Raw genomic sequence first — 57,671 nt, 5'->3', positions numbered from 1 at the left:
CTGTCGCGTTTCGAAAAGGTGCGGATCAACTTCGATTCTCTGTCCGCGCTGCGCCGCTACGGGCGGCTCTGCCCAGGGCGTGAGGTGGGCCTCAGAATCAATCCCGACCGGGGCATTGGTTATACTGGCAACGACATGCTGCAATACAGCGGCATAGAGGCGACCAAGTTCGGGATCTACCTGGACCGGCTGCCGGAAGCGATCGAGATTGCGCGCGAGCACCGTCTTAAGATCACTCGCATCCATTTTCACGCCGGTTGCGGCTATCTGGATCGGGAACTGGAGCAACTGGCAGAGGTTCTCGCGTCCAGCCACAGCTTCATTGACCAACTCCCTGACCTATCCGAGGTGAATATCGGTGGCGGCCTTGGCGTGCCGCACCGTGCCGATGACCGGCCGCTCGATCTGGGCCGCTGGGCGAAGACCATTGCGGATGCATTTCGCGGCAGCGGCCTGACGCTGGCAGTTGAGCCGGGCGATTATCTTGCCAAGGATGCGGGGGTCCTGCTGGCAAGCGTGACCTATTCCGAAAGGCGCAAGGATGTGGAGTTCCTCGGCCTAGACGCTGGTTTCAACCTGGCGATGGAGCCTGCCTTTTACGGGCTGCCCTGCGAACCGGTTCCGACGGTACCGCGTTCCGGTCCGACAGGCCGCTACACGGTGGTCGGCAATGTGAACGAAGCGCTCGACAAATGGGCAGTGGATCATCCAATGCCAGTGCCACGCGACGGTGATGTGATCGCGCTGATCAATGCCGGCGGCTATGCCGCGTCGATGCGTTCTGATCATTGCCTGCGCGGAAGCGTTCGCGAAGTCCTGCTGCTTGACTGAGCTTGCCGGCGAAACTTCCGCCGCAACCGGCCGACCATGTCACCAATCAAGGAAGACACATGACCGAAGCCAACCAGATTGAAACGGTGCAGGCGTCCGACTATGCCGTCACCCCTGAATCTCCCGAGTTCGCTTTCGATCCCACCGACCCCTGGACCCAGACCTTTCAGAAAGGACTCGAAAGAGCGGATCTGCGCGGCAAGCGGGTCTATGAAGTTGGCGTCGGGACCGGCATCAATGCCGCCTTCATGTTGCACATGTGCGGCGCCGCGCGCGTTACCGGCAGCGACCTCGATCCGCGCCTTGCAACTTTGGCTGAGCGGAACGTTGCGAGCCTTGCCCCAAAGGATGCCCATAAGTTCGTGCCGGTTTCCGGCGCGGTCAGCCTGGTCGACACCCCCGAAGCACGCGCGGAAGTGGAAAACGCTGATGTCGTGATTGGATGCCTGCCGCAGGTCGGCGACCCGAATGACTCACGCTTCGGCGCATTCCGCAAAGCGCAACGTACCAAGCTGGCGGATGGCGCCGATGTCCCCGACGAGGACCATATCGCGCACTACTACCCGTGGACCGAGTTCGACGACTATCCCTTCAATTCGGTTGGACTTGGCCTCAATGAAGCGTTGCTGCGTCGAGTTCGCGCCTGTGCACCTGAGGCTGAAGTCATCCTGAATTTTGGTGCCCGCATTGGTACGAAGGTTCTGTTCGAACTGTTCGAGGCGAATGGCTACCGGCCAGAGAAGCTGGCTTCGCAAATCGTGCTACAGCATGCAGGCACCGACATTTCCTTTTTCGTCGCGCTTGAGAAGGCCCTGCAGCGCACCGACCTGGAGGACGCGTTTGCCTGCGAATTCTATGCAGACCCGGAAGGGAAAAGGCGCCTGTCTGCCCTTGCGGCCCAAGCGATTACAGAACAGGACGGTGGGGCCGAACTGTATCACGAGGTCTGTGTGATCAGGGGTCAGCCTGTCTAGGACAAACACACTCGTTTGACGCGGGCATCAACGTCGTCATCATATCTGACGGCTTCAAAAGCCTGCGTGCCATTTGACATTTTCCCAGAGACAGGCACGCTTCCATCGCCGGAGGAGGATCGGCAGGAAGTACTGGGAGGAAGCATGTCTTACGAGGCATTGTCCACGCACAGCCTTGCGGCTCGTCTCGGCTCGCTGCCAGTCATGACAGACCGGTTAGGTAATCCCAGCGGGTGGATTGTGCGCGAGGTGGGCGATGGCAACCTGAACCTAGTGTTCATAGTCGAGTCCCGGGCGGGCGGAGTCATCGTCAAGCAAGCCCTGCCCTACGTGCGCCTTGTCGGCGAAAGCTGGCCCCTGCCCCTGCGCCGGTCATACTTTGAGTTCAATGCACTTGTCCGGCAAGCAGAGCGCGATCCAGGATCGGTTCCCGAGATATACCATTTCGACGAGGAACAGGCGCTCGTGGTCATGGAGTACCTGACTTCGCACATCATTCTGCGTCAGGGGCTTATTGAGGGAAGACGCTATTATGAACTGGGAAAACGGCTCGGACTGTTCTGCGCGCGAACGCTGTTCGGAGGTTCTGACCTGTCCCTGCCCGCGTCCGAGAAAAAGTCGGATCTGGCGCTTTTCGCCGGCAATGTCGAACTTTGTGACATTACAGAAAACCTCGTATTCACCGACCCTTACTACGAAGCCGAGATGAACCGGCACACTGACGGGTTGGAACGTATCGTGGCATCGCTTCGATCCGACCGGGCACTGAAAATCGCGGCACAGGAGCTGAAGATGGCCTTCACTTCTCGCGGCGAGACCATGCTTCACGGCGATCTCCACACAGGATCTGTGATGGTCAGTGAAACGGATACGCGGGTGATCGACCCTGAATTCGCCGTCTATGGGCCCATGGGGTTCGACATCGGGATGTTGATTGCGAACTTCCTGATGGCCTCTCTCTCTCAGCCCGGGCATGGCGCCGATCGTGGTGCTTATGCCGAGTGGATCCTGGAAGAAGCCCAGATCATCTGGAATACTTTCGCCGAAGAGTTCTCTCGTCTTTGGAGGAGTGAGCGGACCGGAATCCTGTATCCCGCCAGTCTCTACGAGGATCAGGGCCAGCCAGAAGCTTCCGAAACCGCGTTGTCACGGCTGTTGAATGCTATTTGGCGTGATGCACTGGGTTTCTGTGGCATCGAATGCCACCGCCGCATCCTGGGTCTGGCGCATAATGCGGATTTTGAACTGATATCCGACGAAAGAATGCGCGCCAGCTGCGAGGCACGAGCGTTGGCGCTTGGGAGAGATCTGGTGCTGCGCCGCGACGACATTGCCGATATCAGCGAGGTGCAACGAATGGCACGCCATATAGCGACGGAGGAGGCGCTCTGAGTAACCGGATACCGAGTACTTGCTCTGAAGACGGCTACCCCGAGCTCTCCTTTAGCTTCTGCGCATAGACGTTGATCACCAGTGCCGCGAGCAGGATCAGCCCGCGTATCAGGATCTTCAGGAAACTGTCGATCTGGATCAGATCCAGCCCGTTGTTCAGAACCCCCAGAACCAGAAGACCGACAATCGTGTTCCCGATACCTCCGCGGCCTCCGAAAAGGCTGGTGCCGCCAAGGACGACAGCGGCAATAGCGGTCAGCAGAAAGTCGTTGAACCCATTCTGTTGAGCGGAGCCGAAATAGGCGACGCCAATCATTCCTGCGATGCCGGAACACATGGCCGAGATAATCATCACCGACGCGATGATCAGCTTGACGTTCACGCCGGAATATTCTGCCGCCTCGCGGTTTCCGCCGACCATGTAAACGTACCTGCCGAACCGCGTGTATTTCAGAACCAAGTGCGCCACGAGCAGGAAGATCAGGCAGACGATGATCGACCATCGAAGTCCGAACACCTTGCCTGAACCAAGCATGACGATGAAGTCGGGAAAGTTATAGGCAATCTGCCCGCGCACCAGCACCGCTGATAAGCCATCCGCGATCTGCATCATCGCCAGTGTCATGATGAAGGATGGAATCCCGATCACGGTTACTCCAAATGCCGTCACCGACCCAAGTCCGAAAGCCGCTAGAAGTGTCAGGATGATCGCGAGGCCACCGTACATTGGCCAGGTGTTGATGTTGACGTATTCAGGCTGCATCGTGAAAAAGGCGACTGTTATTCCGATGGCATTCGCGATTGCCGCCACCGACAGGTCGATCTCGGCGGTCAGGATCACGAAGGTGAGACCGACGGCGATGATGCCGGTGATCGAAGAGTTCGCCAGGATGTTCAGCGCGTTGTCCAGAGTGAAGAACACCGGACTCTGAAGGGAAAAGAAAAGGATCAGGACGATCAGGGTGAAGACCGGCGCGATGTTTCGCATCTGCTCGGCAAGAAACCGTTTCACACTGCGCGTTGACTTGATGTCGACCGTGTCTGCCATCCCTGCTCCCTATTTCCCGGCCGCTTTATGCGGCAGCCAGTAGATCCGCCTTTTCCAGATGCCCCGTTGTGAATTCACGAGCGACGAGGCCCTTCTTCATTACCGTCACGCGATCGGCCAAGGTCAGGATCGTCTCGGGCTCCGTTGACAGCACGAGGATCGCGACCCCCTTGTCGCGGAGCGACTTTACAATGCGGATCACATCCTCTTTGGCGCCAACATCCATTCCGCGCGTCGGTTCGACCAGGATCAGCGCCTTGGGAAGATGGGTCAGCCATTTGGCCAGCGCCACCTTCTGCTGGTTTCCGCCGGACAGGTTTCCCAGCGCGATATCCGTTCTCGGCGGCCGAATCTGCAGGTCCTCGATGTGATTGCCTGTGATGCGCTGCTCTTCCTTTGGGCGCAGCACGAGCCGCGCGATCCGATCCAGGATGGCAATCGAGACATTCTTGAAGACCGGTTCGGTGCGAAACAGCATCATGCGCCTGTTCTCGGGCACATAAGCTATGCCCGCGCGTCGCGCGGTCGCCGTAGTCCGGAAACGGACTGGACTGCCTTCCAGAAACACCTGACCAGAGCGCAGATTACCCTTGCCGAAGAGCGCGCGCGACAGTTCGATCTGGCCGCAGCCCATGAAGCCGTAAACGCCTGTGATCTCTCCACGACGAAGCGATAGGGACACGTCCTTCAATGCCATACCATCGCCGATACCACGTACTTCCACCACCACCGGATGGCTGTCGTCGCCACAAAGCTCTGTCTCTTCACCCATGGTCATCTCTGCTGATCCCCGGCCGATCATCTGCGCGATGACCTCGTCCTTGGTGAGCTCCGCCGCAGGTGTCGTTGCCACCTTGTGACCGTTGCGGAAGACCGTGACACGGTCCGAAATCTCCAGCACGTCGTCCAGGAAGTGCGAGATGAAAATTATGCTACGACCCTGTGCGCGCAGCTGCCGCAACGCATCGAACAGGCGGGCGACCTCGGGCGGCGACAGCGCCGAAGTCGGTTCGTCCAGAATAATGATGCGCGCGCCCGAGAACAGAACACGCGACAATTCCACAAGCTGCTGTAGCCCGACCGGCAGCGAGCCCATACGCTTCGTCGGATCGATTTCCAGCCCCAGACTGGCTATCTGCTCCCGCGCGGTGCGGTTCATGTAGCCCCAGTCGATGATACCACCGGCCCGAACCGGCTGATGACCGAGAAATACATTTTCTGCGACCGAGAGATCAGGAACGATCGATAGTTCCTGGTGAACCATGCCGATGCCGGCCTTCAGTGCATCCCGTGCGGAATGGAACTGGGCGGGCTGGCCGGCCACGAACATTTCTCCCTCGAAATCGGCATGAACGCCGGCGATGATTTTCATCATCGTGGATTTTCCGGCGCCATTCTCGCCAACGAGGCCATGAATTTCGCCTTCGAGAATTGAGAAGTCGACACTGTTCAACGCCGCGATGCCGCCGAATCTCTTCGTCACGGCCCGCATTTCCAGAAGCGGAGACCCGTCCTGTAACGGGGGGACCAAAGTCCCCCCGTCATTGTTTTCCAGACTGTCCATCACCGGATCAGATCAGGAAGTTCTTTTGCAGCCACAGGTGGCCAGCCGCTGTTTCCTGGGTAATCACCGGACCGTCGGCGAGGATGAAGGCAGGAACATCGGTTCCGGCCTGCTCTCCTCCGACCACAGCCGCCACACCGTTCGCGATAGACCAGCCATGGATCCGGCAGGACGGGTTACGGACGGTAGCGACCAGGATACCGTCGAGAACCGCGTTCACGGCAGGTGGCATCGCGTCGATGCCGGACAGTTTGATGCCGCCCTCCCGACCTTTAGCCTTTATGACGTTGTAGGCGGCTAGCGCCATGTCGTCGTTGTGGAAGTATCCGCCCTTAAGATCCGGAAACTTGGTTAACAAGGAGTCCCATATCCGAGCCACCTTGGTCACATCCCAGTCTGCTGGCTGTTCGTCCACAAGCTCGATGTTCGGGTAGTTTGCAAGTACCTGACGGAAGCCCTGCGCGCGCCCCTGTGCGCCTGTATGGCCCAGAGCACCCTGTGTCATCACGACCTGGCCCTCGCCGCCGATGGAATCGAACAATGCCTGCGCCGTGACCGCACCCATGAAGATGTTGTCGGGCGCAATGAACGTGTGCAGCGCCAGCTGGCCTTCCGGCGCCATCATCGTATCCATGGCGATCACAGGCGTGCCAGCATCAATCACCCTGCTGATCGGATCGTTGAGGGTACCAATGCCAAAGGTCTGCAACGCCACGAAATCCCAGCTTTGCGTTGCGAGGTTGTCGACAGTTGCGCGTTGCCGGGTTGCCGACAACTCTCCGTCGAACCAGGTAACCTCGACATTCATCAAAGCGCCCCAAGCCTCGGCGGCCTGTTTGCCCTGCGCGCACCATGTCGCCTGAAGGCCGGCGTTGCCCATCGCACATTTCAATGTGGAATTCGCGGCCATGAGGTCTTGCGCCATTGCCGGGTCAACTCCCGCAGTGGTCAGCAAAGCGCCCGCGACCGTTGTCGCCCCGAGGGTCTTCAACACATCCCGCCGCGAAGACACGACTTCACTCAGCTTCTCTAGCTCATCCGACATTTGCTCCTCCCAGATCCAGTCGGCGATGCGGATGCGAGTATTCTTGGTTGTCCGGCAGCGATCCGCAGAATCCACCGGTTGTACCGAGTAGGCCTGCGACTATTTGTCTTGTCAACTTTTTGCGACAGTTGGATTTTGCGCGAACCGAATGGCTCAGGCTGGGCCGGCCCGTCTTAGAAACAGGTATCCAGTCTAGCCGGACCGGCTTGTAACCAGAATACGGTCATACGTAATCGTACCCACCGAGAGTCGCCGCGATAGGATTTGTCACGGGAGGGCCTTGAGAAAAGCCTTCACCACCTCAGCAGAGTTTTGAGACGCAAGGCTCATGAACGTCGCCATTTCGTTGGCGCCCTCGCCGCCTCCCGCCAGGTCGGAAAGCGAGCGGAACGCAATGAAGGGAACTTGATTGGCAAAGGCAACGTGCGCGACCGCTGCACTTTCCATGTCGAGCACACGCGCCTGGAAAGTTCCGAAAGCAAATTCGCGGAACTCGGCATTGTCGACGAACCGGCTGCCGGACACACCGTTCCCGCCGACGACAATCTGCGGGGTCTTCGAAAGGCACTCATTGCCGGGATTACATTCTGCGAGTTCGACAGTTGTCGCCGCCTCCTCCGCGAGGGCGAGCATCTCCGAATCGACGGTGAACCAGAAACGCGTTTCGCTTGTTTCGGGCCGACCGCTCGTGACCGTGACCGGGCTGGTGAACATCATTCCGAAGTTGGGGAAATCCGAGGTCAGGAAAGGCGGAATTGCAAATTGCCCCTCTGCCTCTCGGCCAAAGACGCCCTCGAGGTACTGACCCCATTGGTCCGGCACGACAACATCACCGATGTTCAGGGCCGGATCCACGCCACCGGCAATTCCTGAAAACACGATGCGGTCGATCTCGAAATTGTCGAGAGCAAGCTGCGTTGTCATCGCCGCATTCACCATCGAAACGCCCGACAGGAACAGGACCACATCCTGGCCCTCCAAAGTTCCCGTGACAAATTCGTTTCCGTTTATTTGGGTCGACTCGGCTCCTTGAACATCCTCACGCAGTTCGGCCCATTCCGGCGGAAATGCCGACATCACGGCGGTGATCCCCTCAGCTGATACTGCGGATGGCAACAACGCCAAAGCCATAGCCAATCGAGCAGTTTGCATAGAACCCTCCTGGACTGTCCCGCCCACCTTCGCCGCACTGCCGCAAATCGGAAAGCAGTAAGCGAACCCAGGTGTGAGAAAGACGGAAGTTGGCTATGATCTGTTATGTATCTGCGTGGTTTTTAACGTAGTGCAGACCTTCGCGGTTTCGACTGAATTGCTGCAGAACCTCGGCTATCTGTCCGAATTTGTCAGCCAGCGGGCTCGATTTCCGCCAAACCATCCCGATCCGCCGTTGTGGGCGGGGTTGGGGTAGACGCGCGATGGATACAGGTGCCGAACCTGACTCGATAGGAACTGCAATTTCTGGGATGAGAGTCACACCTATACCCGCTCCCACCATCTGCACCAACGTAGACAGGGAACTGCCCTCCATCAGGTCGCGAGGCGGGCTGGCGGAGAGATTGCAGAAGGAAATCGCCTGATCGCGAAAGCAATGCCCCTCCTCCAACAGAAGTAGGCGCATCTCGCGCAGGACCTCAGGCTTGGGCACCGGTTTGTCGGCATCTTCCAATGGCCGAACCAGCACGAATTCCTCTTCGAAAAGCGGTTCTTCGTGCAGGGCCGGTTCCGACATCGGAAGCGCAACTACCGCCACGTCGAGCCGCCCGTCCTCAAGGTCCCGTACGAGGGCCTGTGTGACCGTTTCCCGGGGCCGGACGTCGAGATCCGGATAATTCGCGGCCAAGTGCTTTATCAATTCAGGAAGCAGATATGGCGCAACGGTCGGAATTATCCCCAGTCTCAAGCGCCCGGCCAGCGGTCCGCGGGAGGTTCGCGTAAGGTCTTCAAGTTCTTCCACCGCCCGCAGTATATCGCGTGCGCGGACCAACAACTCTTCGCCGAGGCCACTCAGACGTATTTCCCGTGCGGTTCGTTCGATCAGCGGGGCGCCAAACAACGCCTCCAGTTCCTTCATCTGAACCGATAGCGCGGGTTGCGAAATCGCACAGGCCTGAGCCGCTCTGCCGAAGTGCCTGTGCCGGGCAAGCGCATCGAAATAGCGCAGCTGCTTCATGGTGACATTAATCATAAGATTTTATTATCACAATCATTATAAAATACCAATTATAATAATTCCAATTTGATGCTACCAAGAAATGGTGAATCGGGAGGAGCTTTGATGGATGGGCCGCCGGACGGCCTGTTTCTCGTTCTTCTCGTACCCCAGTTGGAAACGGTTCGAAACGTAGCACCCAAGTCAAAGGAGAAGAGCCATGGACGGCAATGATCTACCCGAAACCGCAAAATGTCCTGTTATGCACGGAGGTGTTACCGCGACCGGTACGTCTGTCATGGACTGGTGGCCCAATGCGCTGAACCTCGACATTCTTCACCAGCACGATACGAAGCCGAACCCGATGGGCAAGGACTTCAACTACCGCGAAGAGTTGGAAAAGCTGGATGTCGATGCGCTCAAGGCCGATCTGTACGCGCTGATGACCGACAGCCAGGAGTGGTGGCCAGCGGACTGGGGCCACTATGGCGGCCTGATGATCCGTATGGCCTGGCACGCGGCTGGATCCTATCGTCTCGCCGACGGTCGCGGCGGCGGCGGCACCGGGAACCAGCGTTTCGCGCCGTTGAACTCGTGGCCCGACAATGTCAGCCTCGACAAGGCACGCCGGCTGCTTTGGCCGATCAAGAAAAAGTACGGCAACAAGGTCAGCTGGGCGGACCTGATCATCCTGGCGGGCAACGTCGCCTACGAGTCCATGGGGCTGAAAACCTTCGGCTTCGGCTTTGGCCGCGAAGACATCTGGCACCCGGAAATCGATACCTACTGGGGCGCCGAGAAGGAATGGCTCGCACCGAGCGACGGCCGTTACGACAGCGTCGAAGATCCCAAAACGATGGAAAACCCGCTAGCCGCCGTGCAGATGGGCCTTATCTACGTCAACCCAGAGGGCGTGAACGGCACGCCGGACCCGCTGAAGACAGCCGCTCAGGTCCGCGAGACCTTTGCCCGTATGGCGATGAACGACGAGGAAACCGCAGCGCTGACCGCTGGTGGCCATACTGTCGGCAAAACTCACGGCAACGGCGATGCCGCCCTTCTTGGCGCAGATCCGGAATCGGGAGACCCTGAACTCCAGGGCCTTGGTTGGGCGAACCCCGAACAACACGGGCTGGCAAGCCGGGCCGTAACCTCGGGCCTCGAAGGCGCCTGGACCTCCGAACCGACCAAGTTCGATATGGGGTTCTTCGACATGCTGTTCGGTCATGAGTGGGAACTGCGCAAATCGCCTGCCGGCGCATCGCAGTGGGAGCCGGTGGACATCAAGGAAGAGGACATGCCGGTCGATGCCAGCGATCCGTCCATCCGTCATAATCCCATGATGACCGACGCCGACATGGCGATGAAGATGGACCCGATCTACAACGAGATCTGCCAGAAGTTCATGGCCGACCCGGAGTACTTCAAGGACACCTTCGCCCGTGCCTGGTTCAAGCTGACCCATCGCGATATGGGCCCGAAGGTTCGCTACTTCGGCCCCGAGGTTCCGGAAGAAGACTTGATCTGGCAGGATCCGGTTCCAGCCGGTTCCACTGGCTACGACGTCGCCGCGGTCAAGGCAAAGATCGCAGAGAGTGGCCTCAGCCTGTCCGACATGGTGTCGACCGCCTGGGATAGCGCCCGCACCTATCGCGGCTCCGATATGCGCGGCGGTGCGAACGGCGCGCGCATCCGGCTGGAACCGCAGAAGGACTGGGTCGGCAACGAACCTGACCGCCTGGCACGGGTGCTGTCGGTGCTGGAGCCGATTGCCGCCGAGTTCGGCGCAAGCGTTGCAGACGCAATCGTCCTCGCGGGCAATCTGGGTGTTGAGCAGGCGGCCAAGGCAGCCGGCTTCGATATCGAGGTACCGTTCATTCCGGGCCGCGGCGATTCCACCGACGAGATGACCGACGGTGACTCGTTTGAGGCGCTCGAACCCCTGGCCGACGGTTACCGCAACTTCATCAAGGACGACTATCCGGTCAGCCCGGAGGAACTGATGCTCGACCGGACGCAGTTGATGCGTCTGACTGCACCGGAGATGACCGTTCTGGTCGGCGGCATGCGGGCCATGGGCACCAACTTTGGCGGCACGAAGCACGGCGTGTTCACCGACCGCGAAGGTGCACTGACGCCGGACTTCTTCGTCAACCTGACGGACATGGCGAACACGTGGAAGCCTGTTGGCGATGGTACCTATGAGATCCGCGATCGCAAAACCGACGCGGTGAAGTGGACGGCGACACGTATGGACCTTGTGTTCGGATCCAACTCAATCCTGCGCGCTTACTCGGAGGTCTACGCTCAGGACGACAGCGCCGAAAAGTTCGTGAATGACTTCGTCGCCGCCTGGACGAAAGTGATGAATGCTGACCGCTTCGACGTAGCGGCATAGGAAAAGCGAGCCTCTCCGCGCAGTTAAGCGTGGGGAGGCTTACCCCGCAACGCCGCCGCCGATTGTTCCATTTGTTGCGGCAGTTTCCAGATCAGCCTTCAGTTTCGATGCTCATGGCCAAGCGGCGTAGGACACATCGCCGGCGGCACGGCGGGCCTTGGCCGCGCGGCGGAACTGTGCGGGGCTCTCCCCCCGATGCCGGGTAAAGAAACGGGTGAAATAAGCCGGATCCGGAAACCCCAGCCGATACGCGACTTGCCCTACCGGCATACCGGTACTGGCAAGCAGATCGGACGCCTCTCTGATCAGCAATTGGTGTAGGTATGCCTGTGGCGACAAGCCGGTCGCCTTCCTAACTGCGGAACCGAGCCTATCGCGGCTGATCCCCAACGCGTGGGCGTAGTCTGTCACCTTCAGATGTTCGCGCACGCGCTGTCCCGCGAGCAGTACAAAGCGTTCGGCCAAGCCTTGTGGCGCGCGGCCATGGGCCACAAGATCCGCGCGCGCCAGCCTCCAGATCTGAACCAGCAGGAGAGAAAGATATAATCCAGCCGCAATATCTGCACCCGGCTCGGCTGTCGTTCGCTCGTTGTCCAATCCTTCCACGAGGCCGCCGATACGACCGTCCTTTTCCAGAGGGAAGGACAGATCCTGCCCGAGCGTACGTTGCATTTGTTCACCGAGCGGAGTTGCAGGTAGCGCTCCGGTCAGTGCCAGTCCGGCAATCGAAACGATCGTGGCGCGCGTGCCGCCTTCGGCCAGTAACTCCTCCCCCGCCCCATCAGCAAGCCATACCAGTCGCGGAGCATCGATGGGTTCTCGGGTATCCTCGGGGCCCGCGCGCAACCACACGCGACCAGCAGAGACGAGCAAGAGCTGCGCAAACCCCTGTCGCAACGAATAGCCGACACGGGTCAGCGGGCTACGCAGACGGTGAACACTAATCGATGTTCGACGGTTCGACTGGATCTGAAGGAACGTCGGCATTCCAAGGATAACGTCACTGGAACCGAGCGCTGAATCAAGCAAAAGTGCAAATGTTGATCTTAAAAGTGCATTTCTAGGACCGGCGCTCTCACATTAGGGTCGATCTACGGGCCACGTCCGGCAAGTCCTGCACCGAATGGCGCAGTACAAGAGTGCTTGGCGAGTGGACCGAAAGGGAGGACACCATGACCGACTATAATCGGCGCGCCACATTGCGCGCTTTCTCGCTTGGCCTCGCGGCGGCGTTATCCGTCTCTGCAAGCGTTGCCGAGGCCGCGGACGACACAGTGACCATCGGCTACGCCGTCGCCCGGACGGGCCCAAATGCCACCGGCGCCGGCATCACAACGATCCCGAACTACGAGCTTTGGGTGAAAACGGTGAACGAAGCCGGCGGCCTTGCAATGCCTGACGGCACGAAACGCATGATCGAGGTCGTCGAGTATGACGACCGATCGTCTAACGAAGACCTGGTCCGCGCCATCGAGCGCCTGGCATCGCAGGACAAGGTGGACATCATCCTTCCACCCTGGGGAACTGGCTCCAACCTCGCGATCGCACCGCTGATGGATAGGTTTGGCTATCTGCAGCTCGGGGTCACGAATGTGACTGACAAAGCGCCGGAATTCGTGGAGCGCTGGCCGCGCAGTTTCTGGATGCTGGGCGGTGGCCACGATTATGCCTCCGGCCTGGTCGAGATGCTTTCCGCCGCGCACGACGCCGGTATCATCAACAACGAGGTCGCCGTGGTCTCGGTGGCAGACGGGTTCGGCATCGACCTGATCAATGGCGCTCGACCTGCCTTCGAAGAAGCCGGGTTCGAACTGGTCTATGACGAGAGCTATCCGCTCGGAACCTCTGACTTCGCGGCGATCATGAACGAAGCGCAGAATTCGGGTGCGGACAGCTTCGTCGCCTTCTCTTATCCGCCGGGCAGCTTCGGCATGACAAAGACAGCGCAGTCGATGGGTTTCAATCCCAAGGTATTCTTCATCGGTGTGGGCGGCGCTTTCCCGATCTTTCCAGGCATCGCCGACGGCAAAGCTGACGGCGTTCTGGCCATTGGTGGGGTCAATGCTGATTCAGGAGCCATTCAGGAATACTTCGCCCGCCACACCGAGGTGGTAGGCAACCCTCCGGATAGCTGGGCTTCTGCGATCACCTATGCTTCGTTGGAAATGCTGGAGCAGGCGATTGCAAAGGTCGGCGTCGACAACGACGCCCTCGCCGAGGAGCTCAACAGTGGCATATTCGATACGATCATCGGCGAGGTGAAACTCGAGGACAACCAGCTTCGCGATCTATGGTGGGTGGGCCAATGGCAGGACGGTGCCTTCAAAGGCGTTAACCCGGCTGACAAAGAAGGTGCTGCCGATCCCGACATTCCGAAGCCTGAATGGTGAGAGGTTGAACATGCGGTACGGGGCGGCATGGCCGGCCCGTACCCGGCAAGAGTTTCAAACGGACAAACATGCTTCTGACGACACTTGTACTCGGCCTGGTGCTTGGCGGCACCTATGCGCTGCTCGCCCTGGGTCTTACACTGCAATACGGCATCGCCCGCATCATGAACCTCGCCTATGGCGAGATCACCCTGCTGGCAGCCTTCATCCTAGTCTTCCTGTTCCAGGGGCTCGGGATCCCGCCCCTCGCTGCATTGGTGTTGATTGCACCGGCAGGCTACGGCTTGGGCTGGCTGCTCTACACGGTAATGATGCAACCTCTGGTGGCGCGCTCGGGTTCGAGTGGGCGGCTAGATGTAGATTCGATCCTTGCGACCTTTGGACTGCTGTTCCTGATCCAGGGTGTGCTTCTGGTGACCTTCGGAGCGAACTTCACGTCGATCTCCTATCTCGATAGGGGTATCAACATCCTCGGTGTCTCGGTTGCGCTGAACCGGCTGATCGCCTTTGCGATCTGCGTTGTCGTAGGAACCGTGCTGGTACTGGTCCTCGCGCGCACACGCTGGGGTCTTAACTTACGGGCCGTTGCCCAGACGCCTGCCTCTGCGCCTCTGGTCGGGATCGACGTGAACCGCGTCGCACGCCAAGGGTTTGCACTCGGCACGGCCCTGGCTGCCGTCGGCGGTGCATCGATCGCGATGTACCAGACCTTCTCTGCCACAGACGGCGTGGTCTTCACCATGAAGGCGCTCGTAATCGTCATCATGGGTGGCGTCGGCAATGTCGGCGGCGCCCTGTTGGCTGGTCTGGCATTGGGGCTGGTCGAGACATTCGTCGCCACTGCCATCGACCCGGGCCTTACACTGGCCGCGACCTTTGCGATCTTTCTCGGTGTCTTGCTGTGGCGGCCACAGGGTCTGTTCGGGAAGGGATGAGATGAAACTCCTGCTCCCCCTCGTAGCGCTTGCCGCGCTAGCATATGCCCCTAACCTTGTGTCGGATTACGGTCTCGGCCTGCTGATCGGCGCGGTAACCTATGTGACACTCGCCAACGGCTGGGCCTTGTTTTCAGGCCATACGCACTATGTTTCGCTGGCAACCGTCGCCTTTTACGGCACCGGCGCTTACACCGTTGCCGTTCTGAACGAAACCCTGCCCTACCCACTTGTGCTGGTCGCTGCCGCCGTGATCGGCGCCACGATGGCGCTGGTGGTCGGCCTGTCGACGCTCCGTCTGGCAGGTGTCTACTTTGTAATATTTACCTTCGGCCTTGCCGAACTCGTCCGCCAACTCATTACCTGGTACGAAGTCAACATAACTGGCACGCTGGGACGCTACATCTTCCTTGATGTCACCGCCCGCGACATTTATTGGCAAATGCTTGCACTGGGCGCCGCGACCATCGCCCTGACGGCGTATGTCCATCGTTCCCGCCTTGGCCTAGCGCTGCGCGTAATCGGTGACGATGAGGTTGTCGCAGCGCATTCCGGCATTAATCTCGCCCGGTCCAAGCTGATCGCTTTCGTTCTTTCGGCCACGATCCTAACACTTGTCGGCGCCGTCGCCAGCCCACGCTCGGTCTATGTGGAACCGGCCATCGTCTTCAATCCAACAGTCAGCTTCCTGACGGTGATCATGGCCCTACTCGGCGGGGCGAACCGGCTTTGGGGCCCAGCCCTCGGTGCAGTACCGTTATTCCTGATCTTCGAATGGCTGTCGTCGAATTTCCCGGACACCTATCCGATCTTCCTCGGGCTGCTCTTTATTGCGGTGGTCTTCGCGCTGCCCGATGGCGTGCTGGCCGGGATCGAACGCCTTAGGGCAAGTCGGAAGGAGCGGACTGCATGACGCTCCTGTCCATCAGCAGCGCGACCAAGAAGTTCGGCGGACTTACCGCCGTTGACAACGTGTCTTTTAATGTCGCAAAGGGTGAAATCATTGGCATGCTGGGACCCAACGGGTCGGGCAAGACGACACTGATCAACCTAATCTCCGGCGACCTTCCGGCAACTTCCGGCAGGATTACTCTGGCAGGCGATCCGCTAACCGGCAAACGTGCCGACCAGATCGCCCGCACGGGCGTGGCCCGTACCTTTCAACTCGTTCGCATCCTGCCTTCGCTGAGCCTGACAGAGAACGTGATGATACCGGCCGTTTTTGGCGCCAAAGCCCATTGGGGCGAGACGGCGCGCTCCGTAGCACGTGACGCACTGCTGCGCGTCGGCCTGGCGGACAGAGCGGCAGCCAATGCCGGACAGCTTACCTATATCGACCAGAAACGGCTGGAGCTTGCCCGCGCGCTTGCGGCAGAGCCAACGCTTCTGCTGCTCGATGAATGGCTTGCCGGGCTGAATCCCACGGAACTTGCGGAAGGCATTGCTCTGATCCGGTCACTGACCGACAGCGGGATCACTATTCTGATGGTCGAACACATCATGGAAGCGGTGCGTGCGCTTTGCCCGCGGGTCGTAGTCATGAATTCGGGCCGCCTAATCGCCGACGAGACAACCGAAACGGCGCTGACGGATCCGCACGTGATCGCGGCCTATCTCGGGGAGGGCCACGATGCTTGAGGTCGGAAACCTCACCGTCAGATATGGCAAACACGTGGCGCTAGATGAGGTCTCAATCACTGTCGGCGCCGGAGAGATGGTTGCGATCCTGGGCGCCAACGGCGCTGGCAAGTCGTCTTTGCTGGGTTCCATAGGCGGCCGGGTGCGACCGGAGGGTGGCAGCATCCGATATAGCGAGCTGGACCTTCTAAGCCTTCCCCAGCATGAGTTGGTGGAGCGTGGCATCGCATTGGTGCCGGAAGGGCGTGGAATATTTCCCGGTCTGAGCGTTTCTGACAACCTGGCCCTCGGCGCCTTTCCCGCGCGCGCCCGGGCTGGTGTAGTGTCAAACCGGGACGAAGTCTTAGCGCTGTTCCCAAAGCTCGCCGAACGTCGCAATCAGATCGCCGGTACCATGTCCGGGGGCGAGCAGCAGATGGTCGCAATCGGACGGGCGCTGATGTCTGCACCGGAACTTCTCCTTCTCGACGAGCCTTCGCTCGGGTTGGCACCAATTGTGGTGCAGGAGGTTTTTGCCGCACTCGCACGGATCCGCACCACCGGCCTGACCGTAGTAATCGTCGAGCAGAACGCCCGCGCGACCCTGGCAATCGCCGACCGCGCCTATCTGATACAGGCCGGGCGGATTACCGGATCCGGCCCTGCCGGAACTCTTCGCACCGACCCCGCCGTTGTGCGCGCCTTCCTCGGTGGCGCAGCGATGGAGCAGACCTGAAAGGACCATGTCTATGGAAAGCCTCAATCTTTTTATCAACGGCCAACAAGTGCCAGCCGAAGGCGACCGACGTTTCGCGCGAGAAAATCCGATTACCGGCGAAGCGGTAACCGAGGCTGCCGCGGCTTCTCTGGCCGACGCGACGAAGGCTGTCGATGCCGCGGCCTGTGCCTTCCCGACATGGTCAGCGACCGGCCCGGGTGAGCGTAGAGCAAAGCTGCTTGCCGCGTCCGAAAGTCTGAAAGCCCGCGCCGACGAAATCGTCGCGGCCATGAAAGATGAAATCGGCGCTACGGAAGGCTGGGCGCGGTTCAACGTCATGCTGGCCGCAGACATGCTGGTTGAGGCGGCCGCGATCACGACCCAGATCAAGGGTGAAATCGTGCCGTCGAACCGTCCCGGATCGACCGCCATGGCAGTCCGTCAGCCGGCAGGCGTGGTGCTCGCCATGGCCCCTTGGAATGCGCCGGTCATCCTTGGCGTGAGGGCCATCGCCACGCCTCTCGCCTGCGGCAACACAGTGGTGATGAAGTCCTCCGAGCTTTGTCCGCGCGTGCATGCCCTGATCGTCGAAGCTGTGTCCGAGGCGGGCTTTTCCGACGGTGTGCTCAACGCCATATCCAACGATCCGGACGACGCGCCAAAGATCGTCGAAGCGCTGATCGCCAACCCTGCCGTGCGGCGCGTGAACTTCACCGGCTCGACCCGTGTCGGCAAGGTAATCGGAGAGTTGGCAGGGCGACACCTGAAACCCGCCCTGCTTGAACTCGGCGGCAAAGCCCCGATGATCGTGCTGGAGGATGCCGATATCGACGCGGCGGTCGCTGCCGCCGGGTTTGGCGCCTATATGAACCAGGGCCAGATCTGCATGTCGACCGAGCGGATTATCACGGTCGGGGATGCTGGCGACCGTTTTGCGGCCGCCTTTTCCGGTAAGGTCGCGCAACTAACTGCCGGCGACCCGCGAGACGGGAAGCAGCCGCTTGGCTCCCTTGTCACCCAGGCGGCGGCCGACCGCGTGCGCGACCTGATCGCGGACGCAGTGGACAAAGGTGCGACTCTCGTCGCAGGGGGTGGAGACGGAACCATCCTGAACGCGGCAGCTCTCGATAACGTGACGGCGGAGATGCGCCTCTATTCAGAAGAGAGCTTTGGACCCGTCGTCGCAATCATCCGCGCGGCATCGGTCGACGAAGCCATCCGTATCGCCAATGAAAGCGAGTTCGGCCTTTCCGCCGCAGTCTTCGGGCGTGACACAATGAACGCGTTGGCCGTAGCGAAACGCATCGAAAGCGGGATCTGCCATATCAATGGACCGACGGTACATGACGAGGCGCAAATGCCGTTTGGTGGTGTCAAGGCGTCCGGGTATGGCCGTTTTGGCGGCAATTGGGGCGTTGCGGAATTCACGGAGCTACGGTGGATCACTCTGCAGGACGGGCCGCTTCACTATCCGATTTGAGAGGCGCAGTTCCAGCGCACCATGGCGGTTCCGTCCGGCGCATCGAGACGGACCCGCCTACCTTCGGCGAGGTACAGGAAACCGTCCCGTAAGGAGCGCCCTGTCCGATCCATGTATGTGACATGCCATTGACCGGGTGGCGGCAAAACCTGTTCCGGTGGAAAGCAGCAACCGCTCACGGTACTCGGCAGCCCAGTCGTCCAGGCCCGCCCCAACAGTTTCTCCGCGCAGTCGAGTCGTCCACTGCGGATTGCTGTCCGGATCGCACTGGACGAAACGCGCACTGTGCCATGCCGAACTTCGTCGGCGATCTGTACCTGGAAACCATGGCGAGCGCCGAGCTCGGATAGCAGGCTTGCATTGCCTTTCCGGGCCCGGCCGAATCGAAAGTCCGGCCCCGCAATTACGCCGCTTACGGCGAGGTGCTTCACCAGATACAGGCCGACGAAATCTTCCGGCTCGAGATTGGCAAAACGCGCATCGAACAGCGGAGCGAACACCAGTTCGAAACCGTACTGCGCCACCAAGAGATCTCGCGCCGCTCCGGCGACAAGGCGAAATTCGGTCTCGCCCGCGAAGAAGACCCGTGGATGTGGATCAAACTGCAGGATCGACAATGGGACACCAAGGCGTTTGGCTTCCTTGCGCCCCGCTGCAAGCAGCGCCTGATGCCCCCTATGAAATCCGTCGAAACTGCCCAGCAGCATCACAGAGTTTTTCAGTTCGGCGGGCAAAGGCGATGTTCCGTCGCAACGTGTTGGCGGCACCGAATCCATCGTAATTGACTGTTGGCAAAAGTCCGACATTCCGCCTGTGCGACTTTTTCAGAACGGGCGCAGCGGCGCTGGTAACGCCGCTGCTCCAAATTGTTATACTCAGCTTCGGCTCAGCCACTCCAGCCAGCGCACACCGGCTTCTTCGGCGTTCTCGGTCCACCAGACATCGTCGATGTAAAGATTGGTGGTCCGGTTCACTGGATTGCCTGGCGAATAGGCTGCCACGTCGGGCGGCAGATCGTCGGTAATAGTGATGTTGGTCATACCAACCGGGCTCGACTTCGCGTATTCCAACTGCCCCGGTGCACGCATGAACCAGGTCAACGCCTTCATCGCCTCATCACCCGCCGGTGCGTTCTTTGGAATGCACCAGTAGGATTGCTCGACGATACCTTCCGCGAAGGTGAAGTCGTAGCTGCGGCCATTGATCTTTTCCTCGACAAGACGCCCGAGGCTGGCACCTGCCAAATCGACCTCCTTGTTTTGGAACATGACGCCCCATTGCGAGGTCCGCTCGACCCACAGATCAACCTTGTCGCGGATCGCATCGAGCGCCTCAAAGGCCTCGTCCATATCGATCGGATAGATTTCCTCGCGCGGCACACCGGCGGCCATCAACGCGATCTCGAAGGACGGGCGTGGCTGTGCGTACAGCCCTCGGCGGCCGGGAAACTTCTCTGTATCGAAGAACTCAACCCAGGTTTGCGGCCCGGTTTCGAACTTGTCGGTATCCCACCCCATCACGGTAGAGAACGCCACCGAACCAATACCGTATTCCTTGCATACGTCCTGATTCAGCTCTTCCTGCGGAACAACCGAATAAAGCAATTCGTAGTCGATCGGCCGCAGAAGATCCTTCGAGATCGCCAGGTTCATCTGCGTTCCTTCGAGGTCAACCAGATCCCATTCGACGTTACCGATACGGTCCATGACCTCCAGTTTCGCCGGGTCGGGATAGCTGGTCGTCTCCCAGGACAGCCCGTATTCCTTTTCGAACTCAGTCATCCAGAAGCTCTTAATCCGCTCGTCCGTGGATCCGCCCCAGGTGCAGATCACGATGGTACCCTCACTTTCGAGTTGCGGGTAATGCGGCGTGTCTTGCGCGAAAGCGCGTAACCCGGGAAGTGTCAGTGCAAGTCCAGACGCACCGGTCCCGGCCAGAAAGCGTCGTCTATTGGTATTTATCGCCATTGTCATACCTTTCCGTGTTGGAGTGGCTGTGCGCCGAGCTTTCTGCCGGTCGCGTTCTTTCGGGTGTTCATTGCCCCGCCCGTGCGAGGTCTGATGTCCGGCCGCCATCCTCCCCGGCCCGACACCCTCTCCCCGGCTGCGCTGACACCCTGCCACGCCACCGGCACTTCCTTCGCCGCCCAGTGCCTGTTGCCGGACGGCGAATGCCTCACGACGCCATCAAATGGCTCATTCGCGGCTCCCAGCTGATCTTGTGGAGGCTGCCGTGCTCCGGTGCTTCGGTTTGGCCATCGATCGGCTGAGCAACGATGATCGTCCCGAAAGCGGTATCCAGCTCGATCCGCAGCTTGCTGCCCAGGAACCGGATATCGGTGACCGTCCCATCGATGGCCCAGTCCGGAGCGGCGGGATCGTCCAGCCGCACCACCTCCGGACGCACACAAAGAACCGCATTGCCACTGGCCTGTCCCGGAAGCGGCAGCTTACGACCCTCAGTTTCCAGCACATCGCCCGACCCAGAGCCACGGAACAGGTTCGACTCGCCGAAGAACTCGGCGACGAAGGAATTGACCGGCGCATGGTACAGATCGCGCGGCGTGGCGATCTGCTGCAACTTGCCATGGTTCATCACCGCAACCCGGTCAGACATATTCAGCGCCTCTTCCTGGTCGTGGGTCACGAAGACCACGGTCTGTCCGAGGCTGCGCTGAAGCGACCGAATTTCGTGCTGCATCGACTGGCGCAAGTTGCGGTCGAGAGCGGCCAGCGGTTCGTCCATCAGAAGAGCGCGCGGGTTGAAGGAAATAGCTCGGGCCAGAGCAATCCGCTGCTGCTGCCCGCCGGAAAGCTGGCTGACCAGCCGCTCGGAGTAGTCCTGCATCTGCACTCGTGACAGAGCCCAGTTCACCCGTTCCGACTGCTCGGACTTTGCCGTCCCGCGCACCCGCAAGGGGTAGCCGACGTTGCGAGACACGTTCATGTGCGGGAACAGCGCATAGGACTGGAACACAACGCCGATGTCGCGCTGGTACGGTGGCACGCGAGAGATATCCCGATCGCCCAGCAGAAGATGCCCGTAGTCCGGCGCAACGAATCCCGCAACCATCATAAGAAGCGTCGTCTTGCCGGAACCGGACGGGCCGAGGATCGTCACGAACTCGCCGGGCTGGACCGCCAGCTGCACATCCTCGACCGCAGGCTTGCCGTCGTAATACTTGCTCAAACGTTCGAAACGGATGCCGTAGCCGTGTTGCGTCGTCTCCATCGGGCGTGTGCTTTTCTTTCTGTGGACAGGAGGGGGAGGCGAATTGGGTGCAGTCTCGGCGTCGAAACTGTCGGCGACTGCAGCGGCAGAAAGCGAGCGCGCAACCCGAGTTGGACCGGAACGTGCGGCGCGCACTTCGCGCACGCGGCCAATTGCCCATTGCGCGAACAGGAAGAGCAGCACAGCAGTCAGTTGGATTGTCGCGATGGCGGTGATCGCTTTGTTCAACCCGTCCTCGGTCATTCCACCTTCCATCTTGCGGGGCAGCGTTTCGAAACGCGGACCAGCGAGGAACTGGGCGATGACCACCTCGTCGAAGGAGAACATGAATGCGAAGAGCCCCGCCGCCGCAATTGCCGGCAATAGCAGCGGCAGCGTGACGGTGAACAGTGTCTTCCAGGGGTTCGCTCCCAGCGAGGCGGAAGCACGCTCGAGTGCGGGGTCATTCCGTGACAGGCGCGCCAGCACGGGCATGATGACGAACGGGATCACCACGATTGCGTGCACCAAGGCGATCGGCAAAATCCGTTGCAGCATGCCGAGCTTGGCCAGCACGAGGTAATAGCCGACACCGATCACGATCAGCGGCACGATCATCGGCGATACGAAGAACATCTTGATGATGTTCGCAGTCTTGCCTTTCAGGCGGCTGATGCCGATGGCGGCCGGCACCCCGATTATCAGCGCGCAGATGGTTGCAGTGACCGCGATCCGCAGGGACAGAAGCGCCGTCTTGCCCCAGCCGGGATCGTCAACCAGTTCGCGATACCATTCCAGAGACAGCTGCTGCGGCGGGAAGACCATCGAACTGCCGGCACCAAACGAGATCGGCACCAGGATCAGGATCGGCAGGTTGATCAGAAGCAGCAGAGTCCAGCCATATATCTTCAGGACGGCGCGTCCCTGTGGTCCGAGGAGATACTCCATATCAGTGACCTCCCCGCTGCAGGATGCGGTCGACGCCGACGACGCGGTCATAGAAGATTAGGATCGACAGGCAGATGAACAGCAGCACCATCGACGTCGCCGCCGCGAGCTGCAGATCGCCGAACTTCTGGATCTGATCCTTGACCGCGAGAACGATTGTGGGCGTGCGTCCGCCTCCAAGGATCGCTGGCGTCACGTAAAAGCCAAAAGCTAGGGCGAAGACGAGGATCGATCCGGCCACGATGCCGGGCAGGCTGAGGGGCAGATAGATCTGGCGGAATACTTGGAACGGCTTGGCTCCTAGGCTCAGGCCAGCCTTGATATAGGCGTCATCGATCGCAGCCATGACGGGCGCCAGCGTCACAATCATGAAGGGCAGCATGATGTGGATCATGCCGATGTAGACGCCTGTCTGGTTGTAGACCAGCGGCACCGGCTCATCGACGATTCCCGAGGCCATCAGGATCGAGTTCAGAATGCCGTTGCGCTGCAGAATGACAATCCAGGCGAACGTCCGCGCCAACAGACTCAGCCACAGCGATACGAATAGGCCTAATGCCATCAGCTTCGCATAGGTCCCTTTGTAACAGACCATCAGGAACGAGATCGGATAGGCCAGGACCGCGCAGGCAATAGTCACCGTAAGCGCCAGCTTCAGGGTAAACAGCAGCAGCCGCAGGTAGACCGGCGCACCCAGCTTGCCGTAGCCCTCGAACCCGTATGCATCGGCCCAGCCGCCGAAACTGATCCAGAGCAAAACCGCCAGGGGAGCAAGAAAAAGCACCACCATCGCTACCAGCGGCAGCGACAGCAGTGACCAAGTCAGCGCGATGTTCTGCCGCTCCCACGGAGAGCGCTTGCGCTTGGCGCCGGGTGAAACCGCCGCTCCTTCAGGTTCGAAAACCCCGCTTGCATCCATGGCGGCGTCGCTCCTCAGGCTACCATTTCGGGGACGACGACCTTACCCTTTTCGACGATAGGCACACCGTCGAGGCTCAGGCTGCAGTCACGCATCGGCATGTCCATGTGGCAGGCCGTGTCGTTCTTGCCGCCCAGCTCAGTGTTCGGCCCAGTCGAGAACAGCACGTTGCCGTAGTAGGACAACGACGAAGTACCGATCTCCTGGTCCTTCGTCCGCGTGATGATATTGTGATACCAGGGCGCGCTGTCGAGCAGTCCCCATCCGATATGCGAGATCGCATAGGCGCGCGGGTCGTTGTAGCTCTCGATGTACTTCCGGATCAGTGCTGCATCCATCCCCGGCCCTTCGATGTCGGTGATGAACCCGTCCTTGATGGTCAGACGCACTTCGCTTTCGAGGTAACGTTTGAACCCGTTGACGATGTCGCCCGCCTGCAGCACGACGACGCCGTTGACATGGCCGTCATTGCCGTTGGTCAGCACCTGGCCGGTGCCCATATGGTCCCAGCGGCCCGGAGTATCGGTATAGCCGTACTGCGTCATCACCGGGTAGTCGCCCAACTCGTAGGTCACATCGGTGCCCACGTCCGAGGTGATCCGCATCACCTTGGCTTCCTTCAGCAATTTCTCGCCCCACTCGACGCGCCGCCGCAGATCCTTGTTCGGCATATTGCGGCACAGGATGTCGAACGGTTCGCGTATGAAGCAGACGCGCGTACCGGTAGCGCAGATCTCGTTTTGCTCGTGACTGAACAGCATACCCATGAAATCGATGACGATATCTGCCTTTTTTAACGCCTCGATCGCTGGCAGGTTTCCGGCGATCCCGGTGCGGCCAGTCATCGATTTGATTGACCGTGTCTCGCGCAGCGGCAAGTTCAGCTGGAAGCAACTCACGCCCATTTCACGCGCCGCCAGAAGCGTCGCCTCGGCGTAGTCCTTGCGGATATCGCCCTCGCTCAGCACGATCAGCGTCTCATGCGGCTTGACCCCACAAAGCTCCAGTTGCTGCGTGAAGACCTTCACCATTTCGTATTGCGTAGCCATCGCCATCCCTCGTCGGTATTGGTTGGCCCACCCCGCCTGGGGCAGACCGGAAGTCAGAAATCCAGGTTCGCCATGCGTTTGACGCGATTCACCATCTCGGTTCGGTCGAACTCGCGGAACAGACGCTCCCGCAGGCGCGGCGCAGGTGCGGCGTTCACGTTCTCGAACAGCGCCACGCGACCGGCGAGGCTCGAGCCCGTGAGATCCCAGATGAAGTTCATCAGCGCTTCTTTCTGCATGCCGGTGACGTCGCGGCCTGGAAGAAGTTCAGCCAAGTGATGACCGATCTCCGGGTTTTCGAACGCGTTCTTCCCGAAGCGCATCACGAGACCTTGGCCGCAAATTTCCTGCAGCTGGTGGACGATGTACGGATACTGTCGGATCGTGTAGAGGCGACCAGCCGTGATCATTGTCACGTCCGGACGCATCGTCCCATTCGGCGCTTGGTCGGCATTCGCCTCGGCCGCCAGGATGAAAGCCCGGATCGCACGGTTGAACTCGATTATTTCGCCCAGAACACCCTGCACACCCGGAAAGTGACCCGTACCCAGAACCTCGGTGACGAGTTGTGCGCAACCAACATAGATTTCGGATTTAACCATCAGCCGAGTCAGCACGTGCCAGTGCGCCCAGAGGGTCGCCTCGCCCGCAAGACCCCAAAGGCTTGCGTCTCCTAGATTGAAGATGCGTTCTTTCGGAACGAAGACGTTATCGAAGACGACCAGTTGGTCAGCTTCTTCGCCCTTGTGGTTGATCGGATGGTCAAACGGGTCGGCACCGGGGTTCGACAGCATCTCGCGGCTGACCAGCTTGATGCCTTCGGCGTTGATCGGGCTCGCGCCCCAAATCTTCGCCTCGGGCGGCGTGTCGGGGTAGCCGAGGTTAGTAAAGATGATCTCATTCGACTGAGCCGCGACCGACCCGACCGACTTCGCGCCGGAGATCCAGACGCCGTCTTTCGATATCTTCTTGACCTGCAGCAGACTAGCGGCCTGCGCGTGGCCGTGGGTTCGGTCGTTCTGCGGTCCGGTCAGCGACTCCGCAGCCGTGATCGTGTTCTCGCGACCGTACTCGATGTATCGCGCGACGTTCTCGGCGAAGTCCGGCTGGCATTCATCGAAGGCCGATTTCGCGCCCTTGAACCGGTCGAGCAACGAGGCAATTCCAATCGCGATGGTCGGAGCCAAATCGGGCGGGCGCCCAAATACGCCAGCCGTCTTCTCCGAAGTGTATTCGATCATCTTCCGCCGGGCGACCAACTCCTCCGGCGTCTTCGGCTCTTGCCAGGAACGACCCACCCACTTGCCAAGCTTTTCGTCAAAGGTAGTGGTAGCCTCGCCATACTGCTCGGTAAACTGGTCGTCGAACATGGATGCCATGATGTCGATGCCACCCGCGAGTGCCGGCTCGTCGAAAACGGTGTCCAGCTTCTTGCCGTTGACCCAAAGCTGTCGCCCGTCCTTAAGCGACTCCTTGTACTCTTCGCCTGTCTTCAGCACGCTGTCGGTGCCGGGCGTTACGGGTCTTGGCATTCCGTCCATCTCATCCCTCGATATTGCTGAACTCGGTTGATGCGACCGAGCTTTGGTCAGCACCGGCTCGCTTGGTTGAAGGATCGGTTGGACATTTGGTTGTGTCAACCAGGCATCAACCGAATGTACGAGAGTCACCTGCCAGACCCAGAACCAGATGAATTTTTGAACAGTTTTGGGTGCATATTTTCTTCACATGCACAAATATACCTCAGCAAAACCAGATAATTTTAAGGAAGCCAAGAGTCGCGAGATATTGGCAGAGCGAGTGACGCGCACCTCGAGCGACCAAATGCCGGGCTGGCCGCCTAATCGTTGATCTGTACTGCAGGTTTTCCAACCAATCCAAGCACCGGCCGGCTTGGTTTTTGCGGTTTGGTTGATTCGCCCAGGCCATTGTGGTTGCCTTTACCCAACAGGACACGTGCGAAAACCGCTTAGGAAAGGGCACCCATGACCGAACAGCGGACAATCAACGACCAAAACCAGCGCGACCACGTCGTGGTGGAGCTCCGCAAGCTGGTCACGAAGGAGGGGTCTCTTCCTCCGGAGCGGTACCTATCAGAAGAATATGGCGTCAACCGATATGTCGTGCGCCAGGCGATCCGCACACTTCGTGACGAGGGCACGGTACCGCCCTCGGATCGTTCACGGCAGCGGCTCTGGCGGCATGAGCACGTCATCCAAAACACGAACCCCCCCGATCTCTGGGAAACGCGCCTTTCGTTTGAGCCACAGATCGCACGCCTCGCTGCTATGTATGGTACACCGCAGGAACTTCGGCGCATCGCCGATTTGCATGCACAGTCAAATCCGGAAAGGTTCGACAAGGAACTTGACGCCGAGTTCCATAGCGCCATCGGGGTGGCCAGTCATAACAGGCTGGCTTCCTACCTTATTGATCGCATCACCGACATAGCCCGGGATAGCAGTTTTCGTCTGCGACATCCGCCGCTGACACGCGAAACCGGCTATCGCCACCACGATGCGATCGTGACCGCCTTGCTCGACCGTCGCGGCGCGGCCGCGGAACGTGAAATGGCGCGCCACCTACGCGCGATAACAGTCTGGTCCAAGGGGCTCGCCCCGGAGGAGGACGCATGAGTGCTACCGCAGCTCCAGCTACCGCTGATGTCTCTTCAATGGATTTCCGCCGAGCCATGCGGCGCCCTGCCAGTGCGGTTGCAATCGTAGCCACCGGCAATATCGGTCGCCGTGCCGGCGTGACGGTCACCGCGGTCTGTTCCCTGTCTGACCGGCCGCCATCCCTGCTCATCTGTATTTATTGCCAAAGCGCCGTGCTGGAGCCGATCCGAGCCAACGGGAGGTTCAGCGTCAATTATCTTGGAGCTGAACACGCTGAACTTGCCAGCCTTTTCGCCGGCCAGCGCGGTGTCGCCGGCGACGCTCGCTTTGAACCGAGCGACTGGAGCATACTTCGAACCGGAGCGCCCGTACTGACTAGCGCTGTTGCCAGTTTCGACTGCTACCTCGACCGAGAGATCGACTCGCCGACCCATGCAGTTCTTTTCGGTCGCGTTGCCGCCCTTATGGATCGACCTGAATCGAGAAAGCCCCCGCAAAAGCAGGGGCTTATTTACAGCGAGGGCGCTTTTGGTCGTTTTGATCCGCTGCCTCTTTAAGCAGCGATTTCTTCTGCCGTTCCGTCGATAATGGCCAAAGCCTCGTCGGCGGAAATCACGTCGCAATATTTGAACTGCATGTCGAACAATGCGGCAGCGTGCGACAGTTCGATCCGGTCGAACACACATTCCTCGATCACCGAAACCGCATAGCCGGCCGCGCGCCCATCGACCACCGTCGCCCGCACACAGCCCGAAGTTGAGTTGCCCATCACGAGCAGCCCGTCGATTTCGTAATGTTTCAGGATCAGAGGCAGGTTCGTGTAGGCAAAGCAGCTTGGAGTCTGTTTCTCGATCAGGATATCGCCTTCCTGCATCACCAGTTCATCAGGGATTTCCGACTTGTGGCTGAGCGACGAGAAGTTGTCGCCGGGAGCGGCACGCGGCAGCCCCATGTAGGGGTGGAAGACATGTTTTGAGTAGATCACCGGCATCCCCACCTCGCGGGCGGCACCGATCATCTTCTGTTGATACGGAATCGATTTCCAGGCATGCGGCCCGCAGGCGCCGGAATATTCGTCCAGCTGCTCCCAGATCGGTTTGTCATAGCCGATCGCGGTCATCTGCATATCGATTACAAGCAAAGCCTGCCGGGAGCCGGGCCCGTTAAGCTCGCGCGGCTTGCGTATCTCGAGAACCTTCTTGTCATCCTCGCTCAAAAATTCTTCCCAGACCGCCATGTCTTACCTTTCCCTGTTGCGTGTGATTATGCGGCGCATACGATCATCCGACCGCCTGCGATGCCAATTCCTCTGGATCCCAGTAGTCGCGGCATTTGCTGATCCGAATGCCATCGAACTCAAGCAGATGCGATCCGCTCAGCACGATACTCTCTCCCGCAAGCTTCATCGGACCGAGGTCCTTGGTAACTGTTCCGGTCATACGATAGTCGCACATGATGCTATCGCCGGAGACCACGGTTCTCCGCAGCTCAAATTCCAGATCGGCAAACAGTGCCAGAAACCGTTCCACACCCTCGCGCAGCGCTTCCCGACCGCATCGCGTTTTGGCGAAGGCGACTTCTTCGTGAGTGGCGTCATCCGAATAGCAGTCAATCACGGCATCGACCGAACCGGCATTGTAGGCCGCGTAGTACTTGGCCGCTGCCTCCAGGCGCTCTTTCCGCATTGTCCTTCCGTCGACCAATTTTCAACCGAGATCTTTGACCATAGTTAACCAATAATTTGGTTGTAGGTCAACAAACTCCTCACAAACGACTGGAAAAATCGGCGTGTGGCTGCGGCGTATGCATCTAGTCGTCACATCGGTGCTGCACCGCAATGCAAGCGGTTGATGCAGCGATTCCGACACGGTTGCATGACGTTGGCGCTCCAACCAATCCATATGGTTGAAGTGAACTCGTTCAAGTGCTACTTGGGACCACGGTCAGGAGGAGGCCGTGAGACTGGGGCCGTCTGCGATGGTCGGGCGGAGAAGGAAACGGTGTTCGGGAGGTTCGATGAACAGCCAGCCACAGCTTACCAGCGATGAGGCCACCGCGGCCCCTATCGCAGCTGCGCTGCCCAGCGACTTGGCAAATCTTGCCGAGAAGATACTCGAAGTGTACGCGAGTGACGGTGCGCTTCCAGCTGAGCGCATTTTAGCGGACCGACTTGACGTCAAGCGCCACACACTTCGTCGGGCGCTTCAGGCTTTGCGGGAGCGCGATGAGATACCCGACGCCCGGCCCCGCTCTCCGGGGCGCCGCACCAAGGCGCGCCAGGAGGACCTGGTCAACATGACCAGTCCGGTCGAGGTCGCCGAACTGCGGCGCATGATCGAACCCGTTTTTGCAAAGCTGGCCGCTATGCGTGCCACGCCCAGCGATATCGCCGCCATGCAGAAAGAGCTTGAAAAACCCGGCTCTGGCGATGCCGCCGACATACACCGACTGATTGCGCAGGCGACCGGAAACGCTTTGGCGGCTGAAATCTATAGCCTGCTGCGCCGGATCGAATGCGATGCGCGACTGGGCTCGGTTTCCGGCGGCGACGAAGGCAGTCGTCGCGAACAGCAACGCGCAATCGTCGATGCCATTGCCTCCCGCGCGCCGGACAAGGCGAGCGAAGCAATGACGCAGACGCTTGGCGCTATCTATCGCCAGTCGCTGTACGATATGGACTAGGTCAGGCTCGTGCACCGGTCAGGTGCGCGGTCATCCATTTGGCGATCCACGGCCCAGCCAACACCACTGCAAACAGCCTCACCACCTGCAGCGTCATGACGAAACTCAGGTTGGCATGGGTATTCACTGCGATCAGGGCGACGGTTTCGACGCTTCCGGGAACGGTTGCCAGGATGCCGGTAATGAGACTCTCGCCCACAATCTCGGCCAGCAATGCGCCAGACAAGCCGCACATGAACAACAACGCCACAATGCCACCGAGAATAAGGAAGAATGACTGCGCGATGCTGCGCACCATAGACGGGGTAAACCGCAACCCGACCTGGCAGCCAAGGATCAGGTAGCTGAACGGCAGAAGCCATGCCGGCAATGCCGGCGCTGGCAATCCTGCAAAATGCAGAACACTGGCGAGCAGTAGTGGCACCAGCGTTGCGCCCGCAGGGATAAATGTAAGATATCGCCCCGACAGCACCGCAATCAGGCAAAACACCGGCGTCAAGATCAGACCAATGGTCGTCACCGGCCCGCTGTCGCCCAGCGCCGCCGGCGCATCGGCCGAGATAACTCGCGACAGCATGCTGACCCCCAGAATCACCGCAACCACACGCAGGATCTGGATGAACGCCACGATCCTGCTATCGAGTCCACGCTCGTGCGCCATCGCGATCATCGTGCCTGCCATACCTGGCAAAAAACCCCAGATCGTCACCTCTTCATCGAAGTGAGCCAGCCTGCCAAGTGTCCAGCCGACCAAGCAGGAAATCAGAAATGTCAAAGCGACAAAAGCCGTTACCGCTGCCCAGTGCTCTAGTATCCCTGCCATGATCTCGGGACTCATATACCGCGCAATCAAGCACCCGGCGATGCCCTGCGCCATCCGGTGTAGGATGACAGGCATCCGCACGCTCGCTCCGCGAATGCCAAATATCGTCGATGCGATAACTGGACCCAACAGTAACGCGGCCGGAAAATTGGCGAAGTTTAGCAGCGCGGACAAGGCCATCCCGGACAGGATCAGGCCAGCCCATTGAATCGGCGAATGCCAGGTTCCAATGTTCGAAAGAGTAAATCTCACGAAGTGGCTTCCGCAACCGGCGTCGCCATCCACTTCAGATCGGGGCGCCGGTGAAACCAGGGCTTTGCCCGTTCCAGCTGCGCTGCAAGCGAAACAAGCAGACCCTCGTTCCCGAAAGCCGCACCGAATTGCACGCCTACGGGTAACCCGCCCTCTGTCCAATGGAGCGGCACACTCATCGCCGGACATCCGGACGCGTTGAAGGCGGGTGCATGTGGCGCATGGTTCCAGAAACGGTTGTAGCTCTGCTCGAACCCGACTGAATCATCACGCAGAAATCCCAGTCTTGGCGCGACCTGTGCGGTCGTCGGCGACAGAAAGATGTCGCAACGCTCGAAAAACCGACCCATTGTTCGGCTCGATGCTTCCAGCACCTGAACCGCTCCGAGATAGTCAATGCCGGAAACGCTGCGACCCAGCCGTATCCACTCAGCCGTCACTGGTTCCAACTGGGACAAAGGATCGTCGATACCACGCGCAGCTGCCGCTTTGTCGATGCCCCGCGCCGCCGATGTCGCCGCGATCGTTCGCCACGCCCATTTCAGCCCGGAGTGATCTAATTCCGGCTCGATTAACTCGACGGCGTGGCCAAGATCTTCACAAAGCCGTGCCGCCGCTGTCGCAGCCACACGGCAATCATCATCGTATTCGGCTCCATCCGGCGCTTCCAAAACCAGTCCGATCCGCAACTGACCGGGCTCGCGCTCGATTTCATCTGCATAGGGTCGGGCCGGAGGTGGAACGGCATAGGCATCACCGATGTCGGGACCGCTCGTCGCATCCAGTAACCGCGCGCAGTCCCGGACTGACCTGGTAACCGCATGTGGTGTCCCCATTCCGGCATTGCCGACGCCCATTGCAGGACCGGAAGGGTTTCGGATCCGTGATGGCTTCAGTCCGAAAACACCGCAATGCGCTGCCGGAACCCGAATAGACCCGGCCCCGTCCGACCCCTGCGCGATGGGCACGACGCCGGCCGCAACCGCCGCAGCGCCGCCGCCGGTTGATCCACCCGGTGTTCGCTCTGGATCCCACGGATTCCTGGCAATGCCGTGAAAGTCGCCTTCGGTCGTAAAGCTCAAAGCCAGTTCCGGCACATTGGTCCGGCCAAGAAAAACAAACCCTGCCTCACGGTACCGCTTCGCCAAGGTGCCGTCGGAACCACTAATGACGTCGGCGTGAAACTGTGAGCCCGAGGTCAGCTTCTCTCCCGCCACAGCCATTGCGGTGTCCTTGATTAAAAGCGGGACGCCGGCAAACGGGCCAGTTGGCGAGGCCGGCACGTCGCATTCAAACCGATGCACCAGAAAATTCATCGCAGGATTCAATGCGTCTATGCGTGCATTTGCTTCCGCTGCAAGCTCCGCTGCGCTTGCCGCTCCCGACGCCACTAGCTCCGCCAGCGCGGTCGCGTCGCATCTGTCATAGTCTGCGCTTTGCATAGAGAGCCTATCGTACTGCCTTGAGTTCGACGGTTAGCAGTTGCCCTGAATGGGCACAACCAGTTTTCACCAATTTTACAACCACGGCTATTAGGTTGCAGAACCTAAACGCTAGCCGCAGTGAAAATAATATAAAAATGCTCCTATTATGGGCAATTTGTATAACTTTCTCCGAACAAGGGCCAATCCAACCATTCATCAACCAAACGGTAAGCGGCTTTGGATGATTGGAAAATGAGACAATCCGTCGACGGATGTCGATGCTCTTGGGACCGAACTGCAATGCACGTCAGCAGAACAAAAAAGCAGGGAGTCGTCGCCGCGCCTCGTCCCATGTATCGAGCGCAACGAGTACCAAACGTGCCACGGCGAAAAAGCGTAACTACTACCTAGCTACTGCCGAAAAGACCCAGAAGGGCTTCGGCAAGCGCACCGCGCCAGACGAGATAATCGTGGCCGCCGACATATTCCCGATAGGTCACGTCCACGCTGCGCATTCGCATAACATCCCGCAAATGCCGGGACGTCTCCAGTATCGACACTTCACCTGGCGCCCGGCCGGTCTCGTAGATACCCGCCGACAGCCACAGCCGCACGTCCTCCGGTGCGTCCTTCATCCACAGCGACGACATGTACGGCGTACCCTGCCGGTCGTAGCCGTCCGGCGCCCACCAGAAAGACCCTGACAGAACGATCCCGCTGCCGAAGCTTTCCGGCCGGCGGTGGACGATCCAGGCAGAGGCGAGACCGCCATAGGAGGACCCTGAAACTACCGTCCGCGCCGGATCCGCCGTCAGGCCCAGGCGCACTTCCACCAGCGGCAGTAGCTCTTCCGCCATCGCGTCTGCGAAATCCGGATTGCATGGCAGTTCCGCACCGCGCAGGCGGTTGTCCATCGGATCGATCAGGACTGCGACGACCGGCGGCAGACTGCCATCCGCGATCAGGCGGTCGAGGATCTCGGGCACCGGCGCGCGGTCCGTCTGATAGGCGGGCCCGTCGAAAAGGAACAGCAACACGGTATCCGTCGCCGCCGGATCGAACCCGGCCGGCGTATAGATATCGACTGTTCGGATATTGCCAAGCCGTTGGGAGGTGTACGCGATAGGTTCGACAGTCCCGCGCGCCTCCGGCAGTGGCCCGTCCATTCCCGGCTGCTCCGGCGCTTTGGCCAGGACCATCTGCGAGCGCTGCGCCCAGCGGTCGGGTGCGTCCAGATAGACGGGCGACAGGTTCAGGGGATCCGCCTGCAGCGTGGCCAGCAGCGCCACACGGTTCTCCCGTTCGGTTCCGTCGAACTGCGGCACGTCGGGCGCGAAGCCGTAGGTCAGGCGGGCACTGTCGGGAACCACGAAGCTTGCATACCAGACATCGCTGTCTCCCAGCCTCTCCATCCAGGTGTGATCCGCCGCCGGACCGCCCCAAAGCCGTACGTTTTGCGTGGCCCCGCGCCAGAGGAACGTGGCGATCACATGCCCCTCACGCTCGGCCGGCTCGATCATCGGTGTGCCTTCAGCCGCGCGTTCTTCCCAGAAGGCGCCGGTATCGCCGCCGCCCGCGATCCGTTCGGCCAGGTCTGCGATCTTCGGGCTCAGGAAAGTCTCAGGCATCCCGGTCTGGGCCGCCAGCGGCACCTGGCGTTCGATCTCCAGAACGACCTCGAAGCCGGACTTGCCGCCGTTCCGGGCCTCCAGCGCCATGCCGCTCCCAGGCACCACGAAATGAAACTGACCCGCGCCAGTGTTTCCTTCCAGCAGGCGCCGCACATCAGCGCCGTCCGCATCCACCAGCACCAGGTCGAACGGGTGGTTCGGGCTTTCCAGCCGCCCAACGATATAATCGCCGGATTCAGCCGAAAGGGGGAAGCTTGCGCTTCCCCCGGCTTCGACGGCGGTTGTCCGGCGGTCCCCGGGACCGGGTGCACCTGGTCCGGCCGAGGCGATCCACATAACCGCTGCCACGGCTGCCAGCACTCTACCAGTCATAGGACAGGCGGAGCGACCAGTTTCTGCCTTCACCAAGCCAGCAATATTCCCTCACGCAGGAGGTGACATAACGTTCATCAGTCAGGTTCTGCACCGTCACGGCTGCCTTCACACCCTCTGCCTCCGGCGCGATGACACCAAGGTCGACCGACAGTCCCGCATCGACCAGCGTGTAGCTCGGTACCTGGAAGTCGTTGGTTTCATAGTTCCACGAGGGTCCGACATAGCGGACGCCCAGCGACCCGTCCACGCCCTCAGTGAAACCGTACTGCACCCAGACCGACGCCTGTTCGGTCGGGATCGCGTAGAAGGTGTTGCCGGCGTAGTCCCCGGTTTCGTAGGTGGCGTCGGTGTTGAAGTACGAGGCGATGACAGTCAGGTTGTCCATCAACTCCGCCTTCGCCTCAAGCTCGATGCCCTTGGACCGGACCGAGCCGATTTGGTCGGTCACCGGATTGTTCATCTCGTCCAGATAGCTCTCGACAATGTTCTTCTTCTGGATGTCGAAATAGGCCGCGCTCAGCAGGATCTTTCCGTCGGCAGAGGCCCATTTGACGCCCGCTTCCCATTGCCGCGCCGTGGTCGGGTCGTAGCTGGCATCGCCATCGTCATCCAGTTCCGTCACCGGCTCGAACGAGGTCGAATAGCTGAAATAGGGTACGACGCCATTGGCGAATTCGTAGGACAGGCCCACCCGGCCGGTCAGCGCCTCTGCCTCGTAGGTGTCGTCCGACGTTCCGCCGCCCCAACTGGCCGCGTAGGTTTCGGAGATCCGCGTCGTCGCCCAGTCGTAACGCAGCCCCATTAGCAAGTCCCAGTTGCCCCACTCGACCCGGTCCTGCGCGAAGATGCCGGTCTGGCTCAGTTCACTATGCGTCTCGCTAGTATAGGCGTCCAGCGTCAGCGCCGCGATCTGCGCGTTGGTCGGCGAGATCATGTCGGCGAAGTTGTAGGTATAGGTCGAACCGTCGTCGCGCGCATACGTGCTTTCGACGTCACTATTCAGATAGTCCACCCCGAAGGTCAGGTTGTGGGTCAGCGCCCCAGTGACGACCTCGCCATCCAGCGACACGCGGGCCGTCAGTTCCTCGGCGTAATCAGTGCTCTCGAACAGGTAGAGAGGGTAGTTGCCGGCGCCGTCGTCGGACGAGTCCCAAAGGCCAAGCTGGCTGTGGAAAAGGTCGATCGACGAATAGCGCAGCATGTGGGTCAGCGACCAGCCATTCGCCAGCCCGTGCGTCGCCTCATAGCCAAGCGCCCAGGTCTCGCGCTCCACGGTGTCGAAATCCGGCGCGTATGATACGAAATCCGGGTCGATCCAGATACCGTTGTTGGTGGGCTCCATCGTTCCGAGATACGGCATGAAACCGCGCTGCCCGGCCTCGGGTTCGTTCTGGTAGAGCGCGTAGACGGTCAGTTCTGTGCTGTCGCCAATCTCCCAGGTCAGCGACGGCGCCAGCAGCAGGCGGCTCTGCCCGAAATCGCCCTGCAAGGTCTTGTCCCACAGCGAGGCCACGACCCGATAGCGGAGGTCGCCGTCCGCGTCGAGGTTGCCCTGCAGGTCGGTCGCGATGCCCTTGTAATCGTCCGAACCGAAGGTCAGCACCAGTTCGTTGCCCTGATCGTCGGTGGGCCGCTTCGAGGTCATGTTGATCAGCCCGCCCGGCGTCACCTGCCCGAACGCGATGGAGTTCGGGCCTTTGATCACCTCGACGCTCTGCAGGTAATACGGGTCGAGCTGCCCCAGTGAGGAACGCCCGAACGACATCCCGTCCAGCGCCTTCGGCACGAAGGTCCGCGACCCGAAACCGCGCAACTGCGTCTCGTCATGCAGGTTCGAGGTTCCGCGATACTCGGAAAAGACGCCCGGCGTGTAACGAAGCGCCTCAGCGACGGATTGGGCTCCCTGCTCCTCGATCTGCGTATTTGTCACCACCGAAACCGAGACCGGCGTGTTCACCAGCGGCACGTCGCCCAGCAATGCTCCGCCCGCACTGTTCGGCACGACGCTGTCGGTCACGGGACCGATCGATGCCGTGCCTTCCCCCTCGGTACGTGACGCCGATCCGCTGTTTTCCAGCTGGATACGACCAAGATATGTCGCGTCCTGCGCCAGAGCCGGCGTCACCATCGCCGTTCCCGATAGCAGGGCCGTCATTAGAAGAGATCCGCCCGCACGTATCGCGGGCCGGTCGCACATGTGCTTCGGTCGCATTTTTCTGTCCCGGTATTCCGTCCGGTATCCCGACGCGCATTTCCCGCGCGGCTGACACCACCCTATTCTTGAGTTATTCACTCAGGTTCTATAGTTTCCACGGAAACCGGTGTCCATTTGCCGCCTCCCTGTGAAAGCGACTCATGCATTTGCGGGAACGACAGCAGCCAGCCTTCGCGCGCCAACCCAGCGACACCTCTTCGGAAATCGGGTCCCGCACCATGACGGTCAACATCTTTCCGGGCGGCCTTCGCATAGGCGTCCTCGACACGCGGAAATCCGGAGTGGAAGATCCGGCGCAAACGACTGTGGATCCGAAATTCCAGATCCTCGTGCTGCTGAAAGGCTATCACCTTTTCAGCTTCGACGGCATTGAGGTCGAGCTCGACGCGCGCGCTGCGCCGGATGCGGTGATGATGCGGGTGGAAAAGAGCTGCACGCTCAGGCACCTGCAATCCTTCGGTGACCCCTACCGAAAGATCTCCATCGCCACCAGTCTCGACTGGGTGGACCAGATCGCCGGGGCCGAGGACCTCGACTGGCCCGACGACACCGCAGGCGCCTCGCCCGCCTTCCGCCTGCACAACTGGGTGCCCTGCACGGAGATCACGCGCCTCGCCTCGCAGATCGTCGCGCCGCCGCCACAGGAAAGCGATGCGCAGGTGCGGCTTTACCGAATGTCACGCGGAATGGAGCTTGTGCGCCGCGCCCTGGCGCAGGAACTGGTGGAGACTTCCTATCAGCGGCATGGGGACGACGCCACCGCCGAGCGGATACGGCTTTTCCTGTTGGATCACCTTTCCGAAGATCTGCCTCTCGACCGGCTTGAGCAGGAATTTGGTCTCAACCGCCGCTCCTTGCAGCGCCATTTCAAAAGCTGTTACGGCCTGACGCTTCGCGACTTCATACGTCGCGAACGCCTGCTTCGCGCGCGCCGCGCCTTAAGTGAAGACGGAGTCCCGATTGCGGAAGCCGCATTTATTGCCGGCTACTCCAGCACAGAGAATTTTGCGACAGCATTTCGCGTGTATTTTGGCCTCGCTCCGCATGATGTACAGAATCGAGTGATCTGAGGAAGACCGATTGTCTGCGTCCGCGACAACGCGGCAAGAATTTAACGGTCCAAGCCTTTTCCATCACGATTTGGGAGGAACATCGGCTTTTCCTCGCAGACCAAGCCCGAATGCGTGCGCAAACGCCGCGCCGAGTTCGTAGAACACCGCGCGGGCACCAGTGAATCGTTCGCTGTAGTGCTCGACCGGCTCCACCGGCAAAACGTTCTCGCCGGCGCCCACCAGCGCCTTTGCCGCCGCTGCGCCAAATACGGTCCCTGGGCCAATTCCGCGCCCCGAGTATCCAAAACATGCCAGCGCATTTGGTCCGAAGGCCACGATCTTCGGAACATGGTCCGAGGTCATTGCGATTGTTCCATGCCAGGCGTACTCGAACTCTGCTCCGTCCAACGCCGGGAAGAGCCGACGCAGCAGCCTCCGGGCATGTGCGTTGTGAAAGCCGCCTGTCAGCGCCTCCCTACTACCGATCGCGCCAACGATCAGCCGACCCGCTTCATCCACCCGGAAAGAATTCATGACTTGCGCAGTGTCCCAGCACCCTTCGCCGCCCGGCAGGATATCCGCGCGCGCGACATCATCCAGTGGTGACGTCGCATACTGTGAGAAAGCAACAGGCACGAACCGCGGCCGGAACGGCGACTTTATCCCAAGGTGATAGGCGTTGGTCGCAATCAGTACGGTCCGCGCACGGACAGGGTGGCCGTTGCTTTTCAGCAGCCACCCATTGTTCTGCCGAAACAGGTTGCTTACCGCGCTTAGCTCATGAATCTCAGCCCCTGCCGCAGCCGCAGCACGAGCCAGCCCGCGCGCATAGGCGAGCGGTTGAATAGTACCCGCCCGCCTGTCCAGCAGTGCGCCATGGATCCGCGCCGAGCCAACTCGGCTTCGCGCCTCTGCTGCGTCCAGTAGTTCAAGCGGCGCGCCCATCCGGTTGCCCTGCCGAAACCGTGTCTCTATCTCGCGAAATCCGGCAGGCGAATGTGCACAGTGTAGCGTTCCGTTCTGTACCGACTCACATTCAATCCCATGACGCTTGATCAGCCCGAACACTTTTTCGGGCCCTTCGCCGAGCGGCCCCATAAGCCTGTGCGCTGCCGCTTCACCCATTTGAGAGACGATTTCATCTGGTGGTAGCCAGAGCCCGGCATTGACCAGCCCGACATTCCGTCCCGACCCGCCGTGCCCGATCCGTTCAGCCTCCAGTAGGCAGACCGTGGCACCGGACTCCGCTGCGTGTAGCGCGGCAGAGCAACCAGTAAAACCGCCGCCTATAATCGCAAGATCAACGCTCTTCGATCCGGCCAAGGGCTGAGCCTCGAACCTCTCGCGGCAAGAGGCTCGCCAGAGGCTGGAAACCTCAGATGTCAAATTTGACGCCCTGCGCCAAAGGCAATTCCGCCGAGTAGTTCACCGTACTGGTCTGCCGACGCATGTAGCCCTTCCAGGCATCCGACCCGCTTTCGCGCCCGCCGCCTGTGGCCTTCTCGCCGCCGAATGCGCCGCCGATTTCGGCACCGGAGGGACCGATATTCACGTTGGCAATGCCGCAGTCCGAACCCCCGGAAGACAGGAACGTCTCCGCCTCGCGCAAATCCAGGGTGAAGATGCAGGAGGAAAGACCTTGCGGCACATCGTTCTGGATCGTGATGGCGTCGTCCAGGTCGTCATAGCCAATCACGTACAAGATCGGCGCAAATGTCTCCGTGCGCACCGTGTCGGTCTGCTCGGGCAGCTCTACAATTGCCGGGGTCACATAGGAGCCTCCCGGGACACGCTCGGTTACAAGCTGACCGCCATGCACCGTCCCACCCTCGGCTTTTGCCGACTCCAGAACTCTCATCATGCGCTCGAGCGCGCCTGCATCGATCAATGGCCCAACCAACGTACCTGTGTCGCGCGGGTCGCCGATTGGCAGGCTGGCATAGGCTGTCACCAACTTCGCAACCAGGTCATCCTTGATCGAATTGTGCACGATCAGCCGCCGCAGCGAGGTGCAGCGTTGCCCGCAGGTTCCCACAGCTGAGAACACGATGGCCCGGATCGCCATGTCCAGATCCGCCGTTGGCGCTACGATCATTGCATTGTTGCCGCCCAATTCCAGGATCGGCCGGCCAAACCGTGCCATGACCTTCGGTCCGACGATTTCGCCCATCCGGCTCGAACCCGTCGCCGAAATCACCGGAATGTCACGCGAGATCACTAGTGCCTCGCCAATGTCCGGTCCGCCGATTGCAAGTTGCACCAGCCCTTCCGGTGCGGTACCGAACCTTTCCGCAGCCCGCTGAAAGATCTTCAGGCAGGCCATAGCCGTAAGCGGCGTCTTTTCCGAAGGTTTCCAGATCACCGGATCGCCGCAAACCAGCGCCAGCGCTGCGTTCCACGCCCAGGGAGCCACGGGGAAATTGAATGCGGTGATCACGCCGACAGGGCCCATGGGATGCCAGGTTTCCGCCATCCGATGCCCGGGCCGCTCGGAGGCGATGGTCAGTCCGTAAAGCTGCCGCGACAACCCCACGGCGAAATCGCAGATATCGATCATCTCCTGAACTTCGCCCAGACCTTCCGAGGCAATTTTGCCAGCCTCCAGGGTAACGATTGCGCCAAGTTCGTCCTTGGAACTCCGCAGTTCCTCTCCGAAAAGCCGCACCAGTTCGCCCCGCTGCGGCGCAGGCGTGGTGCGCCAAGAAACGAAAGCCTCCTGCGCCCTGGCGATGATGGCAGGCATGTCACTTGCAGGCGTCTGGGTAACCTTCGCGACTTCCTTGCCATCAATTGGTGAAATAACGGAAAGCGTGCCGCCGCTCAGTTCCGCATCGGTCAAACCTGCTGCTTTGAGTTCGTCGAGCGTATGCATTTCGGACCTCTCTTTCTCTTATCACCATCCGCGCCGTCTCGGGCTCTGCTTTGATCCTCCGTCTAACCCATGCATTCGCCGAGTACAGCCCGATTTCAGGCGCGTTCCGTAAATGGACAAATCGATCCCTTCGCTCCTATGCTGCGCGAGGGAGAAGATGGGAGGCTCGGGGCAATGCGAGTATTAGCGTGTTTCGCAATCTGCATGGGCATAGCGCTACCGGCTGCAGCCGAATTGCCGAAGCCTGTCACCGATTCCGACTACGGCACCTTAGACGATGCAGAGGTCCAACTCGGCCAGTTTCTGTTTTACGACCGTATCCTGTCGGGCAACCGAAACATCGCCTGCTCCACGTGTCATCACCCCCGTTTCGGCACGTCCGACGCTGTATCGCTGGGCATCGGCGAAGGCGGTGTCGGGCTCGGGCCAGATCGACGACTAGACCCAGAAAACCCACCGGAGGAACGCATCCCGCGCAATGCCACCGGCCTTTGGAACCTTGGTGCATCCGAGTTCACCGTCATGTTCCATGATGGCCGGATTGAGGCTGATCCGTCCCGCGCAAGCGGCATCCGCACGCCCCTGGAAGACGACATGACAATGGGTTTCGACAATGTGCTCGCGGCACAGACGATGTTCCCAGTGCTGTCACAGGACGAGATGGCTGGACACTATGGCGAAAACGACGTCAGCAAGCTTGCGCGGCAGGGCCGCATCACCGGCGAAGGTGGCGCCTGGGATGCCCTGGCCGACCGTGTCGCCGCTATCCCGCAATACCGAGACTTGTTCGAAGCCGCCTACCCGGAAATCGCCGCCGGTCGAGAAATTGCATTCACCGATCTGTCAAATGCGATCGCCGCCTTCATCTCTTTCGAGTGGCGGTCGGACGACAGCGCATTCGACGCTCATCTGCGCGGAGAGGTCCCGCTCGATGGTGCCGCCCTGCGTGGGATGGAACTGTTCTACGGCGAAATCGGTTGCGCGACCTGTCATTCCGGCAAATTTCAGACCGACCACGCCTTTCATGCCATGGCCGTGCCGCAGATCGGACCGGGCAAGAAGGCGCGCTTCGAAAGCCATTTCCGCGACGAAGGTCGCCTGCGCGTCAGCGGACGCCTCGAAGACGCCTACCGCTTCAGAACACCGTCATTGCGCAACGTAACCCTGACTGCGCCCTATGGCCACGATGGCGCCTATCGCGACCTTCGCGCATTCCTTTTAGAACATGCGGGCGGTCGGGTCATAGAATATGACGCTTCACAGGCCATTCTGCCTGAATTTCCGGGAGCAGAAGACTGGGAAGTAACTACAGACTCAGCAGAAACTACCGCTCTGTCGGCCGCATACGAGGGACCCGGCATCGCACTGAGCGAACCTGCGCTGGACGACCTTGTCACCTTTCTCGAAAGCCTCACTGGCAAGACGGCGGTTCCCGGCCGCCTTGGTGTACCCGATAGTGTGCCCAGCGGATTGCCAGTGGATCGCTGACCGAAAACGACACTTAGCGGTCGCGAGTTATTGTCGTTAGGTCGTTGATGGGCACAACGGACCACTCTGAAACCTTCCCGTCCGGCCAGGTGACACGCACCTCCGCGCTCCCGGCTTGACCAAGCCCGAAATGCAGAGGCACCGCTGTACCACTCGCGTGACCGCCACCCACAGTGAGTTCCTGCAACCGGATGCCAGAGGTATCTCGCAACTCCACCCAAGCGCCTATGGCGCGTGTGTTGGAGCCGTTCTGCCGCAGTTCTACGTCGACCCAGTTTCCGCCCCCTGCCGTCGCGTTCTGCCACACCTCCATCGGCGCTCTGCGATTGATCACCACCAGATCTCTCAGACCATCACCGTTCAAGTCTGCCAGCGCAGCGCCGCGTGACCGGCTCATCGTGGCGATCCCCGCAATCGCAGCCGCCTCAACAAAGGTGCCATCGGGCCGGCCCATCAGCAGATTGTTCGGATCGTGCATAGCTAGTCCGGGCATCTGGTCCACGTTGCCCTTGGAGATGAAGATGTCCGCCAGACCGTCGTTATTCACGTCATCGAAGGCTGCATGCCAGCCAGTTGAAGGACGCCCGTCGTCGCCGGTAAAGGGTCTGTGGGCCGTAGCACCTGTCTCATAAGGCGCGCGGCGAAACCCCTGTGCAGTCGCGAATTGCAGCAACTGGTCGCCCATTGAGGTGAGCATGACCTCTGGCCGCCCGTCGCCAGTCAGGTCGCGGGCGGCGATACCCATGCCCCAGATCGACACTTCTTCCCATCCATCCTCAGCTCCGAGAAACCGGCCCTCGTCAAGGCGGTACATTTGCTCGTGGCCACCACGGATATAGTAATGCCGGTCGTTAGATAACCACAGGTCGGCCCGGCCCCGCCGGAACCAGTCGGAAAACATCATCGACAGCGGACAGTAGCCGGGCTCCAGAACCTGCGGATTGCTATATCCTTCACCTTCCGGGCGGAACAACTCACTGTCGTCGCAGGCACCAAATGGTCCGTCCGGGTCGGCGCGATCCACGTAATTGCCAAATGCCAGCGTGGGCCAGGTCTCGCCCGGCTCCCATGTTGCCGAAAAGGCGGTGGTCCAGCGATCTTCGGGCACTATGCCCCATTCCTTTGTGGCGTCCGTAAACTGGCATTCACCCTGCCCCTTCAGCATGACATTCGGCCCCGCTCGAAGGACCACCAGATCGAGCAGACCGTCGCTGTCGACATCCAGCGGATACGCGCCGGTAACGCCGATCAGATCAGGGACCTCTCCGAGTAAAAAGCTTAACGGCGCACCCGCCGTCTCTGTGGTATTGAGGAACAGTCGCACCGGGTTCTCGCCGCCGGCTGCAAATATCTCTGGCAGTGAATCTCCGTTACAGTCGAAGACAGCGACACCGCCGCCGACGAAATGTTCCCAACCGCCATCGTAGACATGGGAGACCGGCAGACTGCCGGAACGGTTCAGAAATACCGGATCGGCCGCAATCACGGCAGTTGGATACACCAAGGCTGCAGCCAGTGAAGCGGCCCATACTAAGGCTGCGGTGTCCGGCCAGATTCGCTGCATTCTCCATCTCCTCCCCCAAACACCTCGGGCCGACACTAATGGAACAATAGTCTCCGCCGCGAGGGGAAATACCGTCGACCTGTCTTACGCGACGACGCCAAAAGATGCATCTATTTCGATTTTGACAAGCCAACGCATTATGCCATGTTAACGCCAGTCGGCCTCTGGTCGGCCTGCCCAATAAGGCAAAGATATTCGGGAGGCTTCAATGCGTAGAACTTTCGTAGTGGCCGCGGCTATTGCCGCCGGCTTTACCACATCGGCTTTTGCCCAGACTGTAGGCGTTAGCTGGTCAAACTTTCAGGAAGAGCGCTGGAAACGGGACGAGGGCGCCATCAAGGCCGTGCTCGATGCTGCCGGTGCGACTTATGTTTCCACCGACGCTCAATCATCTGCCAGCAAACAACTGTCGGACATCGAAAGCCTGATGGCCCAGGGCGTGGACGCGCTGATTGTCCTGGCACAGGACACCGAAGCCATCATCCCTGCGGTGCAAGCAGCCGCGGACGAAGGCGTACCTGTAATCGCCTATGACCGTTTGATCGAGGATGACCGCGCCTTCTACCTGACATTCGACAACGTAGAGGTTGGTCGGATGCAGGCACGTGCCGTGCTCGAGAAAGCGCCAGAAGGCAACTACGTGATGATCAAGGGATCTTCGACCGACCCGAACGCCGATTTCCTGCGTGGCGGTCAGCAGGAAGTCCTGCAGGAGGCCATTGACGCTGGCGACATCACGATCGTCGGCGAAGCCTATACCGACGGCTGGATCCCAGCCAACGCTCAGCGGAACATGGAACAGATCCTGACCGCAGAAGATAACAACGTCGACGCTGTAGTCGCTTCGAACGACGGCACCGCTGGTGGCGTTGTGGCGGCCCTGACCGCGCAAGGCATGGAAGGCATCCCGGTTTCTGGCCAGGACGGGGACCTTGCTGCCCTGAACCGCGTGGCACTCGGCACACAGACAGTGAGCGTTTGGAAAGACGCGCGTGAACTAGGCAAGAACGCTGGCGAGATCGCGCTGGCGCTGGCTGGTGGAACCGCGATGGCCGATATCGAGGGCGCCGAAGAATGGACTTCGCCGTCCGGCACGACGATGACGGCCAAGTTCCTCGCGCCGATCCCGATCACTGCGGACAATCTGGACGTGGTCGTGGATGCCGGCTGGATCGACACCGAAACCCTGTGCCAAGGTGTTGGCGACAGCGGCCCGGCGGCTTGCAACTGATCCGCATCACATGAGCTGAAGAACGTCGCGCTCCCGCCAGTTTTGGTGGGAGCGCGTCCCCAGATGAATTCCGGAAAGACGCGATGAGCGACAGCACTGACTCCGTCAGCGAACCGACGCGGAGCACCAAGCGCAACCTGCTGGCTACGCTGGAAATCGACACTCGGCTTCTTGGCATGATCGGCGCTTTCATCGTCGTCTGCTTAGTCTTCAACTTCCTGACCGACGGGCGGTTTCTGACCCCCCGCAACATTTTCAACCTGACGATCCAGACAGTATCCGTCGCCCTGATGGCGACCGGCATGGTCTTCGTGATCGTCACCCGCAACATCGACCTTTCGGTCGGCTCGCTGCTGGCCACCTGTAGCGCCATCATGGCGATGATGCAGACCGTCGTCCTGCCGGATTGGATGGGTCTCGGTCTGGAACACCCGCTAATCGCGCCTATGGCCATCCTCACCGGCATTCTCGCGGGCGCGATCATCGGCGCATTCCATGGCTGGCTGATCGGCTACCTGACAATACCCGCTTTCATCGTGACTCTGGGCGGCCTGTTCGTCTGGCGGAACGTGGCCTGGCACCTGACAAATGGCCAGACCATCGGCCCGCTCGACAGCAATTTTCAACTGCTCGGCGGCATCAACGGAACATTGGGCGAAACCTGGAGCTGGGTCTTTGGGGCACTTGCCGTCATCGCTACGCTCTACGCATTGATCGCAGCACGTCGATCCAAGGTGCGACACGAGTTTCAGGTAAAACCTGTCTGGGCAGAGGTTGTGATAGGTGGCATCGCCACGGTTGCCATACTTGGTTTCGTTGCGATCCTGAACGCATACGAGATTCCCAGTCGGCGGCTGGAACGGTCATTCGAGGACCGCGGCCTGACAATGCCGGAAGGCTTCACCGCTGGCTATGGCATCCCCTACTCGGTCGTTCTGCTCATTGTGGTAGCGATCATAATGATTGTGCTCGCCCGGCGAACCCGCCTCGGCCGCTACATCTTCGCCGCCGGCGGTAACCCGGAGGCGGCGGAACTGTCCGGCATCCGCACCCGCGCACTCACTGTAAAGGTCTTCATGATTATGGGCATCCTCTGCGCGATCTCCGCCGTGGTCGCCAGTGCCCGCCTGACTTTCCACACCAACGACATCGGGACGCTGGACGAACTGCGCGTCATCGCTGCGGCTGTAATCGGCGGCACTGCTCTTTCCGGCGGTGTCGGAACGATCTATGGCGCCATTCTCGGCGCCCTGATCATGCAGTCTTTGCAGTCCGGTATGGCCATGGTCGGCGTCGACGCACCCTACCAGAACATCGTGGTGGGCATCGTCCTCGTCCTCGCCGTCTACGTCGACATCCTCTACCGCAAACGGACCGGGAGCTGACGCATGAGTTCCGAAATAGACCGCACCGGCACACCGCTTGTCGAAATGCGCAACATGCGCAAGGCGTTCGGCGGCATCCATGCCGTCGACAACGTCACCATCGACCTCTACCCGGGCGAAGTCGTCGGTGTTCTCGGCCATAACGGCGCCGGCAAATCAGTCTTGATGAAGATGCTGTCCGGCGCTTTGCCGCGCGACAGTGGCGAGATCTATGTCAACGGCGAAAAGGCCGAAATCAACAATCCCCGTGACGCGCGCAACTATCAGATCGAGACAATCTATCAGTACCTCGCCCTTGCAGACAATCTCGACGCCGCAGCAAACCTGTTCCTCGGCCGTGAACTGACGACACCGCTAGGTTTCGTCGACGACGCGAAGATGGAGGCCGAGACGCGCAAGATCATGGGCCGTCTCACGCCGAACTTCCGCCGCTTCAATACACCCGTTGCGGGCCTCTCAGGCGGTCAGCGGCAGTCCGTCGCGATCTCCCGCGCGGTATACTTCAACGCCAAGATCCTGATCATGGACGAACCCACCGCCGCGCTTGGTGTCGAAGAGACGCGGATGGTTGCCGAACTGATCGATGAACTTAAAAAGCGCGGCATCGGGATATTGCTTATCGACCACGACATCCATCAGGTAAAGGCGCTTTGCGACCGCGCCAGTGTCATGAAGAACGGCAAGCTGGTGGGCACCGTCGAGGTCGACAAGGTGAGCGAAGACGATCTTCTCGGCATGATCATTCTCGGTAAGAAGCCGGAAATGGCGGCTTGACAAATTGGCGGCAACAGATCGGGCTCGGCGGTGCTTAACCTGCCGGGTCCGGTTTCATGAATAGTGTCGTCACTGGATCGCCCGGATTCAAAGCACCCCCGCCGACTTGATGTCCGACGCCGCGAAATCAATGAGCGCGCGCACTTTTCGCGGCAATGTACGCCCTTCGAGGTAGACCGCGCTCAACGGATGTACGCCCCCTTGCCATCCGTCCATCAGCCGCACTAGACGGCCAGCCGCAAGTGCCTCACCCAGAACAAAGTCCGGTCCGTAGGCGATCCCGAACCCTTCCAGCGCCAGATCCCGCGCCACCCTTGCGCTGTTCACCGAGAACCGTCCGCGAACCTGAACGTCCAGTTCCTCGCCGCCTCGCCGGAATGCCCAACGCGCGGGATTTCGGCGGTTCGTGTCGACGATACAGGCGTGACCTTCCAATTCGTCCGGTGATTGCGGCGTTCCGTAGCGAGCAAGGTAGTCCGGCGACGCCACCACGACGCTTTCCACCTCACCGAGCTTCCGTGCTTTCAAGGCCGAAACCGCGGGCTCCCCGATCCGAAATGCTAGGTCGATCCCGCTCGCGGCCAGATCCACGTAAGCGTCGTCCAGTCGCAGGTCGATCACCAATGCCGGATGCGGCGCCGCAAACCGGCGCAGCATCTCTTGCACATAGACCTCGCCAAACGTCACCGGCGCCGAGATCCGCATGCTTCCGGAAAACCCGCGTGTCCCCTCGGTCACGTCCGAGATCATCCCGTCGAACTCTTCCAGCAGCGCAGGCGCCCGCGCCAGAAGTTCTTCCCCTGCCGGTGTGATCCCAACCTTCCGCGTTGTCCGCTGAAGCAGGCGTACTCCCAGCCGAGCCTCAAGTTCCGCTACGTATTTCGATGTCAGCCGGTTGGAGACCCCTAGGCGCCCCGCCGCCGCAGTGAAAGACCCACTCTGCGCGGTTGCCACGAATGCGCGCAATCCATCCACCATATCCATATAAGTATTCCGAACATTTCGGCGATAGTATTTCCACATATTCTCCATTTCATTCCAATCCTGCAACCTCCATCTTGCCGTTATCGAAAAGCACCCCGGCTAAATGCAGCAGCCGGGACGAAACGGAGAGAGACAATGATTGACAACACCACCGCCCCTTACGCCGCGCTGATCCTTCGAGTGACCACTGGCGCCCTGTTCCTCGCCCACGGGCTGACAAAGCTTCTCGTCTTCACACCCGCCGGCACCGCTGGATTCTTTTCATCGCTCGGTCTTCCGGGTTGGCTGGGCATCCTGACGATGATAGCCGAGATCGCGGGCGGCATCGCCCTGATCCTCGGCATCGCCACCCGCTATGTGTCTGCGGGGCTCGTACCGGTCCTGCTGGGCGCCGCATTCTTCGCTCATGCTGGAGCTGGCTTCGGCTGGAGCAACGAAGGTGGCGGCTGGGAATACCCGGTGATGTGGGCCGCCGTGCAGGCCGCGCTCGCGCTGTTGGGTGACGGCGCACTCGCGCTCTACCCGACCCGGCGCATACAGTCCGCGTTGGCCGCCTGACGTTAGACCAACCATTAAAAGCAATAACTGCCCTGTCGCATTGGCGGCGGGGTACACCACATGGACTGCATGAATGGTCCTTGAAGGATTGAGAAAAATGGCTACCAGCTCCGCCCCCCTTGAGATCGGCCGCGTGGTTTTGAAGGTCCGCGACCTCGACACCGTCGGCGGATTCTACGAACAGGCTCTCGGCCTCGCACCGATAAACCGCAACGGCGAATCCGCCACTTACGGCACCGGCGACCGCGTGCTTCTGGAACTGCATGGCGACACCGCCGCCCCCCGTGGATCCCCCCGCGAAGCCGGCCTGTTCCACACCGCTTTCCTGCTGCCTTCCCGCGCTGATCTTGGTGCGTGGCTGCACCACGCCGCTGAAACCCGAGTGCCGCTTCAGGGTGCCTCCGACCATCTGGTCAGCGAAGCTCTCTACCTCGCCGATCCCGAAGGCAACGGCATAGAAATCTACGTCGACCGCCCCCGCGACCAATGGACCGTGAAGGACGGCCAGATCGCGATGGCCACCGAACCGCTCGATCTCAATGATGTGGCAAGCTCAGCAACCGCTCCCTGGTCCGGCGTGCCTGACGGCACGGTTGTCGGTCACGTCCACCTGCAGGTCGGTGCGCTTGATCCGTCCGAGGAATTCATCAAGCAATCGCTCGGCATGGACCTGACCACGCGGTATCCCGGCGCGAATTTCTTCAGCTCCGGCGGCTACCACCATCATCTGGCCGGAAACATCTGGAACAGCCGAAACGCTGGCACCCGCACGCCGGAGGCAACCGGCCTTACAGAAGTGGAAATTCTCGGCACGCCTGCGGGGCTGGCAAATGCAGCCTTGCAACCAGGCGCCGTCCTTACCGACCCGTGGGGCACCCGGTTCCACATCACCCAGAAGGAAGCCTGAACCATGCTCGTCGATGGGAAATGGACCGAAGACTGGCAGCCGGTGCAAAAGGCTGACGAAAAGGGCCGCTTTGTCCGTCAGGTGTCGAGTTTCCGTAACTGGATTACCCCGGACGGCTCGGCCGGCCCCACCGGAGGGAGCGGCTTCAAGGCGGAACCGAACCGTTACCGCCTCTACGTCGCTCTGATCTGCCCCTGGGCATCGCGGACACTGGTCGCCCGCAAACTGAAAGGGTTGGAGAACCTGATCCCCGTCACAGTGGTCAACCCGGTCCTCGACAAACAGGGCTGGAGCTTCGGCGGTTATCCCGGCGCCGACACGGACCCGCTCCACGATGCTCCACACTTGCACGAACTTTACACCCGCGCCGACCCGCACGTCTCTGGCCGTGCCACGGTCCCGGTACTTTGGGACACCAAGCGCGATACCATTGTGAACAACGAAAGCGCCGACATCCTGCGCATGTTCGACACCGCCTTCGAAGAGCTCGCCCCTTCCGAAGTCCGACTGTACCCGCAGGATATCGGCGCAGACATCGATGCGCTGAACAAGCAGATCTACGACCAGCTCAACAATGGCGTCTACAAAGCCGGCTTTGCCATCACGCAGGAAGCCTACGACGAAGCCGTCGACGGTGTCTTCGCGTTGCTCGACATGCTGGAAAATCGACTGTCCGGCGATTTCCTGTTCGGCGACCGGCTGACCGAAACCGACGTCAGGCTTTTCGTCACGTTGATCCGCTTCGATGCCGCCTATCACGGCATCTTCAAATGCGACCGTCGCCAGATTGCCGACTACCCGCGCCTGAGCGCCCATCTGGAACGGATGATCAGCCTGCCCGGCGTGCGCGAGACGGTGAACATGGACCATATCACGCGCGGCTACTATTCGATCAAGGCGCTGAACCCGAACGGCATCCGCCCGACCGGTCCTGCGCATATCGACGCTCTGTTGAAAGCGGCTGCCTGAAACTGAACTCCCGGACGAACCCGTACGGGAGCTTGATTCAGGTAAGGAATTCAGTACCAGCCTTTTCCTGGCCTCTGCGCAATTGTGCGCCCGACGGATTCTGGAAAGACCTGGCACGATGAAGACCTTTACCCGCCGCGCCGCACTTTTTGGTGCCGGAGCGATATTCGGTGGATGGCTGACACACCACTTTACGTCCACGAACCCCAGCCTGGACGGCACGGCCACCATCGCCGGTGCCGGCGGTGAAGGGAAACTTAACGACGCGAGCGGCTTGTCGGAAACACCGATCTTCCGGCACTCTATCCTGACTGAGGATCCCGGCGACGCGCTGGTTAAAGCTATCCGCGCCGAAATCGCCGACGCGCGCGCCGAAGAGCGCCCCGTCAATGTGGGCGCCGCACGTCATTCCATGGGCGGCCAAGCGATTCCACATGACGGACACGCCCTGACTTTCGATAGCGCGTGGATCGAACCAGACATTGGCAATTCGACGATGCTGGTCCATGCCGGAGCACGCTGGCACCAGGTCATCTCGGCCCTCGACCCGCTGGGATTCGGCCCGCGAGTCATGCAGTCGAACAACGATTTCGGCGTCGCCGCGACCTTCTGCGTCAATGCCCACGGCTGGCCAGTAAAAATCGGTCCGATGGGCGCCTCGGTCCGCAGCTTTGACATGGTCCTGCCCGACGGCGGCTTGGTCTCATGCTCGCGAACCGAGAACCCGGGCCTTTTCGGCATGACGATGGGCGGCTATGGCCTGACCGGCGCCATCACGCGGATGGAAGTCGACATCGCACCCAACCAGCGCCTGGCCCCTACCTTTGAAAAGCTCGACTCCCGGGACTTCGGCCAGCGCTTCACCGAAGCTCTCGACGACACCTCGGTCACCATGGCCTACGGCCGACTGAACGTCGATCGTGCGCATTTCTTCGATCAGGCCCTTCTGATCACCTACCGGGCCACCGAGGATCAGTCAGCGCTGCCGCCTGCGAGCGGTTCCGGCACCCTGTCGAAGTTGTCCCGTCAGATCTACCGCGCCCAACTCGGCAACGAGCGGATGAAGCGCATTCGCTGGTGGACGGAAACCGACCTGGGTCCGAAGCTCGGTGGCGGACCGTCCACCCGAAACAGCCTGATCAACGAGCCCGTTGTCACACTGGACGACAGGGATCCCAACCGGACAGACATCCTGCACGAATATTTTGTTCCGCCGGATCGTTTCGCGGATTTCATCGACGTCTGCCGGCAGGTGATTCCAGCCTCTTATCAGGAATTCCTGAACGTCACCCTTCGCTACGTCGATACGGACCCCGACAGCTGGCTCGCCTATGCACCACAGCCCCGCATCGCTGCCGTCATGTCTTTCAGCCAGGAAATGACCGCCCGCGCCGAGGCCGACATGAAGCGCATGACCCAAGCGCTGATCGAAGGCATTCTGGGTGTCGGCGGAACTTATTATCTGCCGTACCGGCCCCACGCTCGACAGGAACAGTTCGTGCACGCATACCCCCGCGCCGCAGAATTCGCGAAGGCGAAACGGGAACTCGACCCGCAGGGTATCTTCCGTAACAACTTTTGGGACACCTACATGGAGACCCTATGAGCACCCTGCAAAAGATCGCCCTCGGCTATTTCGTGGTTCTTCTGGGTGCCGCGTCGCTGAACTACATCCCTGGCCTGACCGATGACGAGGGGCTGGCCTTCGGTATCTTCGAACTGGATCTCTTCGACGACGCGCTGCACGTCGCATCCGCCCTTTGGGCCCTCGCAGCTGCACTAATTTCCCATCGCGCTTCGAAGATCTTCCTGATCCTGTTCGGCGCGCTCTATCTCGGCGACGGCGTCTTCGGCTTCTTCACCGGCTACGGCTATCTCGACTTCGGTATCTTCACCAACGGTTCGGCTGGCATGTCCTTCTCTTTGCTACGCTTTCTCGCCAACCTTCCGCACCTTTTGCTGGGTGGTTTCGCGGTCTGGGCCGGGCTGAAGCTGGATCGATACTGATGCGCTGGCTTTTTCGCTGGTTCGGACGGCTGTTGATGGTCTTGGCGGCGTTCGTGGTCATCCTGCTTGCACCGATCGCCTACGTCGAACTGGCATGCAGGAGCGAACCATTGCCGGACAATTACGTATCGATCCTGCCACCTGAACATCGACGTCCGGAATCGCGCACGCTGCTGACCTACCCGGAATGGCATATCGTACACGCCTATGACGACTATGCCCGAGTCATCTCCGAAGGCGACCCACATGATTTCGGGTTCTTCAGCTCGATCACCGGCTTCTGGTCATCGCTCTGCTCGCTTTCCAAAGCCTCCGGTGCTCATGGCGGCTTCCCATGGGAAACGAAGCAGATGGTCTACACCATAGGCGTCAGTTTCACCGCCGAGTTCGGCGCCAAGGCCGCCTACGAGGAAACTCTCGGCCGCATCGCCACTTGGATCCGCGGCTCAAATCGCGCTCCACTTGACGACCTTTCCGCCCGGCAAGCCGCGGACTACGCCGCCTTCCTGCAGCAGACCCCTTGGTACAAATGGGACTTCGCAGCCGCCAATAACGAACTTGCCGCCGCCAACAGCGGGACATTTCGCGACCAGGAGCGCCGCATTGCCCTTGGTATCGAGAACTGGGTCAAGTCGGGCTACGCAGACATCATCGCCAGCGCGGTCGAAACCGTCGGCGCCGACGATTTGACGCTCCGCATGATCGTCAACGGACTGACGATCGAAGATCTGTCCGAACTCGAGGTGGTGCAGATAATCTCCAACCGCCCACAAGGCATCGAGATCGAAACTCCCCGCTACCGCGACCTTACACATATCCTACAAAAGTTGGCTCATTTAGGCGCTGATTTTGTTGAGATCGCGGGAAATGACGACATTCTTTTTACCACCACCTCAACCGAGTTTCGTGCCAGCGATGCCCTAATCAGTTTCCCTCGCCAAGGCTATGGCGACTATCGTCATCTGAGCATGGTAAGGGTCAACGAACTTGCAGGTCGCTTGCGCGATATCGAAACAGGTCCGGTGGCCCTTGAACATGTACACGATTTTTAGCCGTTGGATCGGCTACCTGTGCGTCGTCTTTGTCGGCTGGCTGGCAGTATTGGCAACGGTCATGGTCTTTACCGATGCCGCCCCGGGCGCAATCGCGATTTTTCCGATGAAAAATTTTGCCAGAAGTTTACCTGACGAGGCGGCCATTGTGGACACTGGCCGTATCTGGATAGCAGTCCGCGGCGATGGGCCGGGCCTCGGTCTCGACCTTTATCGCGCAGGCGCGCTCCTTGTTTTGCCCGCCGGACTTCCCGGTTGCCTGCCCTTACCGACTGCACCCTGACCACGCCGATCCCCGAAACGACCGCGCGTCGTACCGTTAACTGCACCCGAAAAACCGTCACCGCGCCAATTGACACGAGTGTCAATTTCACTATCTCCACCACACCAGTCCGCAAACGCGCCGGGAATTTCTGATGTCAGTTCGATTATCTGCCTGTCTCTTGCTTTTCATCCTTCCCTTGGCGGCCCAGGCGCAAGGCGTGCTGCCGGTCGAGATCGTTACCGCTGAGAAGTCATCATCCGAAGATGCCTTCTCTATCGTCGGCACCGTCGAGGCGTCCGAAAGCTATCCGGCAGCATTCCGTACCGGCGGCCGCATAACCGAGGTGAATGTCGAGGTCGGCGATCACATTTCCGAAGGAACAGTCATCGCCAAAGTAGAGGCTGATATGGCCAACGCGTCGCTCGATGCCGCCCGTGCGTCGCTTCAGGCGGCAACGGCAGCCGTTGATCAAGCTCGGCTCGCCCGCGACCGCGCCAGTGGCCTCCTTGAGCGCGGGGCGGGTACCCAGGCCGATCTGGACGAAGCGGAAGAAGCCTATCTCTCTGCCGTCTCCTCCCGAGACCGTGCGCAGGCATCGCTGGAACAGGCCGAACAGGCCGTGGAAGATACAGTCCTCCGTGCCAGTTCCGATGTCGTGGTTATTGATCGCAGCGCTGACCCCGGCGAAATTGTGAGTGCCGGGCAAGAAGTCGTCAGTCTTGCCGTCGAGGGCCTGCGGGAGGCACTGTTTCAGGCGCCCGATGTGTTCGGTCTAGCCAAGGCACGAGGAAAACCGATCCGTCTTTCTACCCCTGCTCAAGGCGATATCGACGCAGAGGTCACCGAAGTATCCGATGTGCTGACCGATGCCGGTACCGTCGAAGTGCGAGCGGCGATTCCACCGGAGTTCGGCCGGAACCTTCCATTCGGGACGCAGATTGTCGGCACTGTGGTTCTGGCCAGCGCACCTATCGTCACCGTCCCATCCGACGCGTTGACGGCAAGTGCCACTGGCCCGGCTGTCTGGACCGTCGATCCAGACACCATGAGGGTCGACATGACACCAATCGTTCTTGCGGGTTTCGGCGATGAGGCGCTCCGCATTGAGGACGGGGTTGAAGAAGGCGCTCTTGTGGTCGGTGCTGGCTCGCATCTGTTGTTCCCCGGTCAGGCCGTCCGTCCTGTGGAGATGGCCGAATGACCCGCGCTTTCCTCTTGGCCGTCTCGCTTCTCGCGCCAATCGGCGTACAGGCCGAAACCGGCGCCCCTTCGCCCGAACCCGTTGCGCCTCGCCCGGTAATCTCCGAGATCGTCGCCGCGCATCCCGCCGTCGCTCGCGTGTTCTCCGGCGTGATCCGGGGCCAGAACGTCACGATGCTTGCATTCCAAACCGCGGGGCGCGTCGCGACAATGGACGTGTCTCCGTCAGATCTGATCGAACCCGGACAGGTCATTGCGACGCTCGACGATGTAACCCTGGAACAGGATCTCGCATCAGCGCGTGCCGCGTTGGAAGCCACCGAGGCCGAAGCGCGCCTAGCTGCCAGCCAACTCGACCGAACGGAAACGTTGTTTGACCGCGGCATCGCGTCGGATGCTGAACTCGAGCGCGCCCGCGCGAACCGCGAATCAACTGCCGCACAGGTTGAAAGCGCCCGCGCCGAGGTTCAGCAAGCCGAAGATGCCGCACGCTATGCAACACTCACTGCATCGCGGCCGGGCCTCGTTCTCTCGACCGAGGTCGACCCTGGCACGGTCGTTTCCGCCGGTACCGGCATTGTCCAGGTCGCCGACCCCGACGGACGCGAGGCCGTGATCGATATCCCCGAAGTGCTCGCGGAAACGCTGCCCTCCGACTCTACGTTCGAGATACGACACCATTCGCAGAACGTTCCGCCGGTCATCGCCTCCCTGCGCTTAATCGAGCCGGTCACGCAAACCAGCCTCAACACGCGTCGCCTGCGCCTTCGGCTGGAGGATCCGCCGCCTGATTACCGCATCGGCAGCCTGATCACTGCAACACTGGAAAGCGGTGGTGAACCGCTGATCGCGATCCCGGTATCGGCGATTACCGGAACTGAGGATGAACCGAAAGTCTGGGTCGTGTCCAACAATGGTGAAGAGCGTAAAGTCCATCTCACCCCGGTAACAATCGACTACACCGCTGACGGTTTCGCGGCGATCAAGGACGGGCTCGAAGCTGGCGACGAAATCGTTACGCGCGGCGTTCACAGCCTGGAAGACGGGCAAACTGTCGGAGTGCGTATAGAGTGAAAAACTTCAACCTATCCGACTGGGCGCTCAGCCACCGTTCTTTCGTCTGGTACCTGACCATCGTCGCCCTCGTGGCAGGCGCACTTGCCTACCTCAACATGGGGCGCGAGGAAGATCCAAGCTTCACCATTCCCACCATGGTCATTAGCGCCTCGCTACCGGGCGCTACGGCCGAGGAAACGGTGACTCAGGTCACCGATCGGATCGAACGCAAACTGCAGGAACTTGACGAACTCGACAGCACACGCTCTGTCACTTACCCCGGCCGTGCCGTCGTGTATGTGGATGTACGTGATACGATCCCGGGCCGGCAAATCCCGCCGATCTGGCTGCGCGTCAGAAATATGATGTCCGACATTCGCGGCGAGTTTCCGTCGGAGTTTGAAGGCTTCGCTTTCAACGACGACTTTGGGCAAGTGTTTGGCAACATTTACCTTTTTACAGGTGACGGCTTTGCGCCCGATGAGTTGAAGACCTATGTCGAGGCTGCTCGCGACCGCGTCCAGGAACTCGACGCAGCAGGCAAGGTCCAATTGATCGGTGAGCAGGACAAGGTCGTTCTTGTTGAGTTTTCCGCTAGCCGGCTAGCCGCTCTCGGTCTGGACGGCGAGACGGTCATGAACACGCTTGCCGCTCAGAACCAGATCGTTCCTTCGGGCATCGTCCAGACAGGAAATGAGCAAGTCCTTATCCGGGTCAGCGGCCAGTTCGACAGCGCTGCCGATCTCGCGAATGCGCCGCTCCGTGTCGATGACGTGTTCTTCACTCTCGCCGACGTCGCAACCGTCACCGAGGATTTTGAAGATCCCCCTTCCACACTCGTACGCTATGCTGGCACGCCGGCTATCGGCCTGACCATCGGCATGCGCGACGGTGAGAACATTCTCGACTTCGGCGCGGACCTGGATGCATTGATGGAAGAGGTGGTCGCTGATCTGCCAATTGGTATCGAGGTACACAAGATTGCGGATCAACCGCACGTCGTAGAGGAATCTGTGGGCCACTTCGTCCGGGCTCTGGCAGAAGCGGTCATTATCGTGCTGGCCGTCAGCTTCGTTTCGCTAGGCGTCCGAGCCGGTTTCGTTGTTTCACTGTCGATCCCGATCGTGCTGGCACTTACCTTCCTGATCCTGGATACCATGGGCATCACACTGCAGCGGATCTCACTCGGCGCGCTAATCATCGCTCTCGGGCTGCTGGTGGACGACGCGATGATCGCGATCGAGACGATGATCTCGCGTCTGGAGCTAGGAGAGAGCTTGTCCAAAGCGGCCTCTTACGCGTGGACGTCGATTGCCTGGCCCATGCTGACCGGCACATTGATAACCATGGCGGGCTTCATACCTATCGGGCTGAACGGCTCGGCGGCGGGCGAATACACATCCTCCCTTTTCTGGGTGATCGTCGTCTCTCTCCTGCTAAGCTGGATCGTCGCGGTACTCTTCGCGCCGGTGCTCGGCGCCACTTTCCTGCCAGCGAAATGGAAACATACCCACCGCGAGCCCGGCTGGCTGCGCCGCCGCTTCCGCTCGGTTCTATACCAGGCCATGCGTTTCAAGTGGATCACCATCCTAGCCACCTTCGTCGCCTTCGCCGCTTCGG

50 protein-coding genes (2 of these 50 cut by a window edge) are annotated in these 57,671 nt (G+C 60.3%); 28 read left to right on the top strand and 22 right to left on the bottom strand.

Features of this window, described 5'->3' with window-relative positions:
- The 3 genes from HCO70_RS04040 to mtnK form a co-directional block, all read left to right on the top strand.
- A protein-coding gene (locus HCO70_RS04040; protein WP_172293317.1) for a diaminopimelate decarboxylase crosses the window boundary here: on the top strand, window positions 1-831 show its 3' portion. Its footprint begins 426 nt before the window's first position; only the last 831 of its 1,257 coding nucleotides appear in the window; the start codon falls outside the window, past its left edge; its stop codon occupies window positions 829-831.
- Between the two features lie 59 nt (window positions 832-890).
- Window positions 891-1,805, top strand: a complete 915-nt coding sequence (locus HCO70_RS04035) for a class I SAM-dependent methyltransferase (protein WP_172293315.1) — start codon at window positions 891-893, stop codon at window positions 1,803-1,805.
- Between the two features lie 144 nt (window positions 1,806-1,949).
- Window positions 1,950-3,197 (top strand): S-methyl-5-thioribose kinase, encoded by a 1,248-nt coding sequence (gene mtnK / locus HCO70_RS04030; RefSeq protein WP_172293313.1) that lies wholly within the window; start codon window positions 1,950-1,952, stop codon window positions 3,195-3,197.
- Window positions 3,198-3,231: 34 nt separating this feature from the next.
- Here the strand turns inward: mtnK and HCO70_RS04025 are convergent, their stop codons facing one another.
- From HCO70_RS04025 to HCO70_RS04005, 5 genes are all read right to left on the bottom strand, one after another.
- Entirely contained in the window at window positions 3,232-4,245 is a 1,014-nt protein-coding gene (locus tag HCO70_RS04025) for an ABC transporter permease (protein WP_172293311.1), read from the bottom strand.
- Between the two features lie 25 nt (window positions 4,246-4,270).
- Window positions 4,271-5,728, bottom strand: coding sequence for a sugar ABC transporter ATP-binding protein (locus tag HCO70_RS04020; protein WP_216665254.1), 1,458 nt, complete (start codon window positions 5,726-5,728; stop codon window positions 4,271-4,273).
- An 88-nt stretch (window positions 5,729-5,816) separates the two neighbouring features.
- Window positions 5,817-6,929, bottom strand: a complete 1,113-nt coding sequence (locus HCO70_RS04015; RefSeq protein ID WP_216665253.1) for a sugar ABC transporter substrate-binding protein — start codon at window positions 6,927-6,929, stop codon at window positions 5,817-5,819.
- A 192-nt stretch (window positions 6,930-7,121) separates the two neighbouring features.
- A complete protein-coding gene (locus tag HCO70_RS04010) occupies window positions 7,122-8,006 on the bottom strand; it encodes a 5'-methylthioadenosine/S-adenosylhomocysteine nucleosidase (RefSeq protein WP_172293309.1) in 885 nt (294 codons plus the stop codon).
- Window positions 8,007-8,109: 103 nt separating this feature from the next.
- Window positions 8,110-9,039 carry a hydrogen peroxide-inducible genes activator gene (locus tag HCO70_RS04005; protein ID WP_172293307.1) on the bottom strand — a complete coding sequence of 310 codons (930 nt, stop codon included), beginning with the start codon at window positions 9,037-9,039 and terminating at the stop codon, window positions 8,110-8,112.
- A 184-nt stretch (window positions 9,040-9,223) separates the two neighbouring features.
- Here HCO70_RS04005 and katG point away from each other — a divergent pair, with 184 nt between their 5' ends.
- On the top strand, window positions 9,224-11,401 hold the full coding sequence (gene katG, locus HCO70_RS04000; protein ID WP_172293305.1) for a catalase/peroxidase HPI: 2,178 nt from the start codon (window positions 9,224-9,226) through the stop codon (window positions 11,399-11,401).
- Window positions 11,402-11,512: 111 nt separating this feature from the next.
- Here the strand turns inward: katG and HCO70_RS03995 are convergent, their stop codons facing one another.
- Window positions 11,513-12,388, bottom strand: coding sequence for a helix-turn-helix domain-containing protein (locus HCO70_RS03995; protein WP_172293303.1), 876 nt, complete (start codon window positions 12,386-12,388; stop codon window positions 11,513-11,515).
- Window positions 12,389-12,573: 185 nt separating this feature from the next.
- On the opposite strand from HCO70_RS03995, the gene HCO70_RS03990 reads away from it, so the two are divergent.
- The 6 genes from HCO70_RS03990 (at window position 12,574) to HCO70_RS03965 (ending at window position 18,541) form a co-directional block, all read left to right on the top strand.
- Window positions 12,574-13,791 carry an amino acid ABC transporter substrate-binding protein gene (locus tag HCO70_RS03990; RefSeq protein ID WP_172293301.1) on the top strand — a complete coding sequence of 406 codons (1,218 nt, stop codon included), beginning with the start codon at window positions 12,574-12,576 and terminating at the stop codon, window positions 13,789-13,791.
- Between the two features lie 68 nt (window positions 13,792-13,859).
- The gene (locus tag HCO70_RS03985; protein ID WP_172293299.1) at window positions 13,860-14,726 is read left to right on the top strand and encodes a branched-chain amino acid ABC transporter permease; all 867 of its coding nucleotides are present in this window, start codon (window positions 13,860-13,862) and stop codon (window positions 14,724-14,726) included.
- A 1-nt stretch (window position 14,727) separates the two neighbouring features.
- Complete coding sequence (locus HCO70_RS03980; protein ID WP_172293297.1) at window positions 14,728-15,639, top strand: branched-chain amino acid ABC transporter permease; 912 nt, start codon at window positions 14,728-14,730, stop codon at window positions 15,637-15,639.
- On the top strand, window positions 15,636-16,364 hold the full coding sequence (locus HCO70_RS03975; protein ID WP_172293295.1) for an ABC transporter ATP-binding protein: 729 nt from the start codon (window positions 15,636-15,638) through the stop codon (window positions 16,362-16,364). Before HCO70_RS03980 ends, HCO70_RS03975 begins: the two co-directional genes overlap by 4 nt.
- On the top strand, window positions 16,357-17,079 hold the full coding sequence (locus tag HCO70_RS03970; protein WP_172293293.1) for an ABC transporter ATP-binding protein: 723 nt from the start codon (window positions 16,357-16,359) through the stop codon (window positions 17,077-17,079). Before HCO70_RS03975 ends, HCO70_RS03970 begins: the two co-directional genes overlap by 8 nt.
- Window positions 17,080-17,092: 13 nt before the next feature.
- The gene (locus HCO70_RS03965) at window positions 17,093-18,541 is read left to right on the top strand and encodes an aldehyde dehydrogenase (RefSeq protein ID WP_172293291.1); all 1,449 of its coding nucleotides are present in this window, start codon (window positions 17,093-17,095) and stop codon (window positions 18,539-18,541) included.
- Here the strand turns inward: HCO70_RS03965 and HCO70_RS03960 are convergent.
- From HCO70_RS03960 to HCO70_RS03935, 6 genes are all read right to left on the bottom strand, one after another.
- Entirely contained in the window at window positions 18,529-19,317 is a 789-nt protein-coding gene (locus tag HCO70_RS03960) for a hypothetical protein (RefSeq protein ID WP_216665252.1), read from the bottom strand. The two genes, HCO70_RS03965 and HCO70_RS03960, sit on opposite strands and share 13 nt — an antisense overlap.
- Before the next feature lie 99 nt (window positions 19,318-19,416).
- A complete protein-coding gene (locus HCO70_RS03955; protein ID WP_172293287.1) occupies window positions 19,417-20,508 on the bottom strand; it encodes an extracellular solute-binding protein in 1,092 nt (363 codons plus the stop codon).
- Window positions 20,509-20,716: 208 nt separating this feature from the next.
- Window positions 20,717-22,699 (bottom strand): ATP-binding cassette domain-containing protein, encoded by a 1,983-nt coding sequence (locus HCO70_RS03950; protein ID WP_172293285.1) that lies wholly within the window; start codon window positions 22,697-22,699, stop codon window positions 20,717-20,719.
- Window position 22,700: 1 nt separating this feature from the next.
- Entirely contained in the window at window positions 22,701-23,618 is a 918-nt protein-coding gene (locus HCO70_RS03945) for an ABC transporter permease (protein ID WP_172293283.1), read from the bottom strand.
- A gap of 14 nt (window positions 23,619-23,632) precedes the next feature.
- On the bottom strand, window positions 23,633-24,667 hold the full coding sequence (locus HCO70_RS03940; protein ID WP_172293281.1) for a leucyl aminopeptidase: 1,035 nt from the start codon (window positions 24,665-24,667) through the stop codon (window positions 23,633-23,635).
- 53 nt (window positions 24,668-24,720) lie between these two features.
- Window positions 24,721-26,199: a 4-hydroxyphenylacetate 3-hydroxylase N-terminal domain-containing protein gene (locus HCO70_RS03935; protein WP_172293279.1), complete on the bottom strand. Its 1,479-nt coding sequence runs from the start codon at window positions 26,197-26,199 to the stop codon at window positions 24,721-24,723.
- Window positions 26,200-26,652: 453 nt separating this feature from the next.
- Between HCO70_RS03935 and HCO70_RS03930 the strand changes: the two genes are divergently transcribed.
- Both HCO70_RS03930 and HCO70_RS03925 read left to right on the top strand, forming a co-directional pair.
- Entirely contained in the window at window positions 26,653-27,303 is a 651-nt protein-coding gene (locus tag HCO70_RS03930) for a FadR/GntR family transcriptional regulator (RefSeq protein ID WP_172293277.1), read from the top strand.
- Window positions 27,300-27,842: a flavin reductase family protein gene (locus HCO70_RS03925; RefSeq protein WP_172293275.1), complete on the top strand. Its 543-nt coding sequence runs from the start codon at window positions 27,300-27,302 to the stop codon at window positions 27,840-27,842. The genes HCO70_RS03930 and HCO70_RS03925 overlap by 4 nt, the downstream gene beginning before the upstream one ends.
- Here the strand turns inward: HCO70_RS03925 and HCO70_RS03920 are convergent.
- A complete protein-coding gene (locus HCO70_RS03920) occupies window positions 27,839-28,522 on the bottom strand; it encodes an isochorismatase family protein (protein ID WP_172293273.1) in 684 nt (227 codons plus the stop codon). The two genes, HCO70_RS03925 and HCO70_RS03920, sit on opposite strands and share 4 nt — an antisense overlap.
- A 43-nt stretch (window positions 28,523-28,565) precedes the next feature.
- Window positions 28,566-28,970, bottom strand: a complete 405-nt coding sequence (locus HCO70_RS03915) for a nuclear transport factor 2 family protein (RefSeq protein ID WP_172293271.1) — start codon at window positions 28,968-28,970, stop codon at window positions 28,566-28,568.
- A 331-nt stretch (window positions 28,971-29,301) separates the two neighbouring features.
- Between HCO70_RS03915 and HCO70_RS03910 the strand changes: the two genes are divergently transcribed.
- A complete protein-coding gene (locus HCO70_RS03910) occupies window positions 29,302-29,967 on the top strand; it encodes a FadR/GntR family transcriptional regulator (RefSeq protein ID WP_172293269.1) in 666 nt (221 codons plus the stop codon).
- A gap of 1 nt (window position 29,968) precedes the next feature.
- Here the strand turns inward: HCO70_RS03910 and HCO70_RS03905 are convergent, their stop codons facing one another.
- From HCO70_RS03905 to HCO70_RS03890, 4 genes are all read right to left on the bottom strand, one after another.
- A complete protein-coding gene (locus HCO70_RS03905; RefSeq protein ID WP_172293267.1) occupies window positions 29,969-31,042 on the bottom strand; it encodes an AbrB family transcriptional regulator in 1,074 nt (357 codons plus the stop codon).
- Complete coding sequence (locus HCO70_RS03900; protein ID WP_216665251.1) at window positions 31,039-32,358, bottom strand: amidase; 1,320 nt, start codon at window positions 32,356-32,358, stop codon at window positions 31,039-31,041. Before HCO70_RS03900 ends, HCO70_RS03905 begins: the two co-directional genes overlap by 4 nt.
- 515 nt (window positions 32,359-32,873) lie before the next feature.
- Window positions 32,874-34,469, bottom strand: a complete 1,596-nt coding sequence (gene fes, locus HCO70_RS03895) for an enterochelin esterase (protein WP_216665250.1) — start codon at window positions 34,467-34,469, stop codon at window positions 32,874-32,876.
- Window positions 34,459-36,627, bottom strand: coding sequence for a TonB-dependent siderophore receptor (locus tag HCO70_RS03890; protein ID WP_172293261.1), 2,169 nt, complete (start codon window positions 36,625-36,627; stop codon window positions 34,459-34,461). Before HCO70_RS03890 ends, fes begins: the two co-directional genes overlap by 11 nt.
- Window positions 36,628-36,827: 200 nt before the next feature.
- Between HCO70_RS03890 and HCO70_RS03885 the strand changes: the two genes are divergently transcribed.
- Entirely contained in the window at window positions 36,828-37,757 is a 930-nt protein-coding gene (locus tag HCO70_RS03885) for an AraC family transcriptional regulator (RefSeq protein ID WP_216665249.1), read from the top strand.
- Window positions 37,758-37,820: 63 nt separating this feature from the next.
- Here HCO70_RS03885 and HCO70_RS03880 read toward each other — a convergent pair whose 3' ends face one another.
- Window positions 37,821-39,062, bottom strand: a complete 1,242-nt coding sequence (locus HCO70_RS03880; RefSeq protein ID WP_253913105.1) for an FAD-binding oxidoreductase — start codon at window positions 39,060-39,062, stop codon at window positions 37,821-37,823.
- Window positions 39,063-39,114: 52 nt separating this feature from the next.
- Window positions 39,115-40,611: an aldehyde dehydrogenase family protein gene (locus tag HCO70_RS03875; RefSeq protein WP_172293255.1), complete on the bottom strand. Its 1,497-nt coding sequence runs from the start codon at window positions 40,609-40,611 to the stop codon at window positions 39,115-39,117.
- A 204-nt stretch (window positions 40,612-40,815) separates the two neighbouring features.
- Here HCO70_RS03875 and HCO70_RS03870 point away from each other — a divergent pair, with 204 nt between their 5' ends.
- Window positions 40,816-42,099, top strand: a complete 1,284-nt coding sequence (locus tag HCO70_RS03870) for a cytochrome-c peroxidase (RefSeq protein WP_253913104.1) — start codon at window positions 40,816-40,818, stop codon at window positions 42,097-42,099.
- A gap of 13 nt (window positions 42,100-42,112) precedes the next feature.
- Here the strand turns inward: HCO70_RS03870 and HCO70_RS03865 are convergent, their stop codons facing one another.
- The gene (locus HCO70_RS03865) at window positions 42,113-43,663 is read right to left on the bottom strand and encodes a CRTAC1 family protein (RefSeq protein ID WP_172293251.1); all 1,551 of its coding nucleotides are present in this window, start codon (window positions 43,661-43,663) and stop codon (window positions 42,113-42,115) included.
- Between the two features lie 208 nt (window positions 43,664-43,871).
- Between HCO70_RS03865 and xylF the strand changes: the two genes are divergently transcribed.
- The 3 genes from xylF to HCO70_RS03850 all read left to right on the top strand — a co-directional run bounded on the left by xylF (window position 43,872) and on the right by HCO70_RS03850 (window position 47,053).
- Window positions 43,872-44,894 carry a D-xylose ABC transporter substrate-binding protein gene (gene xylF / locus HCO70_RS03860; RefSeq protein WP_172293249.1) on the top strand — a complete coding sequence of 341 codons (1,023 nt, stop codon included), beginning with the start codon at window positions 43,872-43,874 and terminating at the stop codon, window positions 44,892-44,894.
- Window positions 44,895-44,977: 83 nt separating this feature from the next.
- Window positions 44,978-46,279, top strand: a complete 1,302-nt coding sequence (locus tag HCO70_RS03855) for a sugar ABC transporter permease (protein WP_172293247.1) — start codon at window positions 44,978-44,980, stop codon at window positions 46,277-46,279.
- A gap of 3 nt (window positions 46,280-46,282) precedes the next feature.
- Window positions 46,283-47,053 (top strand): ATP-binding cassette domain-containing protein, encoded by a 771-nt coding sequence (locus tag HCO70_RS03850; protein WP_172293245.1) that lies wholly within the window; start codon window positions 46,283-46,285, stop codon window positions 47,051-47,053.
- Between the two features lie 87 nt (window positions 47,054-47,140).
- Here HCO70_RS03850 and HCO70_RS03845 read toward each other — a convergent pair whose 3' ends face one another.
- Complete coding sequence (locus tag HCO70_RS03845; RefSeq protein WP_172293243.1) at window positions 47,141-48,037, bottom strand: LysR family transcriptional regulator; 897 nt, start codon at window positions 48,035-48,037, stop codon at window positions 47,141-47,143.
- Window positions 48,038-48,172: 135 nt separating this feature from the next.
- On the opposite strand from HCO70_RS03845, the gene HCO70_RS03840 reads away from it, so the two are divergent.
- The 10 genes from HCO70_RS03840 to HCO70_RS03795 all read left to right on the top strand — a co-directional run.
- Complete coding sequence (locus HCO70_RS03840; protein ID WP_172293241.1) at window positions 48,173-48,595, top strand: DoxX family protein; 423 nt, start codon at window positions 48,173-48,175, stop codon at window positions 48,593-48,595.
- 97 nt (window positions 48,596-48,692) lie between these two features.
- Window positions 48,693-49,502: a VOC family protein gene (locus tag HCO70_RS03835; protein ID WP_172293239.1), complete on the top strand. Its 810-nt coding sequence runs from the start codon at window positions 48,693-48,695 to the stop codon at window positions 49,500-49,502.
- A 3-nt stretch (window positions 49,503-49,505) separates the two neighbouring features.
- The gene (locus HCO70_RS03830; protein ID WP_172293237.1) at window positions 49,506-50,471 is read left to right on the top strand and encodes a glutathione S-transferase family protein; all 966 of its coding nucleotides are present in this window, start codon (window positions 49,506-49,508) and stop codon (window positions 50,469-50,471) included.
- A 118-nt stretch (window positions 50,472-50,589) separates the two neighbouring features.
- Window positions 50,590-52,077 (top strand): FAD-binding oxidoreductase, encoded by a 1,488-nt coding sequence (locus HCO70_RS03825; RefSeq protein ID WP_172293235.1) that lies wholly within the window; start codon window positions 50,590-50,592, stop codon window positions 52,075-52,077.
- Window positions 52,074-52,478 carry a hypothetical protein gene (locus HCO70_RS03820; RefSeq protein WP_172293233.1) on the top strand — a complete coding sequence of 135 codons (405 nt, stop codon included), beginning with the start codon at window positions 52,074-52,076 and terminating at the stop codon, window positions 52,476-52,478. The genes HCO70_RS03825 and HCO70_RS03820 overlap by 4 nt, the downstream gene beginning before the upstream one ends.
- A complete protein-coding gene (locus HCO70_RS03815) occupies window positions 52,478-53,530 on the top strand; it encodes a hypothetical protein (protein ID WP_172293231.1) in 1,053 nt (350 codons plus the stop codon). The genes HCO70_RS03820 and HCO70_RS03815 overlap by 1 nt, the downstream gene beginning before the upstream one ends.
- Window positions 53,514-53,813: a hypothetical protein gene (locus HCO70_RS03810; protein WP_172293229.1), complete on the top strand. Its 300-nt coding sequence runs from the start codon at window positions 53,514-53,516 to the stop codon at window positions 53,811-53,813. Before HCO70_RS03815 ends, HCO70_RS03810 begins: the two co-directional genes overlap by 17 nt.
- Before the next feature lie 160 nt (window positions 53,814-53,973).
- Window positions 53,974-54,996, top strand: a complete 1,023-nt coding sequence (locus tag HCO70_RS03805) for an efflux RND transporter periplasmic adaptor subunit (protein ID WP_216665248.1) — start codon at window positions 53,974-53,976, stop codon at window positions 54,994-54,996.
- 137 nt (window positions 54,997-55,133) lie between these two features.
- Window positions 55,134-56,069, top strand: a complete 936-nt coding sequence (locus tag HCO70_RS03800; protein WP_172293225.1) for an efflux RND transporter periplasmic adaptor subunit — start codon at window positions 55,134-55,136, stop codon at window positions 56,067-56,069.
- On the top strand, window positions 56,066-57,671 hold the 5' portion of the coding sequence (locus HCO70_RS03795) for an efflux RND transporter permease subunit (protein ID WP_172293223.1). The gene runs 1,439 nt beyond the window's last position; only the first 1,606 of its 3,045 coding nucleotides appear in the window; the start codon lies at window positions 56,066-56,068; the stop codon falls past the right edge of the window. Before HCO70_RS03800 ends, HCO70_RS03795 begins: the two co-directional genes overlap by 4 nt.

It is taken from the genome of Pseudoruegeria sp. HB172150 (assembly GCF_013184805.1).
GTDB lineage: Bacteria > Pseudomonadota > Alphaproteobacteria > Rhodobacterales > Rhodobacteraceae > Psychromarinibacter.
This window is presented reverse-complemented; position numbering and strand designations above follow the sequence as displayed.

Bases quoted from the DNA above. Each gene is read 5' to 3' on its own strand.
- HCO70_RS04035 (WP_172293315.1), top strand. From the start codon at position 891: ATGACCGAAGCCAACCAGATTGAAACGGTGCAGGCGTCCGACTATGCC.
- mtnK (WP_172293313.1), top strand. From the start codon at position 1,950: ATGTCTTACGAGGCATTGTCCACGCACAGCCTTGCGGCTCGTCTCGGC.
- HCO70_RS04025 (WP_172293311.1), bottom strand. From the start codon at position 4,245: ATGGCAGACACGGTCGACATCAAGTCAACGCGCAGTGTGAAACGGTTT.
- HCO70_RS04010 (WP_172293309.1), bottom strand. From the start codon at position 8,006: ATGCAAACTGCTCGATTGGCTATGGCTTTGGCGTTGTTGCCATCCGCA.
- HCO70_RS04005 (WP_172293307.1), bottom strand. From the start codon at position 9,039: ATGATTAATGTCACCATGAAGCAGCTGCGCTATTTCGATGCGCTTGCC.
- katG (WP_172293305.1), top strand. From the start codon at position 9,224: ATGGACGGCAATGATCTACCCGAAACCGCAAAATGTCCTGTTATGCAC.
- HCO70_RS03995 (WP_172293303.1), bottom strand. From the start codon at position 12,388: ATGCCGACGTTCCTTCAGATCCAGTCGAACCGTCGAACATCGATTAGT.
- HCO70_RS03990 (WP_172293301.1), top strand. From the start codon at position 12,574: ATGACCGACTATAATCGGCGCGCCACATTGCGCGCTTTCTCGCTTGGC.
- HCO70_RS03985 (WP_172293299.1), top strand. From the start codon at position 13,860: ATGCTTCTGACGACACTTGTACTCGGCCTGGTGCTTGGCGGCACCTAT.
- HCO70_RS03980 (WP_172293297.1), top strand. From the start codon at position 14,728: ATGAAACTCCTGCTCCCCCTCGTAGCGCTTGCCGCGCTAGCATATGCC.
- HCO70_RS03975 (WP_172293295.1), top strand. From the start codon at position 15,636: ATGACGCTCCTGTCCATCAGCAGCGCGACCAAGAAGTTCGGCGGACTT.
- HCO70_RS03970 (WP_172293293.1), top strand. From the start codon at position 16,357: ATGCTTGAGGTCGGAAACCTCACCGTCAGATATGGCAAACACGTGGCG.
- HCO70_RS03965 (WP_172293291.1), top strand. From the start codon at position 17,093: ATGGAAAGCCTCAATCTTTTTATCAACGGCCAACAAGTGCCAGCCGAA.
- HCO70_RS03960 (WP_216665252.1), bottom strand. From the start codon at position 19,317: ATGGATTCGGTGCCGCCAACACGTTGCGACGGAACATCGCCTTTGCCC.
- HCO70_RS03955 (WP_172293287.1), bottom strand. From the start codon at position 20,508: ATGGCGATAAATACCAATAGACGACGCTTTCTGGCCGGGACCGGTGCG.
- HCO70_RS03950 (WP_172293285.1), bottom strand. From the start codon at position 22,699: ATGGAGTATCTCCTCGGACCACAGGGACGCGCCGTCCTGAAGATATAT.
- HCO70_RS03945 (WP_172293283.1), bottom strand. From the start codon at position 23,618: ATGGATGCAAGCGGGGTTTTCGAACCTGAAGGAGCGGCGGTTTCACCC.
- HCO70_RS03940 (WP_172293281.1), bottom strand. From the start codon at position 24,667: ATGGCTACGCAATACGAAATGGTGAAGGTCTTCACGCAGCAACTGGAG.
- HCO70_RS03935 (WP_172293279.1), bottom strand. From the start codon at position 26,199: ATGCCAAGACCCGTAACGCCCGGCACCGACAGCGTGCTGAAGACAGGC.
- HCO70_RS03930 (WP_172293277.1), top strand. From the start codon at position 26,653: ATGACCGAACAGCGGACAATCAACGACCAAAACCAGCGCGACCACGTC.
- HCO70_RS03925 (WP_172293275.1), top strand. From the start codon at position 27,300: ATGAGTGCTACCGCAGCTCCAGCTACCGCTGATGTCTCTTCAATGGAT.
- HCO70_RS03920 (WP_172293273.1), bottom strand. From the start codon at position 28,522: ATGGCGGTCTGGGAAGAATTTTTGAGCGAGGATGACAAGAAGGTTCTC.
- HCO70_RS03915 (WP_172293271.1), bottom strand. From the start codon at position 28,970: ATGCGGAAAGAGCGCCTGGAGGCAGCGGCCAAGTACTACGCGGCCTAC.
- HCO70_RS03910 (WP_172293269.1), top strand. From the start codon at position 29,302: ATGAACAGCCAGCCACAGCTTACCAGCGATGAGGCCACCGCGGCCCCT.
- HCO70_RS03900 (WP_216665251.1), bottom strand. From the start codon at position 32,358: ATGAATTTTCTGGTGCATCGGTTTGAATGCGACGTGCCGGCCTCGCCA.
- fes (WP_216665250.1), bottom strand. From the start codon at position 34,469: ATGACTGGTAGAGTGCTGGCAGCCGTGGCAGCGGTTATGTGGATCGCC.
- HCO70_RS03890 (WP_172293261.1), bottom strand. From the start codon at position 36,627: ATGACGGCCCTGCTATCGGGAACGGCGATGGTGACGCCGGCTCTGGCG.
- HCO70_RS03885 (WP_216665249.1), top strand. From the start codon at position 36,828: ATGCATTTGCGGGAACGACAGCAGCCAGCCTTCGCGCGCCAACCCAGC.
- HCO70_RS03875 (WP_172293255.1), bottom strand. From the start codon at position 40,611: ATGCATACGCTCGACGAACTCAAAGCAGCAGGTTTGACCGATGCGGAA.
- HCO70_RS03870 (WP_253913104.1), top strand. From the start codon at position 40,816: ATGGGCATAGCGCTACCGGCTGCAGCCGAATTGCCGAAGCCTGTCACC.
- HCO70_RS03865 (WP_172293251.1), bottom strand. From the start codon at position 43,663: ATGCAGCGAATCTGGCCGGACACCGCAGCCTTAGTATGGGCCGCTTCA.
- xylF (WP_172293249.1), top strand. From the start codon at position 43,872: ATGCGTAGAACTTTCGTAGTGGCCGCGGCTATTGCCGCCGGCTTTACC.
- HCO70_RS03855 (WP_172293247.1), top strand. From the start codon at position 44,978: ATGAGCGACAGCACTGACTCCGTCAGCGAACCGACGCGGAGCACCAAG.
- HCO70_RS03850 (WP_172293245.1), top strand. From the start codon at position 46,283: ATGAGTTCCGAAATAGACCGCACCGGCACACCGCTTGTCGAAATGCGC.
- HCO70_RS03845 (WP_172293243.1), bottom strand. From the start codon at position 48,037: ATGGATATGGTGGATGGATTGCGCGCATTCGTGGCAACCGCGCAGAGT.
- HCO70_RS03840 (WP_172293241.1), top strand. From the start codon at position 48,173: ATGATTGACAACACCACCGCCCCTTACGCCGCGCTGATCCTTCGAGTG.
- HCO70_RS03835 (WP_172293239.1), top strand. From the start codon at position 48,693: ATGGCTACCAGCTCCGCCCCCCTTGAGATCGGCCGCGTGGTTTTGAAG.
- HCO70_RS03830 (WP_172293237.1), top strand. From the start codon at position 49,506: ATGCTCGTCGATGGGAAATGGACCGAAGACTGGCAGCCGGTGCAAAAG.
- HCO70_RS03825 (WP_172293235.1), top strand. From the start codon at position 50,590: ATGAAGACCTTTACCCGCCGCGCCGCACTTTTTGGTGCCGGAGCGATA.
- HCO70_RS03820 (WP_172293233.1), top strand. From the start codon at position 52,074: ATGAGCACCCTGCAAAAGATCGCCCTCGGCTATTTCGTGGTTCTTCTG.
- HCO70_RS03815 (WP_172293231.1), top strand. From the start codon at position 52,478: ATGCGCTGGCTTTTTCGCTGGTTCGGACGGCTGTTGATGGTCTTGGCG.
- HCO70_RS03810 (WP_172293229.1), top strand. From the start codon at position 53,514: ATGTACACGATTTTTAGCCGTTGGATCGGCTACCTGTGCGTCGTCTTT.